Source organism: Desulfobaculum sp. SPO524, assembly GCF_044987625.1.
Classification (GTDB): Bacteria; Desulfobacterota; Desulfovibrionia; order Desulfovibrionales; family Desulfovibrionaceae; genus Desulfobaculum.
The window spans coordinates 1-56,478 of the sequence record NZ_JBJDSB010000002.1; the positions used below are offsets into that span (position 1 = coordinate 1).

The 56,478-nt window shown below is 62.1% G+C and carries 52 protein-coding genes (1 of these 52 only partly in view); 25 read left to right on the top strand and 27 right to left on the bottom strand.

Annotated elements, in window-relative coordinates:
* Positions 1–71: 71 nt before the first annotated feature.
* Positions 72–836, bottom strand: a complete 765-nt coding sequence (locus tag ACI3L3_RS05590) for an MBL fold metallo-hydrolase (RefSeq protein WP_404844127.1) — start codon at positions 834–836, stop codon at positions 72–74.
* A 332-nt stretch (positions 837–1,168) separates the two neighbouring features.
* Here ACI3L3_RS05590 and ACI3L3_RS05595 point away from each other — a divergent pair, with 332 nt between their 5' ends.
* From ACI3L3_RS05595 to ACI3L3_RS05605, 3 genes are all read left to right on the top strand, one after another.
* Positions 1,169–2,230, top strand: a complete 1,062-nt coding sequence (locus ACI3L3_RS05595) for an FAD-dependent oxidoreductase (RefSeq protein WP_404844128.1) — start codon at positions 1,169–1,171, stop codon at positions 2,228–2,230.
* A gap of 37 nt (positions 2,231–2,267) precedes the next feature.
* A complete protein-coding gene (locus tag ACI3L3_RS05600) occupies positions 2,268–2,786 on the top strand; it encodes a 4Fe-4S dicluster domain-containing protein (RefSeq protein ID WP_404844129.1) in 519 nt (172 codons plus the stop codon).
* A gap of 77 nt (positions 2,787–2,863) precedes the next feature.
* Positions 2,864–3,163: an MTH1187 family thiamine-binding protein gene (locus ACI3L3_RS05605; protein ID WP_404844130.1), complete on the top strand. Its 300-nt coding sequence runs from the start codon at positions 2,864–2,866 to the stop codon at positions 3,161–3,163.
* A 185-nt stretch (positions 3,164–3,348) separates the two neighbouring features.
* Here the strand turns inward: ACI3L3_RS05605 and ACI3L3_RS05610 are convergent, their stop codons facing one another.
* On the bottom strand, positions 3,349–3,705 hold the full coding sequence (locus ACI3L3_RS05610) for a hypothetical protein (protein WP_404844131.1): 357 nt from the start codon (positions 3,703–3,705) through the stop codon (positions 3,349–3,351).
* Positions 3,706–4,408: 703 nt separating this feature from the next.
* Between ACI3L3_RS05610 and ACI3L3_RS05615 the strand changes: the two genes are divergently transcribed.
* The 3 genes from ACI3L3_RS05615 to ACI3L3_RS05625 all read left to right on the top strand — a co-directional run bounded on the left by ACI3L3_RS05615 (position 4,409) and on the right by ACI3L3_RS05625 (position 7,228).
* Positions 4,409–4,681 carry an RNA recognition motif domain-containing protein gene (locus ACI3L3_RS05615; protein WP_404844132.1) on the top strand — a complete coding sequence of 91 codons (273 nt, stop codon included), beginning with the start codon at positions 4,409–4,411 and terminating at the stop codon, positions 4,679–4,681.
* A 163-nt stretch (positions 4,682–4,844) separates the two neighbouring features.
* Positions 4,845–5,846 (top strand): TRAP transporter substrate-binding protein, encoded by a 1,002-nt coding sequence (locus ACI3L3_RS05620; protein WP_404844133.1) that lies wholly within the window; start codon positions 4,845–4,847, stop codon positions 5,844–5,846.
* Between the two features lie 158 nt (positions 5,847–6,004).
* Positions 6,005–7,228, top strand: a complete 1,224-nt coding sequence (locus ACI3L3_RS05625) for an MFS transporter (RefSeq protein ID WP_404844134.1) — start codon at positions 6,005–6,007, stop codon at positions 7,226–7,228.
* 76 nt (positions 7,229–7,304) lie between these two features.
* Here the strand turns inward: ACI3L3_RS05625 and ACI3L3_RS05630 are convergent, their stop codons facing one another.
* The 3 genes from ACI3L3_RS05630 to ACI3L3_RS05640 all read right to left on the bottom strand — a co-directional run bounded on the left by ACI3L3_RS05630 (position 7,305) and on the right by ACI3L3_RS05640 (position 11,408).
* Positions 7,305–9,119 (bottom strand): sensor histidine kinase, encoded by a 1,815-nt coding sequence (locus ACI3L3_RS05630; protein WP_404844135.1) that lies wholly within the window; start codon positions 9,117–9,119, stop codon positions 7,305–7,307.
* Between the two features lie 212 nt (positions 9,120–9,331).
* A complete protein-coding gene (locus ACI3L3_RS05635) occupies positions 9,332–10,096 on the bottom strand; it encodes a hypothetical protein (RefSeq protein WP_404844136.1) in 765 nt (254 codons plus the stop codon).
* A 115-nt stretch (positions 10,097–10,211) separates the two neighbouring features.
* Complete coding sequence (locus ACI3L3_RS05640) at positions 10,212–11,408, bottom strand: diguanylate cyclase (protein WP_404844137.1); 1,197 nt, start codon at positions 11,406–11,408, stop codon at positions 10,212–10,214.
* 436 nt (positions 11,409–11,844) lie between these two features.
* Here ACI3L3_RS05640 and ACI3L3_RS05645 point away from each other — a divergent pair, with 436 nt between their 5' ends.
* Positions 11,845–12,027, top strand: a complete 183-nt coding sequence (locus ACI3L3_RS05645; protein WP_404844138.1) for a hypothetical protein — start codon at positions 11,845–11,847, stop codon at positions 12,025–12,027.
* Positions 12,028–12,084: 57 nt separating this feature from the next.
* Here ACI3L3_RS05645 and ACI3L3_RS05650 read toward each other — a convergent pair whose 3' ends face one another.
* The gene (locus tag ACI3L3_RS05650) at positions 12,085–12,576 is read right to left on the bottom strand and encodes a hypothetical protein (RefSeq protein WP_404844139.1); all 492 of its coding nucleotides are present in this window, start codon (positions 12,574–12,576) and stop codon (positions 12,085–12,087) included.
* A gap of 148 nt (positions 12,577–12,724) precedes the next feature.
* On the opposite strand from ACI3L3_RS05650, the gene ACI3L3_RS05655 reads away from it, so the two are divergent.
* Entirely contained in the window at positions 12,725–13,036 is a 312-nt protein-coding gene (locus tag ACI3L3_RS05655) for a hypothetical protein (protein WP_404844140.1), read from the top strand.
* Positions 13,037–13,415: 379 nt separating this feature from the next.
* Complete coding sequence (locus ACI3L3_RS05660; protein ID WP_404844141.1) at positions 13,416–14,096, top strand: hypothetical protein; 681 nt, start codon at positions 13,416–13,418, stop codon at positions 14,094–14,096.
* Between the two features lie 215 nt (positions 14,097–14,311).
* Here the strand turns inward: ACI3L3_RS05660 and ACI3L3_RS05665 are convergent, their stop codons facing one another.
* Together ACI3L3_RS05665 and ACI3L3_RS05670 are read right to left on the bottom strand one after the other, a co-directional pair.
* Complete coding sequence (locus ACI3L3_RS05665) at positions 14,312–14,851, bottom strand: rhodanese-like domain-containing protein (protein ID WP_404844142.1); 540 nt, start codon at positions 14,849–14,851, stop codon at positions 14,312–14,314.
* A complete protein-coding gene (locus tag ACI3L3_RS05670) occupies positions 14,851–15,378 on the bottom strand; it encodes a MauE/DoxX family redox-associated membrane protein (RefSeq protein WP_404844143.1) in 528 nt (175 codons plus the stop codon). The genes ACI3L3_RS05665 and ACI3L3_RS05670 overlap by 1 nt, the downstream gene beginning before the upstream one ends.
* Positions 15,379–15,887: 509 nt before the next feature.
* Here ACI3L3_RS05670 and ACI3L3_RS05675 point away from each other — a divergent pair.
* Positions 15,888–16,211 carry a hypothetical protein gene (locus tag ACI3L3_RS05675; RefSeq protein ID WP_404844144.1) on the top strand — a complete coding sequence of 108 codons (324 nt, stop codon included), beginning with the start codon at positions 15,888–15,890 and terminating at the stop codon, positions 16,209–16,211.
* A gap of 367 nt (positions 16,212–16,578) precedes the next feature.
* On the opposite strand, the gene ACI3L3_RS05680 is transcribed toward ACI3L3_RS05675, so the two are convergent.
* Positions 16,579–17,418 (bottom strand): hypothetical protein, encoded by an 840-nt coding sequence (locus tag ACI3L3_RS05680; RefSeq protein WP_404844145.1) that lies wholly within the window; start codon positions 17,416–17,418, stop codon positions 16,579–16,581.
* Between the two features lie 196 nt (positions 17,419–17,614).
* Here ACI3L3_RS05680 and ACI3L3_RS05685 point away from each other — a divergent pair, with 196 nt between their 5' ends.
* Both ACI3L3_RS05685 and ACI3L3_RS05690 read left to right on the top strand, forming a co-directional pair.
* The gene (locus ACI3L3_RS05685) at positions 17,615–18,019 is read left to right on the top strand and encodes a bacteriohemerythrin (RefSeq protein WP_404844146.1); all 405 of its coding nucleotides are present in this window, start codon (positions 17,615–17,617) and stop codon (positions 18,017–18,019) included.
* A 93-nt stretch (positions 18,020–18,112) separates the two neighbouring features.
* On the top strand, positions 18,113–19,030 hold the full coding sequence (locus ACI3L3_RS05690) for a hypothetical protein (protein ID WP_404844147.1): 918 nt from the start codon (positions 18,113–18,115) through the stop codon (positions 19,028–19,030).
* A gap of 11 nt (positions 19,031–19,041) precedes the next feature.
* Here the strand turns inward: ACI3L3_RS05690 and ACI3L3_RS05695 are convergent, their stop codons facing one another.
* The 5 genes from ACI3L3_RS05695 to ACI3L3_RS05715 all read right to left on the bottom strand — a co-directional run bounded on the left by ACI3L3_RS05695 (position 19,042) and on the right by ACI3L3_RS05715 (position 28,304).
* Positions 19,042–19,197, bottom strand: a complete 156-nt coding sequence (locus ACI3L3_RS05695) for a hypothetical protein (RefSeq protein ID WP_404844148.1) — start codon at positions 19,195–19,197, stop codon at positions 19,042–19,044.
* A gap of 266 nt (positions 19,198–19,463) precedes the next feature.
* A complete protein-coding gene (locus ACI3L3_RS05700) occupies positions 19,464–22,619 on the bottom strand; it encodes an EAL domain-containing protein (RefSeq protein ID WP_404844149.1) in 3,156 nt (1,051 codons plus the stop codon).
* Positions 22,620–22,669: 50 nt separating this feature from the next.
* Positions 22,670–23,284 carry a tetratricopeptide repeat protein gene (locus ACI3L3_RS05705; protein WP_404844150.1) on the bottom strand — a complete coding sequence of 205 codons (615 nt, stop codon included), beginning with the start codon at positions 23,282–23,284 and terminating at the stop codon, positions 22,670–22,672.
* A gap of 65 nt (positions 23,285–23,349) precedes the next feature.
* Positions 23,350–26,397, bottom strand: coding sequence for an EAL domain-containing protein (locus ACI3L3_RS05710; protein ID WP_404844151.1), 3,048 nt, complete (start codon positions 26,395–26,397; stop codon positions 23,350–23,352).
* Positions 26,394–28,304, bottom strand: a complete 1,911-nt coding sequence (locus ACI3L3_RS05715) for a diguanylate cyclase domain-containing protein (RefSeq protein ID WP_404844152.1) — start codon at positions 28,302–28,304, stop codon at positions 26,394–26,396. The genes ACI3L3_RS05710 and ACI3L3_RS05715 overlap by 4 nt, the downstream gene beginning before the upstream one ends.
* A gap of 360 nt (positions 28,305–28,664) precedes the next feature.
* Between ACI3L3_RS05715 and ACI3L3_RS05720 the strand changes: the two genes are divergently transcribed.
* The gene (locus tag ACI3L3_RS05720) at positions 28,665–28,886 is read left to right on the top strand and encodes a hypothetical protein (protein ID WP_404844153.1); all 222 of its coding nucleotides are present in this window, start codon (positions 28,665–28,667) and stop codon (positions 28,884–28,886) included.
* 121 nt (positions 28,887–29,007) lie between these two features.
* Positions 29,008–30,726 (top strand): FAD-dependent oxidoreductase, encoded by a 1,719-nt coding sequence (locus ACI3L3_RS05725; RefSeq protein WP_404844154.1) that lies wholly within the window; start codon positions 29,008–29,010, stop codon positions 30,724–30,726.
* Between the two features lie 93 nt (positions 30,727–30,819).
* On the opposite strand, the gene ACI3L3_RS05730 is transcribed toward ACI3L3_RS05725, so the two are convergent.
* Together ACI3L3_RS05730 and ACI3L3_RS05735 are read right to left on the bottom strand one after the other, a co-directional pair.
* Positions 30,820–31,773, bottom strand: a complete 954-nt coding sequence (locus ACI3L3_RS05730) for a rhomboid family intramembrane serine protease (protein ID WP_404844155.1) — start codon at positions 31,771–31,773, stop codon at positions 30,820–30,822.
* 19 nt (positions 31,774–31,792) lie between these two features.
* Positions 31,793–32,188: an FxsA family protein gene (locus ACI3L3_RS05735; protein ID WP_404844156.1), complete on the bottom strand. Its 396-nt coding sequence runs from the start codon at positions 32,186–32,188 to the stop codon at positions 31,793–31,795.
* Positions 32,189–32,365: 177 nt separating this feature from the next.
* On the opposite strand from ACI3L3_RS05735, the gene ACI3L3_RS05740 reads away from it, so the two are divergent.
* Positions 32,366–33,100, top strand: a complete 735-nt coding sequence (locus tag ACI3L3_RS05740; protein ID WP_404844157.1) for a S24 family peptidase — start codon at positions 32,366–32,368, stop codon at positions 33,098–33,100.
* Between the two features lie 188 nt (positions 33,101–33,288).
* Here ACI3L3_RS05740 and ACI3L3_RS05745 read toward each other — a convergent pair whose 3' ends face one another.
* The 3 genes from ACI3L3_RS05745 to ACI3L3_RS05755 form a co-directional block, all read right to left on the bottom strand.
* Positions 33,289–33,675, bottom strand: a complete 387-nt coding sequence (locus ACI3L3_RS05745) for a hypothetical protein (protein WP_404844158.1) — start codon at positions 33,673–33,675, stop codon at positions 33,289–33,291.
* Positions 33,676–33,889: 214 nt separating this feature from the next.
* Positions 33,890–35,413 carry a carboxypeptidase M32 gene (locus tag ACI3L3_RS05750; RefSeq protein WP_404844159.1) on the bottom strand — a complete coding sequence of 508 codons (1,524 nt, stop codon included), beginning with the start codon at positions 35,411–35,413 and terminating at the stop codon, positions 33,890–33,892.
* Between the two features lie 341 nt (positions 35,414–35,754).
* On the bottom strand, positions 35,755–36,363 hold the full coding sequence (locus tag ACI3L3_RS05755; RefSeq protein WP_404844160.1) for a MarC family protein: 609 nt from the start codon (positions 36,361–36,363) through the stop codon (positions 35,755–35,757).
* A gap of 215 nt (positions 36,364–36,578) precedes the next feature.
* On the opposite strand from ACI3L3_RS05755, the gene ACI3L3_RS05760 reads away from it, so the two are divergent.
* Both ACI3L3_RS05760 and ACI3L3_RS05765 read left to right on the top strand, forming a co-directional pair.
* Entirely contained in the window at positions 36,579–40,931 is a 4,353-nt protein-coding gene (locus ACI3L3_RS05760; RefSeq protein WP_404844161.1) for a nidogen-like domain-containing protein, read from the top strand.
* 90 nt (positions 40,932–41,021) lie between these two features.
* A complete protein-coding gene (locus tag ACI3L3_RS05765) occupies positions 41,022–42,392 on the top strand; it encodes a response regulator (RefSeq protein ID WP_404844162.1) in 1,371 nt (456 codons plus the stop codon).
* Positions 42,393–42,532: 140 nt separating this feature from the next.
* On the opposite strand, the gene ACI3L3_RS05770 is transcribed toward ACI3L3_RS05765, so the two are convergent.
* Entirely contained in the window at positions 42,533–46,387 is a 3,855-nt protein-coding gene (locus ACI3L3_RS05770; protein WP_404844163.1) for a PAS domain S-box protein, read from the bottom strand.
* A gap of 196 nt (positions 46,388–46,583) precedes the next feature.
* Here ACI3L3_RS05770 and ACI3L3_RS05775 point away from each other — a divergent pair, with 196 nt between their 5' ends.
* The 8 genes from ACI3L3_RS05775 (at position 46,584) to ACI3L3_RS05810 (ending at position 50,033) form a co-directional block, all read left to right on the top strand.
* Positions 46,584–46,829 carry a hypothetical protein gene (locus ACI3L3_RS05775; RefSeq protein ID WP_404844164.1) on the top strand — a complete coding sequence of 82 codons (246 nt, stop codon included), beginning with the start codon at positions 46,584–46,586 and terminating at the stop codon, positions 46,827–46,829.
* 12 nt (positions 46,830–46,841) lie between these two features.
* Positions 46,842–47,477: a LysE family translocator gene (locus tag ACI3L3_RS05780; protein WP_404844165.1), complete on the top strand. Its 636-nt coding sequence runs from the start codon at positions 46,842–46,844 to the stop codon at positions 47,475–47,477.
* 20 nt (positions 47,478–47,497) lie between these two features.
* Complete coding sequence (locus tag ACI3L3_RS05785; RefSeq protein WP_404844166.1) at positions 47,498–48,271, top strand: hypothetical protein; 774 nt, start codon at positions 47,498–47,500, stop codon at positions 48,269–48,271.
* Between the two features lie 106 nt (positions 48,272–48,377).
* Entirely contained in the window at positions 48,378–48,515 is a 138-nt protein-coding gene (locus ACI3L3_RS05790; protein ID WP_404844167.1) for a hypothetical protein, read from the top strand.
* Between the two features lie 42 nt (positions 48,516–48,557).
* The gene (locus ACI3L3_RS05795) at positions 48,558–49,046 is read left to right on the top strand and encodes a hypothetical protein (protein WP_404844168.1); all 489 of its coding nucleotides are present in this window, start codon (positions 48,558–48,560) and stop codon (positions 49,044–49,046) included.
* Positions 49,047–49,123: 77 nt separating this feature from the next.
* Positions 49,124–49,351: a hypothetical protein gene (locus ACI3L3_RS05800; RefSeq protein ID WP_404844169.1), complete on the top strand. Its 228-nt coding sequence runs from the start codon at positions 49,124–49,126 to the stop codon at positions 49,349–49,351.
* The gene (locus ACI3L3_RS05805; protein ID WP_404844170.1) at positions 49,351–49,557 is read left to right on the top strand and encodes a hypothetical protein; all 207 of its coding nucleotides are present in this window, start codon (positions 49,351–49,353) and stop codon (positions 49,555–49,557) included. The genes ACI3L3_RS05800 and ACI3L3_RS05805 overlap by 1 nt, the downstream gene beginning before the upstream one ends.
* Positions 49,558–49,637: 80 nt before the next feature.
* A complete protein-coding gene (locus ACI3L3_RS05810) occupies positions 49,638–50,033 on the top strand; it encodes a PilZ domain-containing protein (RefSeq protein ID WP_404844171.1) in 396 nt (131 codons plus the stop codon).
* 94 nt (positions 50,034–50,127) lie between these two features.
* Here the strand turns inward: ACI3L3_RS05810 and rpe are convergent, their stop codons facing one another.
* The 7 genes from rpe to ACI3L3_RS05845 form a co-directional block, all read right to left on the bottom strand.
* Positions 50,128–50,796: a ribulose-phosphate 3-epimerase gene (gene rpe / locus ACI3L3_RS05815; protein ID WP_404844172.1), complete on the bottom strand. Its 669-nt coding sequence runs from the start codon at positions 50,794–50,796 to the stop codon at positions 50,128–50,130.
* Positions 50,797–50,817: 21 nt separating this feature from the next.
* Entirely contained in the window at positions 50,818–51,282 is a 465-nt protein-coding gene (locus ACI3L3_RS05820; RefSeq protein ID WP_404844173.1) for an AsnC family transcriptional regulator, read from the bottom strand.
* Positions 51,282–52,448: a heme b synthase gene (gene ahbD / locus ACI3L3_RS05825; protein WP_404844174.1), complete on the bottom strand. Its 1,167-nt coding sequence runs from the start codon at positions 52,446–52,448 to the stop codon at positions 51,282–51,284. The genes ACI3L3_RS05820 and ahbD overlap by 1 nt, the downstream gene beginning before the upstream one ends.
* Entirely contained in the window at positions 52,438–53,445 is a 1,008-nt protein-coding gene (gene hemB, locus ACI3L3_RS05830; protein ID WP_404844175.1) for a porphobilinogen synthase, read from the bottom strand. Before hemB ends, ahbD begins: the two co-directional genes overlap by 11 nt.
* A 62-nt stretch (positions 53,446–53,507) precedes the next feature.
* Complete coding sequence (locus tag ACI3L3_RS05835) at positions 53,508–53,663, bottom strand: hypothetical protein (protein WP_404844176.1); 156 nt, start codon at positions 53,661–53,663, stop codon at positions 53,508–53,510.
* 59 nt (positions 53,664–53,722) lie between these two features.
* Complete coding sequence (ahbC, locus tag ACI3L3_RS05840; protein WP_404844177.1) at positions 53,723–54,904, bottom strand: 12,18-didecarboxysiroheme deacetylase; 1,182 nt, start codon at positions 54,902–54,904, stop codon at positions 53,723–53,725.
* Between the two features lie 290 nt (positions 54,905–55,194).
* A protein-coding gene (locus ACI3L3_RS05845; protein ID WP_404844178.1) for an EAL domain-containing protein crosses the window boundary here: on the bottom strand, positions 55,195–56,478 show its 3' end. The gene runs 1,896 nt beyond the window's last position; the window shows 1,284 of its 3,180 coding nt (coding positions 1,897–3,180); the start codon falls outside the window, past its right edge; its stop codon occupies positions 55,195–55,197.

Here is a 56,478-nt window from a genome sequence, read left to right on the forward strand (position 1 = left end):
GCTCTCGGCTCTCGGCTCTCGGCTCTCGGCTCTCGGCTCTCGGCTCTCGGCTCTCGGCTCTCGCTTGTGTTCTATCCGGCGTCGGCGGGGGCGTCTACGGTGATGGTGCAGGACTCCCCAAGGCGCGCTGCGGCAAAGACCTGCATTCCCGGCCGCGCCACCTGCTGCGCAAAATCCGGCAGGTGCGCCGTGTTGCCAAAGCTGTGCATGGGCACAAGGCATGCCGGGCGCACGGCGTCCGCAAACCGTGCCGCGCCGGAGAGGCCAGGCAGGCGCGGATCGCAGTTGGTGAGGGCGATATGCGGGGCAAAGGCGCGAACGTGCTCGATGGCGGCGCTAAAATACTCCGCCGTAAAGGCGTTGGCCGCGTCGCCCGCTTCCGGCCATATCCACTCGGCAAGGTCGCCGCCGTAATATATGCGCCAGCCGCCAAGGCGGATGAGAAACGCCGCGCCAAGGTCGTTGCTGGCCATGGCCGATACGGACACCCCGTCGTCAACGCGCGTCCACGGTCCGGGCGCGGGCGGCGGGTCGCCGGGGTCGGGGATAGCCGCGCCGGGTAGGTCCAGCTCGGGCACCATATCCGGAACGTCGTCGGAGAGGATATACCGCGAGCTTCGGGCAACGGCGAGGATGTCTCGAATATCCGCCGAACAGTGGTCGCCGTGGCTGTGGGAGAATGCGGCGATGGCGTCTTGGCCGGTGACCAGTTGGGTCAGCGCTGTGGCGGCCTCTGCCGGGCGCTGGTCCGGTGCGGGCCAGTCAAAGACAAGCATCCGCCCGCTGGCGGCGATGCAAAAGCAGTTGTGATGGATGGCGTGGATGCGTGCTTGCATAATGGATATGATGGCGTAGGCTCTCGGGTGGTGAAAAGTGTTTTTTTGCGCGCCCTCGCAGCGCGCGGCGGACAGGGCCGTCAACTGGAGCATCAATTGGGGCGCCTGCGGCGAGCGCCGGGGCGGGGAAACCCGCGCCAGCCGAGGCGCTTGTGACAAAAAACGCGGTGGACACAGCACGGGAAATATGTGATTGACAATGCCCCATTGCGGCGACGTGCGTTGTGCGTGCGCAGCAATTTGAGTATCCTGATACGATTGAATCCACAATCCCCCTTTGCGGGAAGGACGATGCCGCGGCCCGGCCGCATGAATCGAAAAAGGGGAACGATATGAAGAGTATAATGAATTTTGCCCTGTTCCGCGACGCTCCCGGTGAGCCAAACGGACGCAGGATTGCCGTGGTCGGCGCCGGTCCTTCCGGAATGGCCGTTTCCGGCTATTTGGCCTGTCAGGGCTATCATGTTGAAATTTTCGACAAGATGCCCAAGCCCGGCGGTCTGTTGTTTTTTGGCATTCCGGACTTCCGCCTTGCGGTGGAACGCGTTGAGGAAGCCGCCAAAATTTTGCAAAAGGACTACGGCGTCATCTTCCACCCGTGTGTGAAAATAGTGGGGCAGGACTCCACGGACCACGACGAAGGCGACGACCTGATGCGCGAGACCATCGCCCTTGAGGACCTGCGGAACGACTTTGACGCCGTGATGCTGTGCACCGGTTCGTGGCGTTCTCGCCGTATGGGCATCCCCGGTGAGGACCTTTCCGGCGTGCTGTCGGGTCTGGAATATCTGTTCCCCCTGCGCGGCGCGGCATGCAGCAAGGATATTTGCTACTCCGATGCCAAGGACAAGAATGTCGCCATCGTTGGCGGCGGGCTTTCCGCCGTGGACGCGGCGGACTGCGCACTGCGCAGCGGCGCAAACAAGGTCTACATGCTGTACCGCCGCACCAGCAACGAAGCCCCCGCCGGTCCCTACGAGATTGCCCTGCTGCAGGACCGTGGCGTCATCTGGCGCGAACTGACCTTGCCTGTGCGCATCCTTGGCGAGGAGACCGTAGAGGGGCTGGAGTATATCCAATGTTCCCTTGGGGAGCCTGACGAGAGCGGACGCCGCTGTCCGGTGCCCGAGTCGGGGTCCAACCAGGTGCTGGACGTGGACCTCGTCATCACCGCCGTTGGCGAATTGCCCACGGTTCCCGCCTCGGACAAGGTGGATATCGGCAAGGTGCGCAAGCAGGCCACAGGCTGGCCGCGTATGACACCGCTGGAAGGCGTCTTCCTTGCTGGCGACGCCCTGAACGGTCCCAGCAAGATTGGCTGGGCCATCACCAGCGGCCTTGAGGCGGCTCGGTCCATGGAAGAGTGGCTCGACTTTGCCGCAACCAGCGACTAGCCCGCGCCACCAGCGGAATCCATCACCGGAGAACAATATGTCCGACAGCAAGAAAGACCAATGCCCAAAGACCAAATGGGTTGATTATTCCAAGTGCATCGGGTGCGAGTCGTGCGAGGCCATTTGCAAATTCCTCCACGGTATCCCGCGCATCCAGATGACGCAGACTGACGAGGGGCTGGCGTTTCCCCTCTACTGCCACCACTGCGAGAACCCGCAGTGCATTAAGGCTTGCCCCGCGGGCGCCATCAATAAGACCGATGAGGGCGTGGTTATCCATAGCCCCACCATCTGTCGCGGATGCCGCGCCATGAAGTGTATGGAGGCCTGCCCCTTCAACGCCATCTACCACGCAGGCGGCGTGGTGCCGGTTACCAAGTGTGACCTGTGCGCCGCGCGCCGCCGCCGGGGCCTTGGCCCGGCCTGTGTGGCCATCTGTCCGGCAGAAGCCATCTACTTTGTGGACCGCGAGGAGCTGCAGGAACTCCGGACCAAGGAGTCCCTGTCCGCCCAGAAGCTGGTTATGAAGCAGATACGGCAGATGCGGGGCAAATAACACGACCGACCACAAAGGCCGCGGGCACCACCCGCGGCCTTTTTTTCTGCCAGAACCATAAAACGGGAGAAGTACCGATGAGCGTTATGGCTGAAGTATCGTTGTTTCCGGTGGACAAGGGCGTCAGCCTCAGTCCGTGGGTGGCCCGCGCCGTCACCATCGTCAAGAACAGCGGGTTGGACTATTCCCTGAACCCTATGGGGACGGTTCTTGAAGGGGAATGGGATGAGGTGAACGCCGTCATATCCCAGTGCTTCAAGGCCATCGCCGCCGAAAGCGAGCGCGTGTATATGACCGTGAAGGTCGATTACCGCGCCGGACAGGGCGGACGCATGCAGGCCAAGCCCCGCTCCGTTGAGGACAAGATGAAGGCCTAGCTTTCCGCGCCTACACCGGGACACCGGGACACCGGGACACCGGGACACCGGGACACCGGGACACCGGGACACCGGGACACCGGGACACCGGGACACCGGGACAAAAAACGTCCAGCCACTGGCTGGACGTTTTTTTGTGTGTTGGCGCGGGTATGTGGCCGCGTAGTTGTGCTATGGCGCGGCGGTTAGACCTTGGTATTGAGTATGGATCGCGGGCCGCCCGGATCTGGGAGGGCGAGGGTTTTGCGGTTGCAGATGCTGTCGAGGGCTTGGGCGTTGGTGTCCGGCGTGCCCTGCCACTCCACGATTTCGTACTCCGGTTCCCAGAAGTTTTGCGATGGCTCGGAGGATGGCGCGCCGTGCGCTTTTGCTCCCTGTGCCGCCTCACCACGGGGAATGCCCGATTTGCCGGGTTTTCCCGACAGGTCGGCCTCGTCCATAGTATACGAGCCTTCCTCGGTGGTGACGAGCAGTTCAAGCAGTTTGTGCCGTCCACAGGAACCCTTACAGCGTAGTCTTTTGTAGCTTACGTTTAGTCCCACGTCGTGCTCCTTCACAACGTTTGAGGGCCGGGGCCCGTGTGCTCAAAGTGGACGGGCCGTCGCCGTCCTGGCAATCGGTCGTCGGGGCCGGGAACGCTGTGGTCATCCGCTTGCAGTGTGGCGGCAAGAGGCTGGCCGCCTGAGCCACGCGCACAGCGCGGGGCAGAAAGGAAGACGCACACCTTGGTAGAGTACATCATTGGCGGTTTTGTGCCTAGGCGGGGTGCAGGAAAAATTGAAGGAAAAGCCCGTCAGAGGCTGAATTTCACCGCAACCACCCCGCGATATTGGCGAAGTTTGCAGGGGGCCAGAATCCTTGGTGAAACTGCTGTGCGGGGCGCGGCGCAGGGGGAGGGCAAAGGCTGAAAAGGCCCATACGGCGGGTAGAATGCGCCGCGCTTGGGGGGCAGGGATGGCCGTGGTGGCGCTCACGTCAGGCCCGTTGTGGCGGGGTGAAACGTCTTGCGGAATGCGCGGCACCGTTTATGTGGACTGTTGCAGTGCAAAAATGCCCGTGTGCCGCAGAAATTTGGATGCAACGCTGTCTGTTGTGCGTGATGGTGGGGCGAGAAGTGTCGGGAATAGTGTATGTTTTTGGGTGAAAGGTCTTGCTTTTTGCAGTAGGTGTGGCATAGTTGTGCAAAAGTGTACATCTTTATCGCATCCACCGTGATGCAGGCAATTCCATTGAGGAGCGGGATTTATGTCAGGTAAGAACATCTATGTTGGAAACCTTCCTTTCAGTGCCTCGGAGGACGAGGTGCGCGCCCTGTTTGAAGAGCACGGAAGCGTGACGTCTGTACGGCTTATTGAAGACAGGTTCACCGGTCGCCCACGTGGTTTCGGTTTTGTTGAAATGGACCAAGACGGAGTGGACGCCGCCATTGAGGCCCTTGATGGCACCATGTTTGGCGGGCGCCCCCTTCGTGTGAATATTGCCAAGGACCGCCCGCGACGAGAGCGGACCCCCTGGTAGCCCACCCCTTGCCTGCGCCGCATGTGCGGCGCGCCAAGCCCCCGGCGCCCTTCCCGGGGGCTTTTCTTTTCCCCGCCCACCGTGTACGCAGGCAGAACGCGTTTTTCGTAACGCAGTGGTGTGTTTGCGTGTGCAATTTGTTCGCAAGGGAAGGAATATATCCATGAAAAAGCATCTGGTTTCAGCGCTCTGCGCCCTTGTGGCGGTGTTGACCCTCGTGGTGGGGTTGGCTGCGACGGCCTCTGCCGAAACGGTCATCAAGCTCGGCATCGTCACCCCGCCCGGTTCCGCGCAGCATGTGACGGCGGCGCGCTTTGCCGAGTTGGTGCAGGAGCGCTCCAACGGAGCCTACCGCGTGGAGATTTTCCACAGCGGCTCACTGGGAACGGAGACGGAGATTCTCCAGCAGGTGCAGATGGGCGCTGTGGAAATGGCCATCTGTACCCTTGGGCCTTTCGATACCTTTGTCCCGGAAGTCAAGGTCGTCAGTTTTCCGTTCATGTTCCGCGATTATGCGCAGGTGGACGAGGTTCTCTACGGGCCACTCGGTGACGAAGTGCTGGCGGCGCTGGAGCGCGCGGGCTTTAAGGGGTTGTCCTTTTCCGAGAACGGCTTCCGGAACCTTACCAACGATACGCGCCCGGTCCACAGCCTTGCCGACGTGAAGGGGCTGAAGATTCGCGTTATGCAGTCCACCCTGCATAAGGAACTGTGGCGTACCCTTGGCGCGAACCCCACGCCCATGGGTTGGCCCATCTATTCCGAGCTGCAGCAGGGCACCATTGACGGGCAGGAAAATCCGCTGTGGGTGGTGTGGACCGCCAAACTGTACGAAGTGCAGAAGTACCTGACCCTGACCGGGCACGTCTATTCCGCCCATGTGGACATTGCCAGCCTTGGCTGGTTCAACGCGCTGCCGGAGCAGACGCAGGCTCTGTTGAAGGACTGCATGCGCGAGGCGTCGCGCTATCAGCGGGAGTGGAACCGCACCAACGTTCAAGACTTTTTGCAGAAGCTGGAAGCCGCCGGAATGCAGGTGGAGACACAGCCGGACCTTGCGTCCTTTAAGGAGCGTGCGGAGTCGTTGACCAGCATGCCGCTGTATGCGGACCCGGCAACGCGGGCGCTGCTGGAGAAGTTTCTGAAGGCCACAGCGGGCAAGTAATTCTGGCGCAGGGGCGCCGCGCTTCTATGCGGCGTATGTGTGGCGGCCGTGTGCGGCTTTCTCAATAATGCCGGGGGGATTGGTGCCCCTGCGGCGCAGCGTTGCGGGCGCCGGGAAATGTGCAGACAACGCGGGGCGTGCTGTGTATGGTGCCCGGCATGCAACAGTCCGATTCCGCCAAGCTTCGTAGGATATACCGCGATACGAATCTTCAGATCTTGTTCGGCGTGACCCTTGTGGCCGTGATGGGCGTTTCCAGCATCGCCCCGGCCCTGCCGAGGATGCTGCACGCCATGGCCATTCCGCCCGCTGAGTCGTGGTGGCTTATCTCGTCCTTTACGGTGCCGGGGGTGCTTTTTGCGCCTGTGGCCGGTGTGCTGTCCGATACCTACGGGCGCAAGGCCGTGCTGGTGCCGTCGCTGGTTATCTTTGGCCTGTTTGGCGGGCTGTGCGCGCTCACCACCAATATGTGGGTGCTGGTGGGCCTGCGCTTTCTGCAGGGCATTGGCGCGTCGTCCCTGTGGGCGCTGTGCGCCACTATTATTGGCGATATGTACGCCGGGCGCGAGCGCATGCAGGCCATGGGGTACAGCGCCAGCGTGTTGTCCATTGGCACCACCATATTCCCCCTCGTGGGCGGCGGGCTGGCGGCCGTTGGTTGGCAATGGCCCTTTGAACTGCCCCTGCTTGCCCTGCCGCTGGCCGTGGTGGTTGCGCTGTGGCTCAAGGTGCCGCAGCCGCAGGGCAAGGGCGAATTCATGAAGCAGATGCGCCGCGCCGTTGTGCGGGCCTCGTCCCCGCGCGCGCTGTGTTTGTTCGCTACCACCGGCGCGTCCTTCATCATTTTGTACGGCGTCATCATCACCTACCTGCCCATCTATTTATCCTCCACCTTTGCGGCCACGCCGCCGGTTATCGGGTCCATCATCGCCATATCCAGCCTGACATCGGCGGGTGTGGCGTCGCAGGTGGGGCGGCTGTCCGGCTGGGTGGCGCCTCGGACGCTGCTGGTGGCGGCCTTTGTGCTGTACGCTCTGTCCGCCGTACTCATTCCGGTGATGCCGGGCGCGTGGAGTGTGGCGGTTCCTGTGCTGCTCTTTGGCGTGGCGCAGGCCTTTAATATCCCCACCGTGCAGGCGCTGCTGGCGGGGATGGCTCCCATGGAGGAGCGCGGCGCATTTATGGCCCTTAATGGCATGGTACTGCGCATTGGGCAGACCCTTGGCCCTTTGGTTATGGGCACGGCCTATGTCCTTGGGGGACTGCGCGGGGTGTTCTGGACCGGCGGCGTCATTGGTACGCTGATGGTGGCCGTGCTGACTGGTGTGTTCGTCTTCGGCCGGAGTTTGGACGGGCAGGAGGATGGGGGCGTGGCGAAGTAGCGCCGCAGTAAAGGCCGGGGACGCCCCGGCCCACAATAACTTTTGGGCGATGCCGCATGCGGCGTCGCCTTTTTTGTTAGGCGGTGGCTGGCTCGGGCAAATGGTCCGACGCGCAGTGGTCGGGCAGGGGAAAGCTGATGCTGACAAGGGTGCCGTTGTCGTTGGAGTAGGTAAAGGCGCCCTGCAGTTGGAATGTGACAATGTTGGTGATGAGGCGAAGCCCCATGCTGACCGCTGTGGCCGGTGCGAAGTCCGGCGGAATGCCCACGCCGGTGTCGGCAACGGAGAGGTGCACGGTGCTGCCATCACGCCACAGGCGCAGGCGCAGGGTGCCGTCAGCCCCGTCCGGGAAGGCGTGCTTGAGGGCGTTGCTGACCAGTTCATTGACCACCATGCCGCAGGGGCTGGCCGTGGCGATGGGCAGGGATACGGGGGTGAGGTCGTACTCAATGGTGATGCGCCGCGCGTCAAAGACCACCTGCAGGTGGGCCGTGAGTTGGCGCATGTACTGGGCAAAGTCGATGGTGTCGAACCTGTCGCTGCGGTAGAGCAGGGTGTGCACCAGACTGATGCTGTGGATCTTTGTGGACAGGTCGCCGGCCAGTTCGGCCACGGCGGGGGTGTCCGCGCGGCGTTGGGCCATGTCCAGAAGCCCGGAGATGACTTGCAGGTTGTTCATGACGCGGTGGTGCACCTCCTGCAGGAGCATGTTTTTCTCCTCCAGGGACTGCTCAATGCGCCGCTGCATCACCGCGCGCTCGGCGATTTCGTTCTCCAGGCTGGTGTTGGCGTCCTGCAGGGCCTTGGTGCGCTCGTCCACCAGTTCTTCCAGCCGCTCCTTGTGGCGGCGCAGTTCGGATTCCATAGCCTTGCGTTCGGTGATGTCGATGCCAACGCCAAGGACTGCGGAGTGCCCCGCCGTGGTGAAGGGAATTTTGCTGGTTTCGTAGATGCGGGTCTGTCCGCCTGCGCAGGTGAGTTCTTCCTCGTAGCCGATGCGGGAGGCGCCGGTACGCATGACTTTTTTGTCGTCCATAATAAAGCGCACGGTCTGCTCGGGCAGGGGGGAGGTGAGTTCGGATTGCTTTTTGCCCACCAGTTCCCACGGTTTCAGGCCGTGGATGGAGGCAACGGACGTGTTGGCAAGGATGAAGCGGCTTTCCTCGTCCTTGGCGAAGATAAGGTGCGGCACAAGGTCGATAATCTGCCTTAGCTGGGCTTCGCGCAGGGTGAGTTCACGCTCGGTGACGCGGCGGGCGCTGAGTTCCTCATGCGTGCGGCGCTGCTGCCGGTGCAGCATGTAGGCGACAATCATAAATAAAATGGCCGTCACGGCCGTGTACAGCCACACGGCGGCGGTATTGTCGTACATGGTGACGGAGTAGGTCATCAGCCCAAAAACTGAGCCGTCCGCCCGCGTGAGGGGGACTTTGAAGCACACTCCGGGGCGGCCATGCAGGGTACAGTCGTTTTTGCTTGGCGTTTTGGCGGCAAGGGCGGCCTTGGCGCGCTCGGACGGCTGCGTGCCGACGCGCTTTGCGTCGCTGGAGGCGATGATGCGTGGCTCGGCATCGGGGGACGTGGTGGTGATGATGTTGATGGTCATCACGCTGGTGCTGTGGCGCGCGAGTTCTGTAAGCTCGTGCTGAATATGGGGGATGTCTTCTGGGTGGTGCGTGAGTTCGTAGGCGAAGTGGCGGGCCAGTGCGCCCGTGGTGTCTGCAATGCTGTTGAGGTGGCTTTGTTTGTTGTGCTCAATGGTGGTGGCGATGGTCAGGACGGTCAGCGTGATGAACAGCACAAGGTACACGAGCAAGGACAAATTCGTCCCTGCACCGGTGGAGCGGCTGGCAGCGGGCGGACGTGGTTCGGCGCTTGAGGTGGTCGGCATGGCGGCGGCGTCGTACTCCCTATGCGAAAGGGTGGTTGGAGCATCCTGTGTGGATGGATACTCGTTCTTTCGGCATAGTCGAGAACGCCGTGCGGGGCAAGTTGCTTTGGAAAGTATTGCGTATGGATATGTAAATATGATGCGCTATGGCGCAAACAACAACGGGCGGAGCATGGCTCCGCCCGGAAGTAATTGTGCGGGAAGTGTGGAGGCTAGACCGCTATGTCCAGCAGTGCACCCGTCTGGAGGAGTCCGGTTTGGTCCTGCCCCATTTCGCCCATGATGTTGCCTGCAAACATGGAGAATGCCTGCCCGGCGTCTGTGCCAAAGCGGTCGGCGATGAGGGTGGTGGCCTTTTGTAGGGCGCTGCGCAGGGAGGAAGGGGACAGCTTCTGGTCCAGCGTCTCGCGCAGGATGGTGGCCACGTCGCCCGCGGTATCCCTGCCGTAGGTGTCCATCACATGGGACATCACGTCGGGAATGGCCTGCGCGACGGGGTTCTTTTGCCCTGCGGCGTAGAACTTTTCCAGCGAGCCGTTGTCGAAAAAGTCGTTGATGGCGGCGTTCAGTTCGCCATTGAATTGGCTCATGAGCGAGTCGCCCGCGGCCATGCCGTGGTTGCGGTCCACCATGCGCAGAACGTCAAGCAGGCCCTTGCTGAGGGTTTCCTCGTCCGTATCTCCGGAGGCGTCAATGCGCCGGGCGACCAGCACCATGGCCGCGGCCTGTGCTTCTTCGCCAAAGTTTTCGCGGATGAACTTCATGGAGTTGTCCAGCGCCTTGGCAAGGGCGCTGCGGGTGGAGGAATCCTGCTCGCTTTCACGCGGGGCGAGGTTCAAAACAAGATTTTCGCCGAAGGAGCGGGTGGTCTGTTCCTGCCGCTGCGAGCGCGAGGCGGGAGAAACGGTCCGCACCGTGGAATCGGGCGAGAAGGGCAGTATGGGCTGTGCGGCGTATGTGACGTTGGCGATATCCATGATGACTCCTTGCCGTGATGTTGGCTGAGAGTCGTATCGGCGTTTTGCGGCAGGACATTAGACCCGCGGCGCAAAAAGGTGCGGCGGTGCAGGGTGCGGGTGTGGGCTGGAGTGGTTACGCGGTGGCGTTGGTTTGGCGCAGCAGTGTGTGCAGGTAGCTGGTATAGCAGTTCATAACGCCGGGAGGGTTGTCCCGCAGTTGCATGCCGATGAGGTGCGTCTGTCCGCTTCGCTCGTTGGTTGTGTTCCAGACGGCGGTGGCCCTCAGTGTTGGCTCAAAGGGCAGGGCCTTGTCGATGATGGAGACGCGAAGGGGCGTGCCCGGAGAGATGGCGCTGTCGTTGGTGACGCAGGCCATGCCGCCCTCGCTGATGTCGCGGGTGCGGGCGTAGAGTTGGGGGTGGCCGTTTGATTGGTCCGAGCAGAGCAGGTCCAGCGCGAGGAAGTGCCGCTCATGGGCGCGCATATCCTCGGCGCGGGTGCTGACGCGGTTGCGGCCCGAGCGTTTGGCCCGGTACAGGGCGCGGTCCGCCGCGGCGATAATGCTGCGCGGCGAAGTGCCGCAGGCAGGGAAGCCCGCCGCACCAATGCTGATGGTGACGATGGACAGGTCCGGCACCAGCAGGGAAAAGTTTGTGCGCTCCACGGCGGTGCGGAAACGCTCGCCCACGGCGTAGACGTTGTCCGGCCCGGTACCGGGGAGGATGATGGCGAATTCCTCGCCGCCGTAGCGGGCCGCCCGGTCCATGCCGCGCGCCGTCCGCGTCAGTGTGGCGGCGATGGTCTGCAGGACAAGGTCGCCAGTTTGATGCCCGAAATGGTCGTTAACACGCTTGAAGTGGTCAATGTCCACCATCAGCAGGGAAAAGGGCGTCCCCGCGCGGCGCGAGCGCTCAATCTCGCGCTCCAGCTCAAGGTTGAAGGCGCGGCGGTTGTACAGTCCTGTCAGGTCGTCGATGTGGGCAAGGCGCTCGCACTGTTCAAGGATGTGCGCCTCAATGGCGACCGGAGATTGCAGGCGCGGGTGCAAACGGGTGAAATAATCCGCCACCGTGGCGAAAATACTGATGTCCTGCTCGCCAAGTTCGCGCATCCGCTGTTGATGGCGCAGGATGCCGAGCCAGTGCTCGCGGGCTTCGTCCGAAGGCAGGGAAATATGGGCAAGGAAGTAAATGGCGCGGCTGAAAATATCCGGGCTGTAGACGGCTTCCATCGCGTCGATGAATGCATGGAGGGACTCGCCCGGTTCGGGCGATGTTGCCAAAAACTCAGGGAGTGTCGCCAGTGGCGATCCGCGTTGCCAATGTCCCATAAGGGCCTCCTGCGAAACTGGTGCGCGCTGAAATGGCGCACGGTCCTTGGGATGCTCAAGCCTACGATAGTGGCGCCAGCACGTCAATGCTGGCGCAGAAGTTAGGGTGCTAATTATATGTGCGTCGCAGAGTGGTGCCGCATGGCAGCACGAGCGCGCTGTGGCAGGTGGCTGTGGGCGCAATGCAACATCCCGGATTTGCGCGCTTTTGCGTTGCGGGGGGATGTGCTATCGTCCGGTGGACGACTCCCTCATGCCGTCGGAGAGGCGCGAAGGAGGGAGAGGGCGCTGCCACTGTTTGGGAAGAGCAGGGCGGGCCGTGGGTGCTGCGCAAAGTACAATGGAACGTGATGCCTGAGCCTTGCGCCAGAGTGGCCGTATATCCCCGCGGCGTGCAGAGTCAGCCAACCCAGCAAAAAGTGAGGGAGGGTAAGCCATGATGCTTCCACAGGATGAAGCGCGGACGAAATATTGCCCGCACCTGAAGGCGGAGGACGGGAAAATTCGCCTGTGTCAGGGCGTGCAGTGTATGATGTGGCGCTTTCGCTATGCCGACAAGAACGGCGACCATGATGAAGGCTATTGTGGGCTGGCTGGAAAACCCGCCGGGGCGCGGTAGCGCCCTCGGGCGGTGTTGTGGCGTAGGGGGGACAGAGAGGCGAGCGCTGGCCGGCGGCTATTCGTCGGCGAGGCCTCGGGTGCTCCACGGGTGGGTGAATATCCAGTCGCCGCAGAGCAGGTTGCAGGGCGGCGTGATTTCTCCGGTGATGCGGTCTGCCGGGTCGAGGGCGGCGGCGTCCTCCGGGGTGACGGCAACGGCGCGTGCGGCGCAGCCAAGGCCGTAGGGCGGCATAAGATTTGGCAGGTCCGGGTCCGAGGCGTCGATATATTTGCCGCTGAGGGCGGCGCAGAAGTCGCAGGTGTTCGGCGTGTTCTGCACGTCGATGCGCAGGGCGGCGATGTCGCCGGACGGGACGGGGTCCTGCACGCGGGCGATGAGGCTGAGGGCTTCTGCCCTGCGGGCTTCATACCACTGCAAAAAGGTGTCGATGTCGGCGGGGTCGGCCTCATATTCCTCAAACATGCACCAGATGACCTGTCCGCTCAGGCGGCGGAGAAGTGGGTGGCAGTCCACCAGTGCCGGGGGAAAATTCTGTGGATTGGACATGCCGCCCATGTACGGAAAAAGCGGTCTCAATGCAAGGCCAACCGGGCCTTGCGACCGCTGCAAACCGGGGCGCGGCATGCAAAACAAACGCAAGGCGGCCTGAAAAGGGCAGAGCGCTACCGGAGAACGGTGGCAAAGAGGGAGACGGATGGCGCAGGCGTATGCATATTTCGCCAAAAAGCGTTTCGTCACGCGCCTTTTGTGGTATAAAGGAAAATTTTGTACGATTTTGGTTGACTTTTGCGCCCCGCCGCCTGAATATGGAGTCAATGGAAAAAAGTTCTTTGAAAGATCAGCGATCCATTACCGCTTAAGAGGTTTTCTACTTCTTACGACTCCGGTCCGGCAACGCGAGCCGGGAGGGGAATCCACCCACGCGCGGGGAGGTTCCGCCGGAGAGAATAAACAGGAAAAAAGCCCGTTCCCTGCTGGCCTGCGCCGCACAACGGGATTTTTTTGAAACACGCTTTTCGCGGGCGGCACCTGTTAAGCGGCAAGCGCATGCCGGGATGAATGACGCCAACGCGGAAGACCCTTCCGCGAGACGCGGCGCGAGTTTCGCGCCAGTATGGCCAGAATGTTTCGGTTGGCGTGTTAGTGTGCAACACTGAAGCGAACCTCAAACCAGTGTGTTGAGGCCGTGGATTTGGGCAACGACGGAAACCATTCCCTACTCCCCCCGATGACTGTGAGGACAGTCGCCGGGGGGATTTGTTTTTTCTGCGGTGCGTGACGCAGGCCGGGGGCGCTGGTATGCTTGTACAAAGCCGTCCGCCGTTGGAGCCGTGTTGCAACTGAATAGTGAGCTGTGAACCGTGGTGGACGCAGGAGGACGGGCAATGCTTGGGAGCGTCTGGTGGCGAAAGTGGGTGGCACGCCGGAAGGGGGGGCACGCGGTTTTTGCGTGTGATGACGCCCTTGCGCGCGTGGCCGACTGCGTCATGGATGCCTGCGAATACGTTGTGGCCCTTGGCGGCGAGGCCCCGGCCAATGCCCTGCACCTTGCCGCACGCGCGCAGGACCGCGAGTGCCTTGCCTGCGAACATGAGAGCGACCGCTACCACACCGCGCTCAATCTGGGCGCGGCCAGCAAGAACTTCTATCTCTACAACCTGACCCCCGCCGAATTTCTACGGCATATCGACACGGAAAAACCCTACCTGTATTCCCGCGACGCTCTTGTTGTGCTGGATGTCGCCGGTGGCGGGGCGCGGCGCGACGTCCTTGCGGAGATGGAGCACATTTGTGGGCGTTTTGAAGGGGCGTTTGTACTGCTGGTGGGGTGCCGGGTTCCTGGTGGAACGGGGTTTACCGCCACCCGTGTGGATGGCCACGACTTTTCCCTGCGCGACGCGCGGGTGTGGCGGCTGTTGGAGGACGGCACGATTTTTTATCCGCGCTACAGGATAACAGGGCGGCGGCGTGGCGCTGTCCCCGGCTGGGGGCTGGCGACCCTTGGCCGTAATGCGCTCTACACCTTCCCGGACGCCATTATGCGCGACCTGCGGCGCGTTGAGTAGGGCTGCGTGCAGGTGAAAGCCGCTTCGGGCGCGCAGTGGCGCGGAGATGACGGGGCGGGCGCACACCGTGCGGGGCCTCGCCTTGCAGAAAAGGTTTTTTCGTCGTGGGGGGCACCTGGGGATGGACATCCTTGCGGCGCCCAAGCCGGAACAACGCAGCGCGGCGTCCTGCCTAGGCAGGGCGCCGCGCTGTGTTGTGGGGAAAGGGCAGGACGTTATTTGACGGAGTCAACGGGCATGTCCGCGCCCTTCCAAGCAAAGATGCCGCCGGGGTGACGGTAGACATTGGTGTAGCCGAGGCGCTTTGCCCACATCGCGCCGTTGTGGCTGCGCGTGCATTTCACGAAGCCGCAGTACACCACGATGGTGCGGTCCTTGTCGGGGCCGAGCAGGGCTGTGAAGTCGTCCACGGTTTTGCCGCCGGTCTCGGCGGTGTCCCACTCGTCCATTTCCGGGATGGGGAACAGGAACTGCTCCGCGCCGGGGATGTGGTTTTTGGCGTAGCTGGCCTCATAGGGCATGGTGTCGATGACGAGCATGTCCGGGTCGGCCTTCATGCGCTCGGCCAGCTCCTGCGTGGTGATGACGTCGTACCCGCCACGCTGCACTTCACGCACGAGCTTAACCGCGCTCTGCTCGGTTTCCACTTCCTTTTCAAATTTGTTGGTGCCGAAAAAGGCGGAAGCGTTGGCGGACAGGCCAAGGACAAAAACAGCCGTGAGGACGAGGGTGATCAGTGAGCCGTGGTGGCGCATCAGGAGGTTCCCCTTGTTGAAGGTCTGCGGAAAAAGACAAGCGCCGACAACGGGCGCAAAACCGCCCCGTTGGCCCGGCGCCACCAGTACGCGTAGGCGATAAGCCCCATGAACATGACATCGCGCGCAAAGGCCCAGCGCATCCCGCTGAAGAAGGATGGCTCCGTGGGTGCGGTGCTAAAACAGCCGCAGGCGATATCAAGGCCGATGGCGATACCCCGGGCAAGGAAAACGAGAAAGATGGCATTCATGGCGGTGATGACCCCAAGGCTGCCGCGGATGTCCGCAATCAGCCCGATGCCTGCGCCCACTTCCACAAAGGGCAGTACGTGCGCCGTGAGGCCCGACAGGGCAGTGGGCAAAATGCCGTAGCTGTCTATGGAGGCGGCAAAGGCCGGGATGTCCTGCATTTTGGTCAGCCCGGCAAAGACGAAGAGCGCCCCCAAAAGCACGCGCACGCCACAATAGACGACTCGCGCATCACGAATGCGCCGCACCGTGCGTGGCAAAAGTTCCTTTTTTCTCAAAGTGTTGTCCTTGCTTTTCGGGATGGGGCGTAAGCCCTATTGTGATTGTTACGTTGGACGGGACGGCGCGACCAATTGTTTGTTTGTATGCGTTGCTGGCCGGGCTATAGCGAGAAGTAATAGGAACTTGGCAGAAAATTGTCGGCGGGATGTCATTTCCGCTTGACAACGATTTCACTTTGATTGACTGTTCAACCAGTTCAAATATGCACAAAGTCCGACGCTAACGAGTTACGCCCCTGCCTGTCGCCACACTGTGGCACCGCCTTATCGCTGCGCTGGGTCTCCAGAATGCGGCATTAAATCGTAAATTTCTTTACACTTTCGCGTTCATGGGCGGGCAAGGTCTGCAAGCCAGCTGCGGCAGCTTGCATAAAAGGGGAGTACTTGCGCAAGCCGTTTATGCTTGCGCAGCGTCGTCCATACACTGTTCGGAGTAGAGCACCATGACACTTTTGTACGACAGATCAAGAGGCAGGATATGCTGCCGCTGGAAAGAGCCGGCAGTCATGCGCTTTCAGGGCCGGGAGGTCGTTATCGACCGCCAGAAGCGCACGTCCGTGCGTGTGTCCGAGTTGGGCACCATCAATAAACGCGACATGGCCGCCATGCGCCGATATGGCCGCAGCCGTGTGGTTTCCCTGTTCCACAAGGCGCTGCTGCGCTATGGCGTGTTTACCAAGAATTACACCCCGGAGCCGTGCCAGGTTTGCGGCGAAACACAGGGCGTGCGCGCCTGTTTCGACCCGGAAACCCACCGCCTCGCGTGGATGTGCCCCAAGCACGCCACCGCCATGAGCGAAGAGCGCCAGGATACGGCGCAGGCTGTGTAGCGACCTTTCGACGCGACACGCAAAAAAAGCCCCCCGCACTGTGCGGGGGGCTTTTTTTGCGTCTGTAATCCCCGGACTGGGGTGAGCGGCGGGACGTGCAATGCCTTTGGTGAAAGCTCGGAGCGGCGCCTGTGAAAGCCGGGGAAGGGCTGTTGTACCATGCCTCGGCGAATGGCATCCGGTGCGTAAGGGCGAAAGGGCGGTGCATGCCGTACCGCATCCATGAACGCCGTATTGCATGACGGTTTGGGGCAGGGGATTGTCGAAATGGCTGATATGGCTTGTGAAAATCGTGAAGAGGGGGGCGAATGAGGGAGCAAGGCGAGGCCGCCCGCGTCAGCGTCGGGTGCGTGCGGGCGCACTCAGGCTAGTCTACGACTTCGCGGTGGACCTGCTCTGTGGTGCGTATGGATTTATCAAGGTCGATGCCGCTTCGCTCTTCCGTCCCGCGCATGCGGCGCGCGGCGCGGGTTTTGTTGTCGATGTCGCGGTTGAGGATGAGGGCGGCCTTTTGGGCGAGGGCGGCGGCCAGCAGGTTCATGGGCGCGAGCAGAAACAGCACCTCCGGTTCACCCAGCAGCAGCCCGGCCATGCAGCCGGAGCTGACAAGCAGAAGCGCGGAGCCAACGCCGATGGCCCCAATGTAGAGGTGCCCCAGCCCGCCAAGGGCGAGGGACATGACAAAGGCGGCCTGCGCGTTTTTTTTGCGCCGGGTTTTTCGCAGACTGTCCGAGGCCATGCGCGCCAGATAGTCCCGTTTGAGCTGTGCGGCGTCGTCCCGCTTTTCGCTGTCCTTTCCCTGCCTTTCTGCGCCGAGCAGGTTCCCCGGACGCGCCACCTTGTCCCATGATGAACGTCCCGTGACGATGACGCGTCCCGGGTCCACGGGTTGGGGTGCCCAGTCTTTGGGCGTTGCTGGAATGTCGAAGAACAGCGGCTCCGGCGCGGAGGGGCCGGGCGGGGTGTCGCCGCGAGTCTGTGCGGCGCTGTCGTCCTCGGACGCATGCTCCACGTCTGCACGGTGGCGCGTTGCCGGGGACGTGGCAGGCGGCGTAGGCGAGGCGCTGTCCGCGCGCCGCGTGAGGTCTTCGGATGCGCTTTGCGTCAGCCGGGTGAGCGTGCGCAGAAAGTCCTCGCGGTCGATGTCGCCGCGGCTGAGGGCTTCCTCAAGCTGCCGGATGCGTTCGGACAGGGCCGTGTCGGTCACGTGCTGCTCCGAAGTGGTGCGTGCGTGGTAGAAGACTCCATATATTGTTATGCCTGAGAGGCGGGGCAGGAGCAAGATGGCGCAGCGCGTTTGGGGAAGGAGAAGCATGGCCTTGCCCTTGCCTGCGCCAGTGGGTACTCTTCGCGCCAAGGTGCGCCGCGTTCACGGCGCGCGTTTAACCATACGGGGTTACGGAATGAAACGCATTGAATGGACGGAAGACCTGCGCGTGAACATTGGCGAGATTGACGCGCAGCATCAGCGGATTATTACCATGATACAGACGCTGGACGACGCATGGCGCCGGGGGGACCGCTCCGTCCTACTCGATGTGCTGCGCGAGCTGGTGGACTACACGCGGGAGCACTTTGCCGCAGAGGAAAAGTACATGGACCGGTTTCTCTACGACGGGTATGATGCCCATGTGGAGCAGCATATGGAGTGTAGCCTGAAGGCTACCGAATTCTATGGCGAATATCTGAGCGGTAATGAAGACTTGATGAAGGAGGTGCTGGAGTATTTGACCCAGTGGTTCCTGAATCACATCTCCGGCACGGATAAGAAGCTGGGCGCGTATCTGAATGGGCAGGGCGTGCGGTAGGACGCTTTTCACACCTTGCGCGGGGGCCGCGCAGCATTGCAACACCATCACCAAGGACCGGCAGACAGCGTGACAACGCACGACGGAAATAGCATGGAGACAGACACACAGACTCAGGCCCGACAAAGCGCCATAACGCGGGGCCTGACGTATTTTTTTGAGACCGTAGCCCACGGGTTTGACTCCGTGCATGCCTTCTGGGAAGGGGAGGTGACCTCGCGCCGGTTGGCGACGGCCATTGTTGTGGTGTTTTTAGGCTCGCTGGCAGCTATTGAGATGAACCGATGGGGGCTTTTTCCCGCGTCCATCGCCCGCGTGGTGCCGACAAATCATTTTTACGCGGTGAATATGGCCTTTACCCTGCTGCTGCTTCAGGAGGTGATGCAGCTTGTGCTCACTCTGCCCCGCTCCTTTTCGCGGGCTGTGGGCAAGCAGTTTGAGATATTGGCCCTTATCCTGTTGCGTAGCTGCTTTAAGGAACTCGTCAACATCCACGAGCCGTTGGTCTTTCCGCAGGACATGACTCCGCTGCTCCGCATCCTGTCCGACGGCATGGGCGCGCTGGTGGTGTTTGTGCTGCTGACGGTGTTTATCCGGGTAGGGAAGGCGCGCAAGGTGCACCACGACGGGGCGGGACTCTATGCCTTTGTGTTGACCAAAAAAGCGCTGTCACTCTTGCTGCTGGCTCTTTTTGCCGTGCTTGGCGCGTACAACCTGTGGCTTGGCGTATCCGGCGCGGAGATGTTTGACTTCTTTACGGTGTTCTACACCGTGCTTATCTTTAGCGATATTTTCATTGTGCTGGTGGCCCAGCGGCATTTGCCGGGCTTCGTGGCCATGTTCCGCAACTCCGGGCTGGCGCTGAGCACGGTGTTTATCCGCCTCGCGCTGGTTGCGCCGCCATACTACAACGCCGCCATGGGCGTGGCGTCCGCGCTGTTCGCCATTATGATATCGCTGGCGTACAACTACTATATGACTGGGCGGCTCATCGCCAAAAGGCGGCGCTGACGGCACGGGTTTTAGACTTTACGGTCCGTTGACTGGCCGGAAGGAGCACTCCGCTTCCTTTCGGCCTTTTTCATGGCGTCGCGAAAGTCGCTTTTCGCGCGGCGGTGGGCTTGTACCAAGAAGTAGATGGCGCCTCCGGCGGCAAGAAGGGCAAGCAGCCAACTCATGCGTCCTCCGTGTCGGAAGGGGGAAGGGGAGCGTGGGCCTCCCCGCCGTGGGGGTCGTCTTCTCCGCCGGTTTCGTCGTGCGGAGGATTTTCGCAGACGTCATCCTTCCAGCGGTCGATGTCGTCGCGGTACTCCGTAAGGGGCAGGGCGCATCCGCAAGCCTTGCAGACAACCGTGGCGCGTGCTCAGCGTCCCTCAATGGCGGCTGGGCCGCCGCAGATGTGACAGGCAAGGCGAATGTCGTCCATGCAGGCTCCTGTCGCGGGCTATGGCTCGCAGTGTGGGGCTGGTCCCTGCGGAGTAGGCTGGGCGCGGAGCCAGTCGCGGAATGTGGCCTCCGGCAAGGGCTTGGCGTAATAGTAGCCCTGCGCCGTAACGCAGCCGAGGGAGCGCAGGAAGTTTAGCTGCGCCTCATTTTCCACGCCTTCGGCTACCACTGTCAGTTCCATGCTTTTGGCCATGGCCTGAATGGTGCTGGTAATGGCCGCGCTCTTTTTGTCGTTCTCCACGTTGCGGATAAAGGCTTGGTCAATCTTAAGGGTGTCCAGCGTGAATTCCGTCAGGTACGACAGCGACGAATATCCCGTGCCGAAGTCGTCCACGGCGATGGTGACGCCAAGGCGCTTGAGGCTTTTGAGCGTTTCGGAAACGCGCACCACGTCCTGCACCAGCAGGGCTTCGGTGATTTCCAGCTCAATGAAGCGCGGGGCAAGGCTGTGCTCTTTCAGGCAGCGCTCCACCATGGCCACGATGTTACTCTCCAGAAACTGGCGCGGGGAGAGGTTGACGGCGATGCGCAGGTCTTCGTGTCCTGCGGCGTGCAGGCGGCTGCATGCCGCGCAAGCCTCGCGCAGGACCCACTCGCCAACAGGCACGATAAGGTCGCCCTTTTCCAAAATGGGGATGAACCGGACGGGGGAGACAAGCCCCCAGTCGGGGTGGTTCCAGCGGATGAGCGCCTCCGCCCCGGTAACGTGCCCGGAGTCGATGTCCACCTTGGGCTGGTAGTACAGCTCAAATTCGCCGCGCTCGATGGCATGGCGCAGGGCGGTTTCCAGTTGCAGACGCTCCGAGGCGCGCTCCGTCATTTCCGTGGAGAAGAACGCGTAGGTATTGAAGCCGACCTCACGCGCGTGGTGCAGGGCGTTTTCCGCGTTTTTCATGAGTTCTTCGGCGTCGGTGGCGTCGTCCGGGAAAATGGCGATGCCCATGGTGCAGGTGAGGAACGCCTCGCCCCCCGGCAGGGCAAAGGCCGGGGCAATGGCCTGTTGCAGGCGGGGAATAATCTGCGTGAGGGATTCGGAATCCGCAACGCCGGGAATCATCATGGCAAATTCGTCACTGCCAAGGCGCGCGGCGGTCAGCCCGTCGGTAAAGGCCGCCTTGATGCGCTTGCTGGTTTGCTGCAGCACATCGTCGCCACTGGCGATGCCCATGGATTCGTTCACGTTTTTGAAGTTGTCGAGGTCAAAGAGAATGACGCCGACGCCGCTTTGGTTGTTTTGGGCGTGGGAGAGTTCCTGCGCCAGCAGGTTCATGAACAGCGCGCGGTTTGGCAGTTCCGTCAACACGTCGAAGTTGTTCAGGCGGTAGATGCTCTCCGCGCTCTTTTTTTCGCGCGTCAGGTCCGAGAAGGTGCCAATGAAGTTGACCACCTCGCCCGAGGCATCCTTGAGGGTGGTGATGCGCAGCCACGCGGGGAAGAGTTCGCCGTCTTTCTTGCGGTTCCAAATCTCCCCGCTCCATTTGCCGTCAAAGCTGATGCTCTCCCACATTTTGGCGTAGAAGTCGCGGTCGTGGCGGCCACTTTTGAGGGTGTTTGGGCGGTGGCCCAGCACTTCCTTGGGTGTGTAGCCCGTCAGCTCGGTAAAGGTGCGGTTCACCTCCACGATGCGGTTGTCGCTGTCCGTGATGATGATGGAGTCGCTGCTTTGCTCAAAGACCTGCGCGGCAAGGCGGATGCTGTCCTCGCTGCGTTTGCGCTCTGTAATGTCCATGAGCGCGGCGATGTAGCCCCGGTTGGGGTCTGTAAAGTCCAGGTGGCGCAGGGACATGAACACGGAAACATGGGTGCCGTCCTTACGGCGCATTGCGGCGTCGAGGCTGGCGGAGCCGGAGCGGTCCAACGACTGGATAAGATGCGCGCCAACGCGGCGGTATTCCCGGTTGGTGGCGTAAATGTCGTGGGTGTCCATGCCCGCAAGTTCATCTTCGTCATAGCCAAGCAGTCGCCCGAGGGCAGGGCTGGCCCACTCGATGATGCGGCCCTTGCCAAGAAGCAGTCCCGACGGGGACACCGACAGGATGGTCTCCATGGTTTGCCGGTGTTCCTCCAGCTCGGTGGTACGGCGCTCCACGGCGCGCTTGAGGCGGGCGTTGAAGCTAAAGAGGGCAAAAAGCCCACCGCCCGTCAGCAGGATGGCAACGCCAAGGGCCCATAACAGCAGCTTTATGGACGATGGAAGGACGCCATTTGGCTGGAAGAGGAATGCGTCAATGGGCCTCACGGAGTCAATAAAGCCGAGGTCGGCGAAGGTTGTGGCGATGTGCTCCCAGCGCGCGGCGTTCATGGTGCCAACAGGCACAAGCTTGGGCATCATGAGGCTGCGCAGTGCCTCGGCCTCGCGCAGGAGGGTTTGGGTTGTGGTGTGCGGGGCGTAGGTTTGGGTGATGTGCCGGGCGACGTCCTCCGGGTGGCTCATGGCGTAGTCCCAGCCGCGCAGGCTGGCTCGCACAAAGCGCTGGGTGCGGTCGGTGTGGGTGGTGGCCGTGTCCTTGGTGGTATAGAGGCAGTCGCCGTAGAAATCGATGCCGTAGGTCATGGGCGCCAGCTCGGTGACGGGCACGCCCATCTCGCGCAGGGCAAAGGTTTCGTTGGTGGTGTAGCCGGACAGGGCGTCCACCTGCTTGGTGTACAGCGGTGTGACGTCCCACGTGTGGTGGGTGAATTCCGTGTTGCCTGTGGTGACCCCCGCGGATTGGAGCATGGCGCGGATTTCCGCGTCCTGCTCCATGTAGGCCATGATGCGCTTGCCTTTCAGGGCCGAGGGGCTGGAGATGCCGGAGTCTGACCGGACAAGAAGTACGGCCGGGGAATGCTGAAAGATGGCGGCAAGGGCGACAAGGGGAGTGCCGCGCTGGTAGTCCAGCATGGCCTGAGCGTTGTGCACGGCGTAGTCCGCCGATCCATCAAGAAGCGCCGCAAGAGGGTTCTGTCCGGGGACGCCCTCGCGCAGGGTCACGTCGAGCCCTTCGTCCGCGTAGTAGCCTTCCTTCAGTGCGGCGTAGTATCCGGCAAATTGGAATTGATGCAGGTATTTTAGCTGCAGGACAATCTGTTCGGCGTGCGCGGGACGCGCCGGAAGGGAGAGGGCCCACCCCAGAAAGGCTACCAGACAGATGGCAAGAAGGCGGCGTAGCATAATACTTTAGAAATACCCGTAATGCAGAGATGATGGCAAGGGCGCAGACACTATTGGGCGCTTTCCGACAGGAGTTCTTTCTTGCGGATGGCGATGGCGTCCTCCACAGCTTCTGCGGCCTCGCTGAGTTCGTAGTCCTCGCTGGATTCGATAAGCGCGGTCTGGACGTTCAGCTCGCGCATAATGCGGACCTCGCCGGCGTTGAAATAGCCGCGCCACGCGGTGACGGTCTGTTCGCGCTTGCCGAGGCGGGCCAGGGTGAGGCCAAGGTAGAGCGAGGAAAAGTTGTCTTTGCCGAGGTCGCGCAGAACGCGGTCGAACTCCACCTTTGCCTGCACGTACTGCCCGGTGCGGTACAGGCAGTAGCCAAGGCGCTGGCGCGCTTCGCTGTGGTGGGGCAGGCGTTTGATGCACTCCCGGTACTCGGGGATGGCGGCTTCGTAGTCGGATGCGGCGTAGGCTTCCCCCGCCCGCAGAAACGCTGCGCGCCCGTGTTTCACGTCCTGCTGGGGCGTTGTGGTGTTGTCTGCCGGGGTGGTGAATTGCTCGTTTTTGTGCGCTTTTGACGCCTCAAGGCGCTCCTGCGATGTCTCGCGGAGCTTGCGGAATCCGCCGAACAGAAGATCCCGTCGTGACAGGCCTTTTTTTCCTTCAGATGAAGCCACCGTGTCCTCCTTGTCTGTGGTGGCTGAAGAATACCCAATTCACAAAAGGGGTCAACAGATTCCCCCTAGTGCGGCGCTGGAACCACAGGGAATTGCCTTTTTTCGTCAATATAGGCGTCCACGTCGGCCTGCGGCATGGGGCGGGCGTACAGGTAGCCCTGCGCGTAGTCGCAGCCAAACCGCCGCAGAATGGCGGCCTGATAGGGGTGTTCCACGCCCTCGGCGATGACGTCCATATTGAGGATATGGGCCATCTCGATAATGGCGCGGATGATTTCTGCGTTTTGGCCCTCTGGCCCGATGCGCTGCACGAAGGAGCGGTCCACCTTCACCGTGTGCAGGGTGAAGTCCTGCAGGTAGGACAGGGACGAATATCCGGTGCCGAAATCGTCAAGAGACAGGCTGACCCCCAGCCTGCGGAGCATATCCAGTTGGTATTCCGCAGTGTGGGCGTTTTCCATTACGGCGCTTTCCGTAATTTCCAGCTTGATGCTGGACATGCGCGCGCCGGCGGCGGTGGCTGTGGCGCGGATGCGTTCCGACAGGTCCGGCAGGGTGAATTGGTGCGAGGAGAGGTTCACGCTCATAAACAGCGGCGTGTCCGGATAGTGGTGCTGCAAGGTGGCAAGATGGGCGCAGGCCATGTCCAGCACCTGCTGGCCAAGGCCAACGATAAGCCCGGTCTCCTCCGCCGTGTGGATAAAGGCGCTTGGCTCGATGATGCCGTACTGCGGGTGCTGCCAGCGCACAAGGGCCTCAAAGCCCGCCAGCGCGCCGGTGGTGAGCTGGATAATGGGCTGATAGTAGAGGATGAATTCCTCATTATCCACGGCGCGGCGGAGTTCGGCCTCGGTTTCAAGGGCCTGCATCGCCTGCGTGTGCATCTGCTGGGTAAACACGGCCAGCTTGTCCATGCCCGCACTCTTGGCCTGATAGAGGGCGATTTCCGCATCGCGCAGCATAAAGTCGGGGTTTTCGTGCTCTGGCGGGCCAAGGACCAGCCCAATGCCGGCCGAGGGCTGTATCTCGCGCCCGGCAAGGGTCATGGGGCGGCGGATGATGGATTGGATGCGCCGGGCTGTGGCGCGGGCGGATTCCGCATCCACCTTTTCGTGCAGGACGATGGCGAATTCATCCCCGGCAACGCGGCTGATGAAGCAGTCCTGCGGCAATTCCACCTTCAGGCGGTTGGCCATGGCCTTGATGACCATGTTGCCCATGGGGTGGCCGAGGCTGTCGTTGATGACCTTAAACCGGTCAAGGTCCAGATGCAGCAGGGCAAAGGGATGCGGCGCGGCGATGGAGCCTTGCAGATGCTGGATGAGCCGCTCGCGGTTGGGCAGCCCGGTGAGCCTGTCGTAGTAGGCCTGATAGCGCAACTGTTCTTCGGCAATGTAACGCTGGGTGATGTCCGCGTAGATGCAGTAGGAGCCGATGTATTCGCCCTCGAATGTAATGGGCGAGGCCGCGATGGATACGTGCACATCCGCCCCGGTGCGGGTGCGGCGTGTGGTCTCGTGCTGGACGGTTTCGCCCAGCAGGATGGCCTGATTGAGGCCGTCCGCCTGCGACACCTTGTCCGGTGCGACGATGAGCGAATCCAAATGGCGGCCGATGGCATCCTCGCGCGGGTAGCCGAACAGCATCTCAAAGGCGTGGTTCACATCCAGCACGGTGACGCTCCTGTCCACGCGCACAACGGCAAGGGGGGAGTGTTCGAAGAGCTGTTGCAGCAGGGTGCGCTGCTTGCGCATGCCGCGCTCGGCAATTTTGCGCTCCGTGATGTCGCGGACCTGCGCAACGATATAATTCTGCCCCTGCACCGTAAAGGCGCTCAGCCGCGCTTCGATGTCCGCGTTCCTGCCGGAGGGGAGCGCTATTGCGGCCTCCACGGACTGGGGGGTGCCCTGTTCGGCCTTGGCGTAAGCGGCGCGGAAGTCCACACCGCCCGGCACGAATGTGGCCGAGGGCACAATGTCGAAGATATCTTGCCCCGTCACATCATCGGCGCGCACCGAAAGCAGACGCTCCGCCACGGGATTCATGTCCACAATGGTACGCCGCTGGAGGATGAACACCGCCTCGTGAGTGTTTTGGTACAGGATGGAAAAGCGGGCCGTCATTTCGCGGATGGCCGCGGTTTTGCGGCGAAAGCCGATTTGCAGCAGCAGGTTCCACAGCGCAACCGCAATAACAAGGGCGGCGGCGATGGTCAGTTCAAGGCTGTAGCGTTCCAGCAGGAAAGGAAAGGGTCTGTGGTAAGGGACACTGCCCACCCATTTTCGCTGGATGTTCTCCTTTTGTTCCTCGCGGATGGACATGACGCCCTTGCTGAGGATGGAGTGCAGCACCGCGTTCTCCTTGCGCACAGCCAGACACCCATGCTCCCGCGTGAGGGCGGGGCCGGTGGCTTTCACATCCGAAACGCCGGCCTGAAAGATGGCGTAATTGAAGGCGAAGTCATAGGCGGCAACGGCGGCGTAGTGGCCTTTCAAGAGCCCCTGCAACGCGACGTTTGAGTCCGTAAACTCCATAAAGTCGGCCTCGGGATAGGTGCGCCGCAGCAGGGCCGCAAGGGCTGTGCCCTTGGGGATGGCGATGCGGCGGCCATGCAGGTCTGCCGGGGTCTCCACATCCACAACGTGGGCCTGGACGAAAAGGTGGGTTTGATGGTCGCTGACGGGGTCGGTAAAGGCGTAGAACTGGGCGCGGCGCTCCGTTGGCGTCATATCCGGAATGATGTCGATTTCGCCGCTCTGGAGCATGCCGGAGAGTTGGCTCCATTTGGCGGGGATGTATTCGAATGTGACGCCGAGGTTGACGCTGACCAGATTCATAAAGTCCACGCTGAAGCCGCGGGCGTGGCCTTTTTTGTCCTGGTACTGCAGGGGGGTGAAGCTGTCGTCGATGCCGACGCGCATGACGGGGTGGTCCAGAAGGTACTGCCGTTCCTCGGGGGAGAGGTCGACCGTGGATTCTTCGGTGTTGATGAGCAGAATCAGCGTCACCACCGCGACGCAGGCGCAGAGGGTGAGCAGGATGTTGATGATGCCCGTGCGTGACCGGGCGGAACGCGAGGCTGGTCCGTCGTCGTTTGGGGGAGTGGTGCTCATTGCTCGTTCTCGTCAGAGGTGTTGCTGGACTGGGTCTTTGCGGCTTCCTTGGTGCTGTACATGGCGGCGTCTGCGCTTTTGAGCAGGTCTTCCGTGGTGGCGCCATCGTCGGGATAGAGGGCCTGCCCGATGCTGGCGCTGGTGGTGACGGTGGTGTGCGTGAGGTCAAACGGGGCGGCGAGCACGTCGCGGATGTCGCTGGCGACGGACTCGGCCTGCTCGCGGGACGTGGTGTCCGGCAGCAGGATGGCGAATTCGTCCCCGCCCAGCCGGGCCAGCAGGTCGGATTGACGCAGGCGCGAGGTCATGCGGCGCACGGCCTCCACCAGCACAGTATCCCCGGCCAGATGGCCGTGGGTGTCGTTAATGAGCTTGAAGTCGTCAAGGTCCACGTACAGCAGGGCAAGGCCGGAGCGACGCCTGCGGGCGTGGGCTATCATGTGGGCAAAGGTTTCGTGAAAGCTGTAGCGGTTGGCAATGCCCGTCAGTTCATCATGCATGGCGCGCTGGGCAAGGGCCTGCTCGCAGCGTTTGCGCTCGGAAATATCACGCAGGATACCGTCCAGTGATATGATGCGTCCGTCATCGTCCTTGGTGGCGCGGATGCTCATCGCCAGCCACACGTCCGACCCGTCGGCCCGTACGCCCGTGAAGTCGAACTCCTCGGCGGAGCCGCGCGCCACAAGCTGGGAAAAGAGCCGGGCGCTGTCTTCGTCGGGCGAGGCCATGATGGCGTTGATGGTTCCGGCGTGGTCCAGCACCTCCTGCGGGGAGGAATAGCCCATGATGCTGGCAAAGGACGCGTTGGCCCGCGTCAGGCGGCCTGCGCCGTCGGTCTGGAAGATGCCGTCCACGGCGTGCTGGAAGATGTTGCGGTACACATCACCCGCCGCGCGCAGTTCGGCCAGCGCCTGCCGCAGTTCGGCGGTGCGCTCGCTTACGCGGTCCTCCAGTTCCACATAGGCGCGCTGGAGGGCGTCGCGGCTGTCGCTGAGGGCGGCTTCGGCGGCGTGGCGCTCATGCAGGATGGCATAGATGATGAGCGTTGCGCCTGAGCCGCCGGCCATGAACAGTTGGACAACATGCAGGGCGTGGGGCTGGGGCAGGTGTGCAAAGGGGCCAAGCCCCACCATGGTCATGGCCACGCAGTAGGTGCCCACAGCCGCGAGAATGAGCGTGAGCGACCGGATATCCAGGCGGAAGGCGCTCCAGATGAAAAAGGGAAACAGCGCAAAGCCGAGGGGATACTGGTGGTAGGAGCCGCCAAGGCGTGTGCCGAAAATGGCCCATGCCAGACCGGCAATGAGCAGGCACAGGGCGAGGCTTTCGCTCTTGAGGATTCGAAGGGCCGGGCGCGGGCGGACCGTGGTCCACGCCATGACAAGGGGCATAATGAGCACAATGCCCGCAAAGTCGGCGAGGAACCAGCCCCATAGCATGTGCCCGAGGTTGGGCAGCGGCGGGCGCGTGGCAAGGGTGGCCCCCACCCAGCCCGCACAGATGCTGAGCACACTGGCGGCGGTGGGGCCAAAGATGGCAAAGCGCGCCATGGTTGTGGATGTGGTGTGGAATGTATCACGCGGCACGGTGCGCTGCAGGATGAGTGCGGACAGGGCAAGGGCCAGCATGTTGCCGGTGGACCAGATGACGGCGGTTTCCCATGGCTGGCCGGTGGACAGTGCGATGAAAAAGTCCGGAATGAGTATGGCGGGGAAGGCCCGTAGACCACACAGATACAGCGCCGTCAGCCCCACGCCGGCGGCGGGCCAGATGTGGGCCACGCCATCGGTGGCGGTAAAACAGACGGCAAACAGGCCCCCCAGGTAGTAGGCGACCGCAAAAACGGGAATCCACAACGGGTGGATGCGGGAGGGATATGAAAAGGCGGCGCTGGCTGGGGCCATCATAGGTGCAGGTCCATAGGGTTTCTCGAAAGGCAAAAAGGCGTCGTGCCGGGAAGTCTTTTGGGAGAAGCGCAACTGTTGCGATTCGTCACAAAAGGGGACGGACAGACGCCATGTGGTGCATCACTCGTGCGTAAAATCAAGGAAGCGACGCAGGGCGGGCGCGTGGAATTGCTTGTGCTCCGTGGCAAAACGCGCCGCAAACGTCCCACGCATTATCTCTCATAAGGCTTACTTGACACAGCCCGTTTTGGCAAACGCCCATACACGGGCCCGGCGGTGGGGTTGAGAACACGAAGGGAGCGGTGTATGACAGGCCGGACCGCAAGCACGCGGTGCGCCAACCGAAAAAACGAGGGGTATATGATGGAATATGTCATCCCGGCCGTCTTGGTCCTTTTGGGGCTGGTGAACCTGAACCTGATCCGCGTCGGTTTGGACGTTGGGGAAGTGCAATCGCGCTTTTTCCGTCTGCGGCGGGACGAGTCCAAGATGGGCTTTTGGTGCGCGATAATCTTTCAGGTTTTTATCAGCGCCCTGTGCTTTGCCGTGGCCCTCGTGCGGGTGATGCACCCCGAGCTGTAGCGCCACGCGCCGCCGTGCCGCACGCGCCGCAGGGCGCGCCATGGCCCGCGCGGGTGTTTTCAACACCGAATCTGCGCCGGGGCGCTCCATCGCACCCCGGCCTGTCGCAAAGGAGAGAATCATGGCCAGAAAAATCGTCATCATCGGAGGCGTGGCTCTTGGTCCCAAGGCCGCCTGCCGTGCCAGACGCCTCGACCCGGAAGCTGAAATTACGCTCATCGACAAGGATACCATCATCTCCTACGGCGGATGCGGCATCCCCTACTACGTCAGCGGCGATATCGCCAATGCCGACGAACTCTTCTCCACCGTCTTCCATGCCGTGCGCGACCCTGAATTTTTCGACATCTACAAGCGGGTGGATGTGAAAACCGCCACCGAGGCGCTGGACATCGACCGCAAGGCCAAGGCCGTGCACGTGCGCGACCTGACCTCCGGCGAGGAATACGACATCCCGTATGACACGCTGGTGCTGGCCACCGGTTCCACGCCCTTTGTCCCGCCCGTTGAGGGCAAGGACCTGCCCGGCGTGGTGAGCATCGCCAACATGCACAAGGCCATCTTCCTCAAGGACCGCATCGCCAGCGGCTCCATCGACTCCGCCGTTGTGGTGGGCGGTGGCGCCATCGGTCTTGAAATGGCCGAGGCCCTCACCGCCCTGTGGGGCGTGAAGACCACCCTTGTGGAGATGTGCGACCACGTGCTGCCGCAGGCTATGGGTCCGGACCTTGCCGGTCTGCTGACCAACCACATGGTGGAAAATGACGTGGACGTGCAGTGCAATACCTGCGTGAAGCGCATCATTGGCGACGAAAATGGCGTCACCGCCGTGGAAACGGACAAGGGCACCGTGGAGTGCCAGCTCGTCATCTTTGGCGCGGGCGCGCGGCCCAACACCGCCCTTGCCCAGCGCGCCGGTCTGTCCGTTGGGCCGTTTGGCGGCCTGCTTGTGGACGGACGCATGCGGACCTCCGACTCCAACATCTACGCCGGTGGCGACTGCGTGGAAGTGCGCAACCAGATTACCGGTGCCAGCATGCATCTGCCCCTTGGTTCGCTGGCCAACCGTCAGGGCCGTGTTATCGGCACCAACATCGCCGGTGGCAACGAGCGCTTTGACGGCGCGGTGGGCACCTTTTGCCTTAAGGCCTTTGACATTGGCGTGGCCACTGCCGGCCTGACCATGGCGCAGGCCCGCGCCGCAGGGTTCGACCCTGTGGAAGGGCTGGCCGTGCAGGCCGACCGCGCGCATTTTTATCCCGGTCACAAGTGGATGTACATGAAGCTCATAGCGGACCGCAAAACCCGCCACGTTCTGGGCATTGAGGCCCTTGGCGAAGCGGGCGACGCTGTGAAGGCGCGTGTGGACGCTGTTGCGGCCCTGTTGCCCCACCGCCCGGACCTTGACGATATCTCCAATCTGGAAGTGGGCTACGCTCCGCCGTATGCCTCGGCCATGGACATCGTCAACGCCGCGGCCAACTCCCTGAAGAATATCCTCGACGGCTTTAGTCATCCCATTGAGCCAAGGGAGTTTTTGGAAAGCATTCTGCCCGACGAAAGCAAGCTCGTCCTCGACGTGCGCTCGGCCAAGCAGGGCGCGCCCATGCAGGAAAAGTACGGCAAGCGCTGGCTGAATATCCCGCAGGATGAGCTGCCCGCCCGCTACGACGAACTGCCCCGCGACAAGGAGCTGTACGTCATCTGCAACACGGGTCTGCGCTCCTACGAGAGTCAGGTCCTGCTGCGGGCCAAGGGCTTTACCAACCTGAAAAATATTCAGGGCGGTTTCCTCTTCGCCCGGATGCTCGACCCGACCATCGTGCCTGAAAACGCCTAGCGCGGCGTTCTGCGCAAGTGAAGCGACACCGCCCCTGTCCGGCTGGCCGGACAGGGGCGGTTTTGCGTTTGTGGGTGGGAAATTGTGTGGCAGTTACAGCAGCGCCGCCGCCCATGCCGCAAGGGGCAGGGCGATGGAGAGGGCGCCGCACAGGCGGGGAAGCGCCGGGTGCGCGGCAAGGCGGACGCCAATCTCACTGCCCGCCAGCAGACCCAAGGGCAACCCGGCCAAAAAGCCGAAGGCATGCGCACCAAGGTCCGTACGCTCGCCGCCAACGCCCAGCATGGCGAGCAGGGCAAGCCCGGCCACCACCGGGGCGACGGTGCGCCGGAAGCTGACGCCGTGTTCGCGCATGGCGCGGTAGGCCCCAAGGGCGGCCACTACGCCAAAGACGGCGGTGGATGCGCCGACGGAGACGTGGTTGACCAGGTGGGCGGCGGCGTTGAGCAGGTTGCCCAGTGCGCCGCTGAGGAGGAATACGCTCCACCCAAGGGCAAAGCCTGCCTCGGAGCAGAACAGCACCATAAAGACGCCCCCGATGAGGGCGTTGCCCGCCATGTGCGCCGCGTCGGCGTGCAGGGTGAGGGCAGTGACGGTGCGCCACCATTCCCCGGCCATAATGGCGGAGGCATCGGCCGCGCCGTGGGTGACCCATGTTTCGGGATACAGGCCAAGGCTGGGGAACGGGCGCGAACACACGGTGTGAAACAGGGCGCCCAGCAGCATGATGAGGGCCGTCTGCCATACCACGCGGCGCGAGATGGGGCGCGCGGCCTCCGGCGGCGCTTCGGGCGGGTTCTCCTGCGCGAAGTTCAGCACCTCATCCACGGCAAGGTCCATAAAGTCGCGGTGCACGTCGAGCCGCCAGCCCTTGCGCAGGGGCGTCAGGCGGTGGGGGATGCCCACCGCGCGCAGGGCAAGGGACCAGTCCTGCGCCATCGCGGCGGTAAGCCGCCGAGGGCGCTGCGTCAGCGGCAGGGCATCCATGATGTCACGCCATAGGGGCGCATCTGCGGATGTGGTGTCGCCATGGGAGGTATCCGACATGGCTTGTGGCTCCTCGCGCCTAATAGCGGCGGATGACGGTGACGTTGCCCTGACGGATCCAGTTCTCGAACTTTTTGCGGAGCACGTTTTTGAGGGCGGCGCGCACCGGGGGGATAAGCAGCAGAATACCGGCGCAGTCCGTGGCAAAGCCCGGAGTCAGCAGGACGATGCCCGCCACAAGGATGAGCAGGGCGTCCACCAGCTGACCGGTGGGCGTGACGCCACGCGCCATGTCCTCGCGGATGCGCATAAGCACGGATGTACCCTGTTGGCGGGCCAGCCACGCTCCGGCAAAGCCGGTAAGCAGCACAATGGCAATGGTGGTTTCCGCGCCGAGAAAGGAGCCAACCTTCATCAGCAGGTAGATTTCTATAAGCGGTATAACGGCAAACGCCGCGAAAAGTCTGAATAACATAGTGGAACGTTCCTTGATGCGTTGCAGGTTCGGGGTGGAGCATGACCCATTTCGTCCGCTTTGAAAAGGGGAACCGAAGCTACTGAAAAATATGGCATAGCTTGACGCGTGTTGAGTAACGCTTTAATCCTAAATGCCAAAAAGACGAACATCGCGCGAGCGAGGAGGATACAGACCATGGCACACACCACGCAGGGCGGCGCAGGCGGAACCCGGAGCAAACCCGCAGAGGTGGGCGCGGCCCACGTTATCGCGCGCATCATCGAGGCGCTGGGCATTGGCACGCAGAGCGCGTTGGCGCGTGAGCTGGGCGTCAGCCGTGGTGCCATCTCCGACGCGAAGTCCAAAAATAAAGTCCCGGCGGAATGGCTGCTCAAGCTGTTCCGTACGCACTCCCTGAATCCCTTTTGGCTGGAGACGGGCCACGGGGCGAAGTTCCTGCGCGAGGATACCGTCCGCCGCACCGTGCGCGACGCCCCCGCGCCGGAGCGGGAACCGCAGTACGACTACGTCCCCCTTGTGGCGGCGCGCCTGTCTGGCGGCGGCGGAAGCGCCCAGACCAGCGACCGCGTGGTGGAGTATTACGCCTTTCAGCGCTCGTGGCTGCGCAGTAAGGGATCTGTGGATGATATGCGCCTGATGCGCGTCACCGGCGAGAGCATGTCCCCCACACTTGATGACGAGGACATCGTGCTGGTGGACCTCTCTCAGAATGACATCCGAGTGGGCAAAATTTACGCCGTGCGCATGGACGATGAGATTGTGGTCAAACGCTTGGAGCGCAAGCCCGGCAAGCTGGTGCTGGTCAGCGACAACAGGCGCTTTTACGAACCACAGGAAATCCCCCTTGGTGACCAGAGCAACGTGGAGGTGCTGGGGCGCGTGGTGTGGATGTCGCGCGAGATTCGATAGGGCGTTCGCGTGCCTTCTTGCGCCGTGTGAGCTACGGGCAGCAGGAAAAATGCAATTTGTGGGGAGGTTCCCCAGTCGCAGGAAAGGCGGCCGTTTCCGTAAGGAAGCGGCCGCCTTTTCGTTGCGGAGCAAAAGCGGGGGAGCGGTGTGGGATGGACACCACGGTGGGCGGCAGGTCCGCCAGACGGCTACTGCGCCAGCACGTCCTTGCTGGGGGCGCGCAACTGCACGGTGCAGAAGGTGGTGCACAGCATGAAGGCTTCGTCATGCAGTGAGGCCTGCCGCAGCAGCTCAAGCGAAACCGGCGACAGCGGACGGGAGCCGACTTCCATGAAGTCCATCAGCGCCTCGGCCGTTGGGAAGACCTCTGCGGTGCACATGGTGCGCTGGCCGCAATTGGTAATGTGGAAAACCGATGCCAATACGTATTGGCCGAAGGTCGTCTTGTAGAGGACGGTATCCATCCAGTTTTCCATGAAACCCACGAATTCGCGCTCATCAACCAGAGCGATTTCGGAGCCGTTAAAGACGAGGTCGGGCTGGCCGTTTCGGTGCAAAGTGAATTGTTCCATCATTCTCCCCCCTTGTCGTGAAATCCAGTGCGCTGCATCCGTTTTGTACTGTCAAGTCCATAAAATGGGACTTACTCACAGCATAGAGCAGAATTGCGAAGGAATGTAAAGGGAAAGATGAGAAAAACATTTCATAATTTTTTCTGAATGCTCCTGAAGCCCTGAAATGCATTGAAATCGCGATGGAGTAAAATTTCAGGGTATTGCTGGTGTTTGGCTACGATCGTTTCGGACGCAGGCCATAGAGCTCCGTATATTTGTGTTCCAGATGGGAAATGAGCGCGCTGGCGTCCGGTGCATTCCCGGTGACCTCGCGGACAAGGTCGCGCGGGTCGAGGCGTGCGCCCTTGGTGTGGATGGCGGTGCGCAGCCAGCCCAGCAGCGGGGCAAAGTCGCCACGGGCAAACATGGCCTCAAGGTCGCCCAGCTCGCGCCGCGCGGCGTCCATGAACTGGGCGGCGTAAATGTTGCCCAGCGCGTAGGTGGGAAAGTAGCCAAACAACCCCGCGCCCCAGTGCACGTCCTGCATAACGCCGCTGGCAGAATCCTTGGGCGTTACGCCAAGCAGGGCGTACATGCCTTCGTTAAAGGCGTCCGGCAGTTCGTGCACGTCCAGACTGCCGCTCATGAGCCGCCGCTCAAGGTCAAAGCGCAGAAAGATATGCATGTTGTAGGTCAGTTCGTCGGCGTCCGTGCGGATGCAGCCGGGATGCACGGCGTTGACCGCGTAGTAAACCTTGTTCAGCAGGGCGGAACGGAAGGCCTCAAAGGCGTAGGCGGCAAAGGGCAGGTAGTGCGTCCAGAAGCCGTGGGAGCGGGCCACAAGGTTCTCCCACAGGCGGGATTGGGATTCATGGATGCCAAGGGAGGCGGAGCGCCCGCAAGGGGTGCCAAAATGGTCTCCGGGCAGGCCCTGCTCGTACAGGGCGTGGCCGCACTCGTGCACGCAGCCGAAAAAGGCCTCGGCAAAGTCGTTGTCGCGGTAGCGCGTGGTGACGCGTACATCGCCGGGACCGATGCGGGTGCAGAAGGGATGCGCAGTGGTGTCCATGCGCCCGCCCATAAAGTCGAAGCCCATGTCCGTCATGACGTGGCGGGCAAAGCGCTCTTGCTCCTTGGGCGGAAAGTGGCGGGTGACGACTTCCGCACTGCGGGTGCCGCCGCGCTGGGCAATGCGGCCCAGCAGGTCCGCGCTGGCGGATTGCAGGGCGTCAAAAAGTGGCGCGACGGACGCCGCTGTTTCGCCGGGTTCGTATTTGTCCAGCATGGCGTCGTAGGGTTCGCGCTCGTAGCCAACGGCGTCTGCCTCTTCACGGCGCAGGCGCAAAAGGTGCTCCACATAGGGGAGAAAGCCTTTCCAGTCGTTCTTGGGGCGCAGGCGCTCCCACGCGCTTTCGCCCTGCGCCGCCGCGCGGGCTGTGGCGACGGCGAGGTCTTCGGGGATGCGGCTTTGGCGTTCGTGCTCGCGCTGCCAAATGCGCAGGTTGGCGCTGATGTCCGAGTCCGGCCCGGCCTCGCGCGCAAGGCCGAGGCAGGCGTGTATGGCGTCGGCGCGGCGCGGGTCCGTGCGGCGGGTGTGGATGATGCGCGTCAGCGTGGCGATTTGTTCGGCGCGGTGGTGGTGCCCAAGGGGCGGCGCATAGGTGCCTTGGTCCCAACTGAGCAGGGAAACGGTGGTTTCAAGGCGGGCGGTGTCCACGGAATGGGCGCGCAGCCAGTCATAGGCTTCTCTTGGGGGCATGGGACCTCCTGTAGGGGCGGGGCTTTTTGGGAACAAGTGTACGGTATTGCGCCGCGCGCAGAAAGTGGCGGCGCGCTCCTTGGGGAGAAAAAACGAGCGGCGGCGGCATCGCTTGAAGCGATGCCGCCGCCGAATGGTGTGCCAAGTGGTGTGGTGGATGGTACTGCGCCCCCGCGCGCGTGCAGGGCGCGTGGGCGCGGGGCGTCAGTGGTGCGCCGCGTCCGGGGCGTGGCGCCGGGCCGAAACGCATGGGACGGCCACGCCCAGGGCGAGGTTGCCCGGTGGCACCGTGGCGCTGGACGCGCTGCGGTGCGGAAATGGCAGTCTGCATGGCGGCGGTCCTACAGCGAGTGGACAAACAGCCGGATGCCGTCTTCGAGCATCTGGCAGGACATAAGAATAAGGATAAGTCCCATCAGCCGCTCCGCAGCACGCAGACCGCGCCGCCCCAGCAGCTTGGTCAGGACCGGGATGAGCAGCATGATGATGGCCGTAGCGGTCCAGGCCACCACAATGGAGGACAGCAAAATGGTATTGTTGTCCGGGCGGTGGGCATACACCATCACCGCCGCCAGCAGGGACGGGCCGGCGATAAGGGGCACCGCAATGGGCACAAAGAAGGGGTCGTCGTCCATGGCGTCGGCGTTGTCGGCCTCCGCCGGGGGAAAGACCATCTTCATGGAAATGATGAACAGGATGGCGCCACCGGCAATGCGCATGGTGGATTGGCCAATGTCCAGAAGGGCCAGTAATCCTTCGCCAATGTACATAAAGACGAGGATGACCAGCAGGGCGAAAAGGCATTCGCGCAGGATAATGCTCCGCTGCCGCGCAGGGGCCTGATTTTTGAGCAGTGAAAGGGAAATGGCTCCGTTACCAACGGGGTCCATGATCAAAAAGAGTGGGAAGGCGATCTCAAAAATATGCTTGGCGACAGCGTAAGAATCCAAATTTGTTCCTCCTGGAGTGATATTGCGGTGCGTTTTGTGGTGCGTTGCTTGGTGTGTTGCTTTCTGCCGATGATGATGCATTCCGTATGTTTGTTGGAAAATGCAGGATGTGCTACGAGAAAAGTCAAGTTTCCTCTTTTTCGGGATGGCTTTGCCGACTATACTGATGGCAAACTCGAAAATCCCGCCAACACCCGCTACATCGGGAGAGTGCCATGCAACAGGTCGGTGAAGTTGCATCAATCAAAGGCCAAGCTTTTGCCGAGTCGGCAGATGGCGCGCGACCTCTTGAGGTCGGCAGTCCCATATACGCTCAGGACGTTCTTGTCACGTCCTCCGGAGCCAATGTGGAGGTTCGCTTTGCTGACGAAAGCGTGCTGTCGCAAGGCCCGGACGCGCGGCTGACCGTGGACGAGTACGTCTATGAACCAGACGACCCGTCCGCCTCCGGCATGCTGCTCAACATGGCCAAGGGCACCTTCCGTATGGTGACCGGAAAAATCGTGGAGGACAACCCCGATGGCGTCACCATGCAGTCGCCCCTTGCCACCATCGGCATCCGCGGCACGGGTGCGGACTTCGTCATTGGCGAGGATGGTGGCGAAAAGTACGGCATCTTCGACTATCACGAGCTGGACCTTGTTATTACCACGGAGCAGGGCACCCGTTTCATCACCGGAGCGAACGAGATAGTGGATGTGTTTGCGGATGGCACCATGGGCGCGCCACGTCCTTACAGCCCCACAGAGCAGCAGATGCTGCAGAACATGGCTCCCATCACCGTTGTGCCGGGGCTGTATCAGGCCCCAGACGCCCCGCAGGATGAAGGCGGCGAGGGCGGCGAAGACGAGGGCGACGCCGAAGGTGAAGGTGACGGAGAGGGCGAAGGTGAGGGCGAAGGCGAAGGTGAGGGCGAAGGCGAAGGTGAGGGCGAAGGCGAAGGCGAGGGTGAAGGAGAAGGCGAGGACGAGCTTGCCGGGGATGAACTGGCCGAGGGCGAAGGCGAAGGGGAGGAGGAACTCCCCGAGGAAGGCCCCGGTGAGGAGCAGCCCGGAGAGGGCGCGGAAGGCGAAGAACAGCCCGGCGATGAGGAGCTTCCTGACGAAGAACTCCTTGCTGGCGGCGACGAGCTGGAAGGCGAAGGCTCCGGCGACGAGCAGCCCGGTGAAGGCCCAGAAGGTGCCCCGGAAGGTGCTCCTGATGACGCCCCGGACGAGCTGGCGGCCCTAGGCGACGGCGGCCCGGAGGATGACCTCCCCGGCGAGGAGCCCGGCCTCGGTGACGGCCTTGGCGATGATCTTGGCGACGGGCAGGATGATTTTGGTCCTGATGGCGACGCTGGCCCCATTACCGGCGGCGAGACCGGCTTTGAAACAGGTAGCGGTTTTGACGGTGGCACCGACCCCTTTGGCGGGGACGACGCCTTTGCAGGCGAAGGCACCGGAACCGGAACGGGCGTTGGCGCCGGTACCGGGACAGGCCCCATCAATACTGGTGGGCAGGGCACCAATGACGACCTTGTGGACCTTATTACCGAACCCCCTGTCACGGGCGACGATGATGACGATGACGACGACATCATTCCCATTGCCGATGATGACACCGCCCCCACAGGCGACGACACGCAGGCCTCCGGCGACACGGGCAGCGGCGATACAGGGGGCGACACCTCCACAGGCGACGATGACGATGATGACGACTATCCCGTCGACCTCAGCGCGCTCAATCAGGTGAAGGGCACCAGCGGGGCGGACTCCCTGGTTGGCACCTCGGGCGGCGACGCGATGTACGGCGGTGACGGCAACGACACGCTCGATGGCGGCGCCGGCGGCGACGTTATCTTCAGCGGCGCAGGAGATGACGAGGTCCACGGCGGCGACGGACAGGACTTCATTGTCAGCGGCGCGGGCAACGACCTCTACTACGGCGACAGTCCCTACGACAATTTTGACTGGCTGGAGTACGACCGCGACAAAGAAGGCGACTACACCAATGGCCGCGGCGGCGACGGCACGGGCGTGTATGTGGAGCTTGGCGATGCCACCGTGCCCGGAACCGGAGAGGGCACGGCCATCGACGAATGGGGCGACACGGATACCATCATTGGCGTTGAGGGCGTGGTGGGCGGCTTTTTCCGTGATACGCTCATCGGCAATTCGTCCGACAACGAGCTTATCGGGCTGGAGGAAGACGACAGCATCAACGGCATGGGCGGGAACGACCTCATCGACGGCGGCGAGGGGGCGGATACCCTTATCGGCGGTACCGGCTCCGAGAGCGGTTTTGACCTCATTTCCGGCGGCAGCGGGGACGACTCCATCCTTGGCGGCAACGAAACCTCAGACCCCGGCGACCCTTCGGCAGGGATTATGGGGTCCATGGTGGAGCAGCAGGGAAGCCTTGTCAGCGGTCTTGGCGGTTCGGTGGGCTTTGGCGAAAATTCCTTGGCCCGTGGTGACAGCGTCTCCGAGTTTGTCGATTTGTCCGACACCTTTATCCATGGCATCGGATTTGGGGGTGAGACCTACACGGGTGTGTACGTGAACACCAACGGCACCATCAGCTTTGGCTCGGCCTTTACGGACACCACCACAACGCCGCTGTCCATTGTGGAAACGCCCATCATCGCCCCGTTCTGGGCGCATGTGGACACCAGCGGCGGCGTGGCGACAGGCGCGGACCTGAACAACGGCAACTCCGAAGGCTCCAACCTTGTGTGGTACGACATAGACTCATCCCACAATATCCTCACCATCACCTGGGACGATGTGGGCTACGCCACAGGGAAGATTGACCATACCAACGCCTTCCAACTGCAAATCATCGACCGCAGCGACCGCAACATGGGCGATTACGACATCGTCATCCGGTACGAGGACATCGGCTGGGTGGACGACACCGACCCCACAGGCGCGGGCACAGGAACCAATCCGGCGCGCGTTGGTTGGGCGGACGGGACGGGCAGATTTGAAGAGCCGCCGGAATCCGCCGATGCGGACGACCTTGCCAACCTTGCCACCACGGAAGGCAACGTGGGGACGGACGGCTTCCAGTACTTCCAGGTCGTCAATGGTGAACTGCGTGAATTCTTCCAGACCAGCGACGGCCTGTACGGCGGGGACGGCAACGACACAATTGATGGAGAAGGCGGCAACGATGAGATAGGCGGCGACCTTGGCAACGATATGCTCATCGGCGGCATGGGCAACGATTATGTCTGGGGTGGTGCTGGCCTGGATACGCTCATCGGCGGCGAAGGCAACGACTCCCTCGGCGGCGAGGACGACGCGGACGTCATGTATGGCGACGATACGCAGGGCATGCTTTCGGGCGCGGATACGCTCTATGGCGGCTATGGCGACGACACCATGTATGGCGGCGGCGGGGCGGACTCGCTGTATGGCGAGGACGGCGACGACGAGTTGGACGGCGGAGGCGGCGCGGACTTGGTCTCCGGCGGTGACGGGTTTGACGACCTTTTCGTCAGCGGCGGCGCGGATACCTTCGACGGCGGCGCTGACGGCGACATGCTGTCCTTCATCAACGGTGCCACAGGCGTGAGCCTGACGCTGTCCACAGGGATGGATACGCTGAATTATGACGGTGACGTCATTACCTACAACGATATCGAAGGCATTGAAGGCTCCCTGTACAACGACACCCTCACCGGCAACAGCGAGGCCAACGAACTCGATGGCGAAACCGGCGATGACTACATGAGCGGCGAGGCCGGAGACGATACCCTTGGCGGCGATGAGGGGGCGGATACCCTCCTTGGCGGTGGCGGCGCGGATATGCTCACTGGCGACGCCGGGGCGGATTCCCTGAGCGGCGGCACCGAGAACGACACCATGGACGGCGGGGCGGATAACGACACGCTGGATGGCGGCGACGGCGCGGACTTGGTCTCCGGTGGCCTTGGCGATGACCAGCTTATCGTCAGCTACGGCGCGGATACGTTCTCCGGCGGCGACGGCACGGACCTGATCGACTTTGTCAGCAGCACGTCGGGGATGAATATCACCCTTGGCACCGGCGGCAGCGGAACGTTCTCCTACAGCGGCTACACCAATGTGTATCAGGAAATTGAGGGCTTTATAGGTTCGGCCTATGCCGACTCGCTGAAGGGCAACGATGACGCCAACACCCTAAAGGGTATGGACAACAACGACCAGCTCTTTGGCTTTGGCGGGGACGACTACCTGTACGGCGGCCTTGGCGTGGACGCCCTGACCGGCGGCGATGGCAATGACACCTTCTACTACGCGGACACCACCGACGGCGGCGACAGCATTGTTGACTTTGACAACACCACCTACGACGACATCTTCGTCTTCGACTCGGCCAATTTCGACTCGTCGGCAGGGTTTGTGGATTCCGCCATTGGCGGCTATGACGGATCCAATGGCAGTCTTGGCACAAGCGATGCCACCTTTGTCTACGATTCCACAAACAACGAGTTGTGGTATGACTCCAACGGCGATAATTCGGGGGGCGCCCAGTCCATAGCAACCGTATCGGGCGATGCGGTTACGGTCGCTGACATCGACTTCACCACGCCCACTTAGCAAGTGAAAACAGCCCAGCCATGCTGCGGCGTGGCTGGGCTGCCGCGTTTGCGCGTGCAGCGCGCTCAGTCAGGAAGGGGAGGGCCGTCCATGTCGGCGAAGCAAAATATCGGCATCCTTGTGGGGGAACCAAGCACCACCGTTGCCAACATCATTGCCAAAATCCTTACGGATAATGGCTACAGCAAGGTGGCGTACTCCACGGACCCCGAGGAAATATTCACCATCCTCAAGGAGCGCGATACAGACATCGCCCTGTTGGATTTTGACATGACCGTGGCCGAGAGGTTCGCCCTGCTGGACCGCATCGCCACGGACCGGGAATTGTATCACCTGCCCATGATTCTCATGGGGCGCGGCGCGCCTGTCGGCATCATCGACGAGGCCATGCGCCTTGGCGCGCGCGATTACATCAACAAGCCCTTCACCCCCTATCTGCTCATGGTGCGGCTGGAGAAAATCCTCTTCGGGCCGCGTAAGCCCATTCGCCGCCCTATCTTCAAGGACGAAGGCATCGCCGCGCCGGACGCCGTGCACGAGGAGCTGTCACACTCCTCGGACAGCGTGCTGAAGCAAAAGGCGCTGGCCCTCAAGCTGGTGCAGGAAGGCCAAAACCTGCTGGAACTGCGCAAATACGACAAAGCCATCGCCAAGTTTGCTGCGGCGGCGCGGGTGCATATGTTGTTTCCGGAAGCCTACATTGGCCTTGCCGAGGCCTTTCGCGGACAGGGCAATCTGGAGCGCTGGGGACAGTTCATGGGCAAGGCGGCGGAGACCTATGCGTGGCTGGACAAGGACGACAAGGCCGCGGATATTTACACCCGCGCCCGCAAGGCCGACCCGCAAGCCCCCAACCCCTTTAAAACCGTTGCGGACCACATGGCGCAGCAAAAGGACAACCGCGCCCTGACGCGGCTGTATACGCGCGCAGTGGAGGTGGACCCGCAAAGCGACGCCGCGCGTATAGGCCTTGCCCGCGCGCAGATGGAAAATGGCGACAAGGACGCCGCGGCCAAGACCCTTGCCCCCATCGCCTCGCGCGAGGCCATCCCCTCGGAGTTGCAGGGGCTGGCCCTTGAGGTGCGGCGCACGAATTCCCGCCCGCAAAACTCAACGGGCAGCCGCATTGACTTCATTGAGGCGGCAGGCGGCTTTGATGGCCACGAAAAGCGCCGCGCCCGCCGCATCCCCCTTGCCGAGTACGCGGCGCGTTTGCCGCAGAAGGAGCACAACTACCAGATTGTGGACGCCAGTGTCCTTGGCATCAGCTTCAAACACGGCGGCGAGACCTTCGAGATTGGCGAGAGCGTGACGTTTGACCTGATGTCCCTCAGCGGGGTGAAGGTGAAAAAGGTGGAGGCCATTGTGCGGCGGATAACGCCGCTGGTGGTGGGGTGCGAACTGCGGGGCATGAGCAAGCGCCAAGTCGAGCAATACACTTCAATTGTGCCGCCGGAGTAGCGCCGGACCGGCAACAAATCCCTTAAATATGCATTCCCGTCATGGCGGGGCGTGTGGCGTCAGGGCGCGCTGATTGCTGGCGCTTTCTGGTGCGCGGGGCGTGCCCTGACGAAGCGCCAGCGGTGGCCGCTCAGCGCTGTCTACTTGGGCGTCAGCGGCAGGCGGAGGATGAAGGTTGTCCCTTCGCCTTCCTCGGACGTGAAGCTGATGCTGCCGCCGTGCTTTTCCACAATGACGGAATGGGCGATGTTGAGGCCTTGCCCCGTCCCCTTGCCGACGTCCTTGGTGGTGAAGAAGGGGTCGAATATGCGGCCCTGCACGGACTTGGGGATGCCTGCCCCCGTATCCGATATGCGTATCTCCATGTCGTCGCCGTCGCGCCGGGCGGAGATGGTAATCAGGCCCTTGGTTGTGCCGTCCTTGCCCACTTTGTCCGCAATGGCGTGGGAGGCGTTGATGATCATATTCAGCACCACCTGATTGAACTCGTCCGGCAGGCAGAGAAGCGGCGGCAGGTCCGTTGGAACGTCCGTTTCCAGCTCCGCGACGTACTTCCATTCATTGCGCGAAATCGTCACCGTGCTTTCAATGGCGGCCGCGATGTCCACGGGCACCTTCTCCTGCGCGCCGGGATGGGCGAAGTTCTTCATGGACCGGACAATCTTGGAGACGCGCTCCACGCCCTCAATGGTCTGGGTGATGGCGGTGGGCACCTCCTCGCGCAGGTAATCGAGGTCTATGTCGTCAATCATCTCCGTCACGCGTTGGCGCAGGTCCGCCGTATCCTCTCCGGCGTCCAGCCGGGCAAGCAGTTCGCCATATAGGTCGATGAGCGCTGTGTAATCGGTGTAGGCATCGGACAAAAAGCGCGTGTTGTCCCCAACATACTGGGTGGGGGTGTTGATTTCGTGCGCAATGCCCGCCGCTAGCTGGCCGATGGATTCCAGCTTCTGCGCCTGCAGGGATTGGTGCTGCATGACCATCAGGTCCGTGATGTCGTTGCCAAGCAGCAGACAGCCGCGCGTGCCTTCCCCGTCGCTGCGGATGGGGTGCAGGCTCAGGCCAAGGATGCGCTTTACACCATCGGCGCGGGTGTAATGGATTTCATCAATGCGCAGGGCTGTGCTGTTGGTTTGGCAGCGGTCCATGGACTGCATGACCACGTCCTGATCCCAGCTCAGGGCAAGGTCGGACAGGTGGCGGCCAATGGCGTCCGCCGCGGGGATGTTGAAGACCTCTGTGGCCTTGGTGTTCCAGTGCCGGATGGCGCCCTTGGAGTCGACGCCAATGAGGATGGACGAGATGGACGAGAGCAGAAGCTCCATCTCCGCATTGGCGGTGAGCAGGTCGCGCTCGGTTTGCTTGAGGGCTGTGATGTCGATGAAGTTATGGACAATGGAGCGCTTGCCGCCGAGCAGGGCCACAACCTCGTTGCCAAGGATGGGGATTTCCGTCCCCTGCGCGGTCACGAGAATGCCCTGCCCGGACAGCCCGCGTATGGAACTGCCGTCACTGATGCACAGCGAGCCGGGACCGGGCTGGATAAACTCCGAAAAGTCGCGGCCCACCAGTTCGTTTCGTGGCAGGCCAATAAGGTCCGAGGCCACGGGGTTGGCGTCCACGATGGAGAAGGTGTCTATGTCCGCCACCACAATGCCTGCCTGGAGGCTATTGAATATTGTACGCAGCCATTTTTCGCTTTCGCCGAGGCTGCGCTCCACCATGCGCTGGTGGGTGACGTCCATCACCACGCCCACAACGCGGCTGGCGCGGCCATATTCGTCCAGTCCAATGGCTTTGGCGTGGATTTCCAAATGAATCCACCGCCCCGCGGCGTGGCGGAACTTGATGGTGGTGGTCAACTGCTGGGTGACGCCCTGAATGAAGTCGGAATATTCATCCAAAAAGCGCGTGCGGTCATCCGGGGCAAAACGTTCGTTCCACCAGTCCAGCTCTGCCGCCTCGTAGGGCAGGTGGCTGGACTCGTACCCCAGAAGCTGCGGGAGCTTTTGGTCCACAAAGGCGGTTTCGGGGTCCACGGGGATTGTGTGCTCGTAAATGACTGCGCCGCTGGCTTCAAAGGCGAGGGCCATACGCTCGCGCTCAAGGCGCAGGGCCTCTTCCATGTGCTTGCGGGCGGAAATATCCTGCCCGTGGATGTTTACGTAGTGTTGTTCGGGAACCGGGGCAAAGACAAAGGCGTAATAGCGGCGCTTGATGGCGATTTCCTTGCGGATGACGGCGTTGTCCGTCAGGCACTGCGCTGTTGGTTCGGCAAGCTCGGTGGGCAGGGTGTACAGGCAGCCTTCCGTGCCAAGGGCGTCGCAGGCCGGGCTGTTGCTGTAGAGAATATTGCCGTCGGAGGAGACGCGCAGGATGGGGTTTGGATTCTCGTCGGGGAAGCGGGCAAGGGCGCGGCGCTCGCGTTCGTTTTTGCGCTGGATGGTTACGTCGCGGACCATAAGCAGAATATAGTGCTGTTCGCCGTAGTCGAGGGTGGTGGCGCGCAGTTCGCATTCGAACTCCGTGTTGTCGAAGCGGCGGCAGAAGGGGGCGGCAAAGGTGTCGAGGCCCTGCGCAAAGTTGTCCATGACGTTGCGCACGGTCTCCACATGGTCCGGGTGCAGCAACTCCGTGAGGTGGATGCCCCGCATAGTGTCCTGCGTGGTGTTAAACAGCGTGACGGCGGTGGTGTTGGCTTCCACCACAGTGCCGTGCTCATTCACAATAAGCAGACCATCGGACACGGACTCGAAGATGATGCGGTATTCCTGCTCGCGCAGTTCCAGTTCCTGCGTGCGCTCTATGACGCGTTGTTCCAAAAGCTGCTGCGAGCGCGCGCTCTCTTCCGCCGCGTCCTGCAGTTTGGCGAGGAAGACGTTGAACAGGCTGGCAAGGGTGCCGAACTCGTCGTTGGAGGTGACCTCCGCCCGGACGGCGTAGTTGCCGTCTGCCCCGCGCTTGAGCAATTGGACCAAGGTATTCATACGGCTCTGCATCCGCGAGGCAAAAAGCGAAGCGAGAACGAGTCCGGCAAGCAGGCCGCCGGCCGTGGCCCCCAGTACGGCAAGCCGCAGGTGATTGAGCGGCAGGGAAAAGGTGCTGGGCAGTCCGGCCACCATAACCACCCAATTAAGCGTGGGCAGACGCAGGTGATACATAAGCATGGTGCGCGGCATGGGCAGGGGCGGCGGGGCGAGGCTGACGGTCTGAAAGCCCGTGGGCGTGGAAAGAACGGTGTTGATGTAGGCCTTGCCGTCGGCGTCGGTGGCGCTGGCGATATTGCCCTCGAGCCATGGATGGGCCACGGTCTCTCCGGAGAGGGTAAGCACCGCGCTGAATCCGGATGGCCCGATGCGGTGGGCGAGGGTGCCCTTGCGCAGGTCGCCGATGTCGACAAGGTCCAAAAATTCGCGCTTGCTCGCCGTGGCGGAGATAATCCAATCCCACGGCAGAAAGTGCACCATGAAGAGGATTTTTTCCTGCGGCGGGCCCAGCTTGTTGCCGGGGCGTTCGTACTCAAGAAAGCCGCTTTTGCGGCGCATCTGCTCGCGGACAAAAGGGAGGTCGACGCCGGTCAGGTGTCTGGCTTGATCACTGGGGTGGTAGATAAGCTCGCCCCGGCTGTTGATGACATACAGGTAGCCCTGTTTGCCAATGGATACGCCTTGCATGGCGGCGATGGCGCGGCGTTTGGCCTCTTCTTCCGTCAGGGCGCCGTTGTGGGTCTGTTCGTACAACTGCATGGTGATTTGCAGTTCATTGTGGGCCACAATGCGCAGGTTGTCCTTTACGGAGGTGGTGGCGACGGTCTCCACCATATTGGCCAGCGAATGGGTGCTGTGCATGAGCACCGAGCGCAGATGTTCCCCTTCCACTTTGCGCAGCGAAACTTCCAGCGCCGCGCCGATTCCGGCCAGTGCCAGAAGAAACACTGCGGCAAACGCGGTGAAATACCGAAAGCTGATGCTGGAGCGGAAGGACTCGGACGCCATGGTCATTTCTCCTTGCGCGTCTGCGCCGGGCACGAGGGGACGAATATATATGGTATTCTACGCAGCAGATGAAAACAACCGATTCCCGGATATGTGCGGGTCTTTTTCCCTGCGCGCAAGATGGGTGGAGGTCCGCATCGGGATTTGATAGTGGTAGGGGGATTTACGCCGCACGTGGACAAAATGGAGGTGCGACATGGGAATGAAAAAAAAGATGCTCGGCTGGGCTATCCGCAAGCAGATAGAGGCCCATTCCGATGAAATACAGGCCGAGGTGGAGCGGGTGAAAGGTATCCGCTCCGTGAGCGAGGCCAAGGACTATGGCAAGGAAAAGATTGGTCAGGCCCGCGAGGTCTGGCAGGAACACGGTCCCGGCATCAAGGACGCCGCACAGCGGGAGTGGGACCGCATGAAAAAGCGCCTGAAGGACGCTGACAAATAAGGACAACACGCGATGTTTGGAATTGAGGATTTTTTTGTATTTTTGGCGGCTGGGCTTCTTCTGAATATTACCCCCGGGCCGGACATGGTTTACGTGGCCACGCGCAGCGCCGGACAGGGCCGCCGCGCGGGCGTGGCCTCGGCCTTAGCCATCACTGTGGGCTGTGTGTGCCATACGGTGGCGGGCGCGCTGGGGCTGTCTGTGGTGCTGGCGCACTCCGCACTGGCGTTCAACATTGTGCGCTGGGTCGGCGCGGCATACCTCATCTGGATGGGTGTTAAGCTCTTTATGACGCCGCCGCAGGACGGCGGCGAGGTGACGCAGGCGGTGGACGCCGAGCAGTCGTTCTTCCAAATCTTTCGGCAGGGGCTGGTTGTGGCGCTGTTCAACCCTAAGGTCGCGCTGTTTTTCCTGTCCTTTTTGCCGCAGTTTGCGGACCCGGCATCGGCGGACTTCACCCGTCAGGTCATGATCCTTGGGTTGACCTTTACCACCACGGGGTGCGCGGTGATGATGGCCGTTGCGCTGTGCTTTGGGTGCGTGAGTTCGTGGGCGTCCGGGCGGCCCGGTCTGCGCCGGATGCAGACGCGCGCCACCGGCGGCGTGTTTGTAACGCTTGGCCTGTGCCTTGGCCTGTCCGAACGCTGAATCCAGCAGGAGAATGACGCATGGGCAAGGGAATAGAGGAACTGGCCGACAGCCTGATGCACGAGACCCTCGTGGAGGCGGCGACAACATTCTTTGGCGCGCGCAAGAGCCTTGAGGACGAAATAGAGGCCTATACCGCCTCTCTCGACGCGCTGGAAAAACTGGAAAAGCGGATGCTGGCGCGGGTGGGGGCGGTGCATTATCTGCTCATCGACCGCGCCGGGCTGGCCGCGTTTTTTGACGCTTTGGACGTGCGCGCGCCGCACCTTGAGGATATGTCCGCCCCGGAGCACCGCGAGACCGCGGGCCTCACCCCGGGCCTCGCCCTGACGCGGGCGGGGCGCTATGCGGGGCTGCTGGCCAAGGCCTACCACGAGATGCAGCAGGAGGTGGACATCTATCTGCATGGTCAGTACTACGACGCTCCCGATGGTTCCGGCCGCAAACTCATCACGCCAAACTACACGCAGGTGCACGGCTGGTGCGAGCGCATCAATACGCGCATTGAGGCCGTGAACCGTGACCACTCGCCGTCCGGCACCCTGTGCTTCGTCAAGGGGCTGGACCCGGCGGCGCTGGAGCGCCAGCGCCTTGCGGGGGGCACGTTTTCCAACTACTGCTCCGAGATTGACGAGGAACTGAAATTCCAGCCCGTGCAGTGCCTTGGCATGCACGCGGTGCATCCGCCGGACCTGCCGCCCCTTGCGGCGGTGAAAAAGCCGCTGAAGGCCTTTGCCAAGGTGTATTTTAAGCAGCACGCCGAGGAGCTGACCGCGCGGATGGCGGCGCTGTAGCGCTGTGGACGTGGCGGGGCTGGCGGCCAAGGTGCTTGCGCGTCGTGGTGCAAACAGCTAGGACTGTCAGGTCGTTATCATCACGAACCGCGCCGGGAGGTCGGCCATGTGGGCATCACTTTCCAGAGGGATGCAGATTATCATCATAACCGGGCTGTTTTCCGTCGTGGCCTTTGGCATTGGGGCGCTCATCGTGTGGCGTCACAACCGCACAAAGGGTGACGGGGACGACGCGGACCGCTAAGCGCGGGACCGTCCGCCACGCCGCCGCAGACGCGCAGGCTGCATGGGCCGCAAAAGGCCCGCCGCCGCGCCCCAGCAGGCCGTGGACGTGGCCGCGCCACAGGAATCAATGAAGCACCACGTATTTTCCATGAACGGACTGCGCCGCAATGGCTGGAAGATTGGCTACGTCGCCGCAGGCCTTGTGTACGCCGTGCTGAGTCAGGTGTATGTGCCGTATGCGATACGGTTTGTCCCCCTTGCGGTCTGGGGCGCCGGCCTTGTGGCCATTGGTGTTGCCGGGCGCAGGTCCGGGGACGCACTGCGCCGCCACAGGTGGAAGTTTGGCTATATTGCCGCGGGGCTGCTGTTCATTCCACTCAGCCGCCTGTTCGTGCCGTTTTGGGTGCGGGTTCCTCTTTTGGCGGTGTGGACCATAGGCCTTGTCGGCATAATGTGTACCGGGCTGTACTCCGCCGTCCGCGGCTCTCGGCGTAGGTCGTATGACGCCACAGCCGCCCATGATGTGGCGGAGGACGATGCGGACCGCTAGCGGTCCCGTCTGGACACGGCGCAGGGTGCGCCAGAGTATTTCGAGCACAGAGAGCACAAGAGCGAGGGAGCGTAGAAATGCGGATGCTGAAGCTGTTTATTAAGATATTGGGATTCGTCCTGGCCGTGCCGTTCATCACGTACGGCTTTTTGGGCATCATTCGGTTCCTGCAGTTGGAGAACGTGATTGATTCCTATCTGGGCCTTGTTGGATCCTATAAAAACCCGGTCACGGCGTTTATTCTGGTCATCATTGGCGTCTGCCTCGTCTATGGCCTGAATGCGCTGTCGGACAAGATGCGCTAATGAAGAACTCACTGATTTCCGATTCCGGATTGCGCCGCAATGGCTGGAAGATTGGGTACTTTGCCGCGGGTATTTTGTTTATTCCCCTCAGCCGCCTTTTCGTGCCGTTTTGGGTGCGTTTTCCCCTTCTTGCGGCGTGGGCCATTGGCCTTGCGGTCATTTTGGCCCGTCAGCTGTCCCGCCCGGACGACTCTTCCGGTTCCTAACCGGGGCTGACACGCAACACGATTCATCGTATTCTACAGGCGGACCACCAGCCCCCACACCGGGGAAAGGGAGGGATGCCATGCCGGATAGGCGCAAGCGAAGCCGCGTGGAAACGCACTTTGCCGGGGTTGTGTTCTGCGAAAGCCGCGACTTTTCCATTGCCACGGAAAATATAAGCCTCAAGGGCGCGCTGTGCGAGGTGGTGGACGACACCGCCGAGGGCCTTGACGGCGAATCGTGCATCATGCGCATCACGCTGTCTGCCGATGCGGTCATTGAGGTGCGCGGGTCCCTTGTGCGCGCCGGGAGGAACAGGGTCGCCATTGACTTTGAGGAAATGGACCCCGATTCCTACGCCCACCTGCGCAATATCGTCCGTCTGCTCGCCGATGACGCGGACCTCATTGACGAGGAGCAAACCGCCCGCGGCTTTGACGGAGATGAGGACGACGACGCCTTTGAACGCCACAATTAACGCGCCCCCTCGCGGCGCTCTGCGACTGTATACAGAAAGGCGCCCTGCCGCATTGTGCGGCAGGGCGCCTTTTATGTGTGGCTTTGGGCGGCTGTTACAGCGCGCCAGCGGCCTTCAGGAACGTTTCGTGGCGCTCCTTGTAGGGCGGATGCTTGAAGAAGGCGGAGCCGGAAACCAGTACGTCCGCGCCGGCGGCCACGAGGTCCGGGGTGTTTTCCGGCGTGCAGCCGCCGTCCACCTGAATGAGCATCTCCGGGTTCCAGTCGTTGCGCAGGGCAGACAGTTCGGAGAGCTTGTCCATGGTGAAGGGGATGAACTTCTGGCCGCCAAAGCCCGGGTTCACGCTCATGAGCAGGACCATGTCCAACTGGGGAATGAGGTATTCCACGTCAAAGAGCGAGGTGGCGGGGTTGAGCGCAACGGCGCACTTGGCGCCAAGGCGGCGGATTTCGCTGACGGTGCGCTCCAGATGGCGGGTGGTCTCGGCGTGGACGCAAATGAGGTCCGCGCCAGCGTCTACAAAGTCCGCAAGATAGCGCTCGGGCTCTTCAATCATCAGGTGCACGTCGAAGAAGAGGTTCGAGTTCTTGCGCAGGGCCTTGATGATGGGCTGGCCGAGGGTGATGTTCGGTACAAAGCGGCCGTCCATGACGTCCCAGTGCACCCATTTGAGTCCGGCCTCTTCCAGAGCGTTCAGCTCCTCGGTCATGCGGCCGAAGTCGCAGGACAGAAGGGAGGGGGACAGGATGAATTCACGCTGCATTGGTATGGTCCTCCGGCGGGCTTAGGCCCCGTCGGTGTTGTGGTTCATCTTAAAGTCCACCTTAATCTTATACAGCATGTCCGCGGGCAGGTTGAGGATGTCGATACCGGTCTTGCGCGTGATGGCGGCAAGGGTTTCGGCCACAATCTCCGGGGACTCGCCAATAAAGGTGAACCAGACATTAAAGTGGTGGTTTCGCAGATAGTTGTGGGTGACGCCGGTATGGGCGTTTACCTCTGCGACAAAGTCGTCGAATTTGTCCTCGGGCACGCAGGCGGCGCACAGTGTGGAGTGCCAGCCCAGCGCCTTGGACTGGAAGTTGCCGCCAATGCGGCGGATGACGCCCTGCTGCTTGAGGGCGCGCACGCGGGCCAGCGTTTCGGCCTCCGTGAGGCCAATGCGCTCGCCCACCACCGCGTAGGGGCGCGATTCCAGCGGAAAGTCGGACTGGATGATGTCGAGAATCTGCTTGTCGAGGGAGTCCATTATGCCTCCTTCTTGGCCTTGCGCGGGGTGTAGGTGCACAGCGGCTCTTCGGCAAGGTGGCTGCCGTTCATGGTGTAGGCGCGGGCGCGGCAGCCGGCGCAGACCTTATGGTATTCGCACACGCCGCATTTGCCTTCAAAACACTTCTGGTTGCGGAACTCGTTGAAGTGCTTGGAGTTGGCCCAGATTTCCGGGAAGGGCGTGTCGCGCACGTTGCCGCAGTCCAGGTCAAGGTAGCCGCAGGGCTGCACCTGTCCGGTGTGGGAAATAAAGCAGAAGCCCACACCACCAAGACACCCGCGGGACACGGCGTCGAGGCCGAAGTTCTCGAAGGTGACGGGGATGCCCTCTTCCTTGGCGCGCTGGCGCAGAATGCGGTGATAGTGCGGGGCGCAGGTGGCCTTGAGCTGCATGTCCGTGGTCTTGCGGAAGTCATAGAACCAGTTGAGCACGTCCTCGTACTCGGCGGCGGTGATGATTTCCTCGCCGATTTCGGCGGCGCGTCCGGTGGGGACAAGCAGGAAAATGTGCCACGCCGCCGCGCCAAGGTCTTCGCACAGCCGGAAGATGTCGCGGAACATGCCAAGGTTGCCCTTGGTCACGGTGGTGTTGATCTGGAATTCCAGGCCGGCTTTTTTGAGGTACTCAATGCCGCGCATGCTGGCGGCGAATGCACCGGGCACGCCGCGGAATTCGTCGTGGCTGGCGGCGTCTGGGCCGTCGATGGAGATGGACACGCGCTCAATGCCCGCGGCCTTCATCTCCTTGGCGCTTTCCTCGGTGATGAGGGTGCCGTTGGGGGCCATGACGCAGCGCAGGTCCTTGCTTTTGGCGTAGCGCACCAGCTCCGGCCAGTCCTTGCGCATCATGGGTTCACCGCCGGTGAAAATGATGATGGGGCTGCCGGTTTCGGGGAAGGTGTCGATAAGGGCCTTGGCTTCCTCGGTGGAAAACTCACCGGGGTATGGCTCCGTGTGCGCTTCGGCGCGGCAGTGCTTGCACGCCAGATTGCAGGAGCGGGTGATCTCCCATGCGATGAGCCGCAGCGGCGGCGCCGCGCCCTCGGCCTGAGCGTGTCCGTGCGGCGCGCCGCCCGGATGGCCCTTGCCGGGATGCCCGGCAGGCGCTGCGCCCGGATGCTCGAAACTGTCTTGTCTATCGCTCATTCTCGCTCCTCAGCAGGCGCAGAACGTCCTCGGTAAAGTAGGTCATAATGATTTCCGCACCGGCGCGCTTGATGCCGATGAGGGATTCCATCATCACCGCGTCGCCGTCCACCCAGCCGTTGAGGGCGGCGGCCTTGATCATGGCGTACTCGCCGCTGACCTGATAGGCGGCCACCGGGCAGTCAAAGCTGTCGCGCACGGCGCGGATGACGTCCTGATAGGGCATGGCGGGCTTGACCATGATGATGTCCGCGCCTTCCTCGATGTCGGCCGCGGCTTCGCGCAGGCCCTCGCGGAAGTTGCCGGGGTCCATCTGATAGGTGCGGCGGTCGCCGTGGGAGGGGCAGCTTTCGGCGGCCTCGCGGAACGGACCGTAGAAGGAGGACGCATACTTGACCGCGTAGGACATGACGGGAAGGTCGGCGTAGCCGGCGTCATCCAGCGCGGTGCGGATGGCCAGCACGCGGCCGTCCATCATATCCGACGGGGCGACCATGTCGGCCCCGGCCTCGGCGTGGGAGACGGCCGTCTTGGCCAGCAGGTCGAGGGTGGGGTCGTTCTGCACAAGGCCGGTGGTATCGTTCTCGTCCAGCAGGCCGCAGTGGCCGTGGGAGGTGTACTCGCACAGGCACACGTCGGTGGCGATGACAAGGTCGGGGAAGCGCTTTTTCAGGCGGCGCGTGGCGCGCTGCACAATGCCGTCCTCGGCGTATGCGCCGGAGGCGATAGCGTCTTTTTCGGCGGGGATGCCAAAGAGCATGCAGGAGCGCATGCCAAGGGCAACGGCCTCGGCGACCTGCTTTTCCAATTCGTCAAGGGAGAGCTGGAACTGACCGGGCATAGCCCCGATGGGCTTGCGCAGTGCCGGGTCGTTCGTCTCCACGACGAAGTAGGGCATCATGAGGTCTTCGGGCAGGATGGTCGTTTCGCGGACGAGGGCGCGCATGCTGGCGCTGCGGCGCAGTCGGCGTCCACGGTAGAATGCAGGCAGGTCCATGGTATGAACTCCTTTATGCATAGGCGCCGGGACGCGTGCTCAGACGCGCCCCGGCGTGGACGTTATTTGGATGAATGTCGGTTCATTGCCGCTTCGGCTGCTTTGGCCTTGGCGCGGCGTTTGGAGGCCTCGGCCTCGCGCGCGGCGTAGGCCTTGCAGAATTCACATTCCTCGCGCAGCTCCATCACGTTGGTGCAGCGGCGCTGGTGGATTTCCACGGCCTGATCCAGAACGGCGGTAGCCCGGCCGCCCTGAAGCGTGTTGAAGAACAGGCGTCTTACCGCTTGATTTCTTCGTCTGTTAAATAGCACGCCGGGTCGGGAGCCCACACGTCCCCGTAGTATGCTTCGGCCCGGGCCCTGAAATTGCCGCCGCAGATGGCGAGGTATTTGCATTCTGCACACCGTCCTTTCACGTGGCTTTTCTTATCCTTAAGCTGGTGGAGCAGCTCGATATTCGGGTCGTCCCAAATTTCGGAGAAGGGGCGCTCGAGAACGTTGCCAAAGGTGTGGTTGCGCCAGAACTGGTCCGCGTGGACCTGTCCGTCCCAGGAGATGCAACCAATGCCGCGGCCGGAGTTGTTGCCTTCGTTGAAGTTCAAAAGCTCGGCAACTTCTTCGGCGCGTTTGGGATCTTCCTGCAGCAGGCGCAGGTAGACGAGGGGGCCGTCGGCGTGGTTGTCCACGGTGAGAACTTCTTTCTCAAGGCCGTCGTCAAAGCACTTTCTGGTCTCGTCCATGATGAGGTTGACCACGTCGCGGGTTTCCTGATGGTCAAGGTCTTCCTTGATCAGTTCGGAGCCGCGGCCGGAGTAGACGAGGTGGTAGAAGCAGATGCGGGGGACTTCAAGGTCGCGCAGGAGCTGGAACAGCTTGGGCACTTCCTGCTGGTTGCGCTTGTTGATGGTAAAGCGCAGGCCCACTTTGAGGCCCTCGGCCTTACAGTTCTCAATGCCCTGAATGGCGCGCTTGAATGCGCCGGGCACCTTGCGGAACTTGTCGTGGATTTCCTCGCCGCCATCAAGGGAGATGCCCACGTAGGACAGGCCGATCTTTTTAAGCTCTGCGGCCTTTTCCTTGGTGATGAGGGTGCCGTTGGTGGAGATAACGGCACGCATGCCGTTTTCCGTGGCGTATTTGGCAAGGTCGGGCAGGTCCTGACGGACGAGCGGTTCGCCGCCGGAGAAGAGCATGACAGGCGCGCCGTAGTCGGCAAGGTCCTTGATAAGGGTCTTGGCCTGCGTGGTATCAATCTCGTCCTTGCCGTCGGGGTCCACGGCCTGTGCGTAGCAGTGCACGCACTTGAGGTTGCAGCGGCGGGTCATGTTCCAGACCACGACCGGCTTTTTATCTTTGGAGAACTGCAGCAGGTGGGAAGGCAGTTTGCCGGATTCACGCCCGTAGCGCAGGGCGTCCGACGCTTCCACGGCGCCGCAGTACAGTTTCGAAATGCCTATCATGAGCGCCTCCGTATTGATTCGCCGGGAGCATGTATCGGAGTCGGTCACTCCCCGGCGGATGAGTCTGGACCATCGCCGCGGTGGCGGCGTGGCGAAGGGCAACATAGTCTTTACAGCCCGCGGAGTCAAAGCGAGATACCAGCCGCCATCATTCCATACTATCTAAGTATGAAATGAGCAATGGCAAGGCATGGTGTCACCTGCCGGACAGCCCCGCCATCCGTGGAATATGATGGATGGCGGGAATTTTTTCTGTGGGGGGGTGGGGCGGTTGTGGGAGGCGCGGCGGTCTACCACTGCGGGGCGCGGGCGAGCAGGGTGCGCGCTTCGGTGTGGGGAAGCGGGTGCGAGAACAGATAGCCCTGTCCGTATTCGCACCCGAGCTTGCGCAGGGCGCGCAGTTGCCCTTCGTCCTCAATGCCTTCAGCGATGACCTTTTTGCCGAGGCCGTGGGCAAGGGTAATGATGGCCTGAACGATTTTGGCGACCTCCGGGGTGGTGAGCATGGCGGCCACAAAGGATTGGTCCACCTTGAGGAAGTCGAAGGGAAAGCGCGTCAGGTATGCCAGAGAGGAGTACCCGGTGCCAAAGTCGTCAATGGCGAGGGAAACGCCAAGGTTGCGCAGGTCGCCCAGCACACGCAGGGCGGTGTCCGCATTGCTCATCAGGCCGCTTTCGGTGATTTCCAGCTTTACCTGTGACGGGGCAAGGCCGCTGCGCTCAATGATGTGCGCCACGGTATCCACAATGCCCGGCGACATCATTTGCGGCACGGCAAGGTTCACGCTGATGTCCGGGGTGCCAAGGGCGTCCTCGCTGCGCCACTGGGCCACGCGGGAGCAGGCTTCGGCAAGGATGTGCTCGCCAATGGGCAGGATGAGGCCGTTTTCCTCCGCAAGGGGAATAAAGGTCCCCGGTGAAACAAGGCCCCGCTCCGGGTTGCGCCAGCGGGCCAGGGCCTCGAAGCCGGAAATGGTCCCGGTGGAGAGGTCCACCAAAGGCTGGAAAAACGGCTCGAATTCTTTGCGCTCCGCCGCGCGCTGCATCTCCGTCTCCAGCAGCAGGCGCTGGGAGGCATGGGCGTGCATGGTGGGGTCGAAGACGGCGCTTTGTCCTTGCCCTCTGGCCTTGGCGCGGTACATGGCGATGTCCGCATTGCGGACCATGTCTTCGGCGGAGAAGGCGTCCAAGACATCCACCGCAATGCCGATGCTGGCGGTGGTGAACAGCTCGTGTGTGTCGATGACAAAGGGCGGGCGCAGGGCCTCGTGCAGGCGGTCCGCCACGGTGTGTGCGTCGCCGGCGCTGGCAACTGGGGAGAGCAGCACGCCAAATTCATCCCCGCCAAGGCGGGCCAAGGTCTCGCCCCCGCGTAGTGCGCTGGTGAGGCGGCGGGCAATTTGGGTGATGAGGCGGTCCCCCATGGCGTGGCCGAGGCTGTCGTTGACGTTTTTAAAGCCGTCCATGTCAAGCAGGAGTACGGCGTAGCCATGCCCCGCGCGGGCGGAGGACGCCTTGATGCGGTCCGCCCGGTCCACGAAAAGGGCGCGGTTGGGCAGGCCTGTGAGGGCATC

Coding starts and splice junctions, on each gene's coding strand:
- ACI3L3_RS05640 (WP_404844137.1), bottom strand. CDS start 11,408: ATGGGACATTGGCAACGCGGATCGCCACTGGCGACACTCCCTGAGTTT.
- ACI3L3_RS05590 (WP_404844127.1), bottom strand. CDS start 836: ATGCAAGCACGCATCCACGCCATCCATCACAACTGCTTTTGCATCGCC.
- ACI3L3_RS05780 (WP_404844165.1), top strand. CDS start 46,842: ATGTTTGGAATTGAGGATTTTTTTGTATTTTTGGCGGCTGGGCTTCTT.
- ACI3L3_RS05620 (WP_404844133.1), top strand. CDS start 4,845: ATGAAAAAGCATCTGGTTTCAGCGCTCTGCGCCCTTGTGGCGGTGTTG.
- ACI3L3_RS05760 (WP_404844161.1), top strand. CDS start 36,579: ATGCAACAGGTCGGTGAAGTTGCATCAATCAAAGGCCAAGCTTTTGCC.
- ACI3L3_RS05645 (WP_404844138.1), top strand. CDS start 11,845: ATGATGCTTCCACAGGATGAAGCGCGGACGAAATATTGCCCGCACCTG.
- ACI3L3_RS05765 (WP_404844162.1), top strand. CDS start 41,022: ATGTCGGCGAAGCAAAATATCGGCATCCTTGTGGGGGAACCAAGCACC.
- ACI3L3_RS05800 (WP_404844169.1), top strand. CDS start 49,124: ATGCGGATGCTGAAGCTGTTTATTAAGATATTGGGATTCGTCCTGGCC.
- ACI3L3_RS05660 (WP_404844141.1), top strand. CDS start 13,416: ATGCTTGGGAGCGTCTGGTGGCGAAAGTGGGTGGCACGCCGGAAGGGG.
- ACI3L3_RS05785 (WP_404844166.1), top strand. CDS start 47,498: ATGGGCAAGGGAATAGAGGAACTGGCCGACAGCCTGATGCACGAGACC.
- ACI3L3_RS05720 (WP_404844153.1), top strand. CDS start 28,665: ATGATGGAATATGTCATCCCGGCCGTCTTGGTCCTTTTGGGGCTGGTG.
- ahbD (WP_404844174.1), bottom strand. CDS start 52,448: ATGAGCGATAGACAAGACAGTTTCGAGCATCCGGGCGCAGCGCCTGCC.
- ACI3L3_RS05700 (WP_404844149.1), bottom strand. CDS start 22,619: ATGCTACGCCGCCTTCTTGCCATCTGTCTGGTAGCCTTTCTGGGGTGG.
- ACI3L3_RS05770 (WP_404844163.1), bottom strand. CDS start 46,387: ATGGCGTCCGAGTCCTTCCGCTCCAGCATCAGCTTTCGGTATTTCACC.
- ACI3L3_RS05715 (WP_404844152.1), bottom strand. CDS start 28,304: ATGATGGCCCCAGCCAGCGCCGCCTTTTCATATCCCTCCCGCATCCAC.
- ACI3L3_RS05625 (WP_404844134.1), top strand. CDS start 6,005: ATGCAACAGTCCGATTCCGCCAAGCTTCGTAGGATATACCGCGATACG.
- ACI3L3_RS05725 (WP_404844154.1), top strand. CDS start 29,008: ATGGCCAGAAAAATCGTCATCATCGGAGGCGTGGCTCTTGGTCCCAAG.
- ACI3L3_RS05745 (WP_404844158.1), bottom strand. CDS start 33,675: ATGATGGAACAATTCACTTTGCACCGAAACGGCCAGCCCGACCTCGTC.
- ACI3L3_RS05605 (WP_404844130.1), top strand. CDS start 2,864: ATGAGCGTTATGGCTGAAGTATCGTTGTTTCCGGTGGACAAGGGCGTC.
- rpe (WP_404844172.1), bottom strand. CDS start 50,796: ATGCAGCGTGAATTCATCCTGTCCCCCTCCCTTCTGTCCTGCGACTTC.
- ACI3L3_RS05750 (WP_404844159.1), bottom strand. CDS start 35,413: ATGCCCCCAAGAGAAGCCTATGACTGGCTGCGCGCCCATTCCGTGGAC.
- ACI3L3_RS05695 (WP_404844148.1), bottom strand. CDS start 19,197: ATGAGTTGGCTGCTTGCCCTTCTTGCCGCCGGAGGCGCCATCTACTTC.
- ACI3L3_RS05805 (WP_404844170.1), top strand. CDS start 49,351: ATGAAGAACTCACTGATTTCCGATTCCGGATTGCGCCGCAATGGCTGG.
- hemB (WP_404844175.1), bottom strand. CDS start 53,445: ATGGACCTGCCTGCATTCTACCGTGGACGCCGACTGCGCCGCAGCGCC.
- ACI3L3_RS05675 (WP_404844144.1), top strand. CDS start 15,888: ATGCGCTTTCAGGGCCGGGAGGTCGTTATCGACCGCCAGAAGCGCACG.
- ACI3L3_RS05775 (WP_404844164.1), top strand. CDS start 46,584: ATGGGAATGAAAAAAAAGATGCTCGGCTGGGCTATCCGCAAGCAGATA.
- ACI3L3_RS05740 (WP_404844157.1), top strand. CDS start 32,366: ATGGCACACACCACGCAGGGCGGCGCAGGCGGAACCCGGAGCAAACCC.
- ACI3L3_RS05685 (WP_404844146.1), top strand. CDS start 17,615: ATGAAACGCATTGAATGGACGGAAGACCTGCGCGTGAACATTGGCGAG.
- ACI3L3_RS05655 (WP_404844140.1), top strand. CDS start 12,725: ATGGCGCAGGCGTATGCATATTTCGCCAAAAAGCGTTTCGTCACGCGC.
- ACI3L3_RS05710 (WP_404844151.1), bottom strand. CDS start 26,397: ATGAGCACCACTCCCCCAAACGACGACGGACCAGCCTCGCGTTCCGCC.
- ACI3L3_RS05615 (WP_404844132.1), top strand. CDS start 4,409: ATGTCAGGTAAGAACATCTATGTTGGAAACCTTCCTTTCAGTGCCTCG.
- ACI3L3_RS05735 (WP_404844156.1), bottom strand. CDS start 32,188: ATGTTATTCAGACTTTTCGCGGCGTTTGCCGTTATACCGCTTATAGAA.
- ACI3L3_RS05650 (WP_404844139.1), bottom strand. CDS start 12,576: ATGTCCAATCCACAGAATTTTCCCCCGGCACTGGTGGACTGCCACCCA.
- ACI3L3_RS05595 (WP_404844128.1), top strand. CDS start 1,169: ATGAAGAGTATAATGAATTTTGCCCTGTTCCGCGACGCTCCCGGTGAG.
- ACI3L3_RS05820 (WP_404844173.1), bottom strand. CDS start 51,282: ATGGACTCCCTCGACAAGCAGATTCTCGACATCATCCAGTCCGACTTT.
- ACI3L3_RS05795 (WP_404844168.1), top strand. CDS start 48,558: ATGGGCCGCAAAAGGCCCGCCGCCGCGCCCCAGCAGGCCGTGGACGTG.
- ACI3L3_RS05730 (WP_404844155.1), bottom strand. CDS start 31,773: ATGTCGGATACCTCCCATGGCGACACCACATCCGCAGATGCGCCCCTA.
- ahbC (WP_404844177.1), bottom strand. CDS start 54,904: ATGATAGGCATTTCGAAACTGTACTGCGGCGCCGTGGAAGCGTCGGAC.
- ACI3L3_RS05790 (WP_404844167.1), top strand. CDS start 48,378: ATGTGGGCATCACTTTCCAGAGGGATGCAGATTATCATCATAACCGGG.
- ACI3L3_RS05635 (WP_404844136.1), bottom strand. CDS start 10,096: ATGGATATCGCCAACGTCACATACGCCGCACAGCCCATACTGCCCTTC.
- ACI3L3_RS05630 (WP_404844135.1), bottom strand. CDS start 9,119: ATGCCGACCACCTCAAGCGCCGAACCACGTCCGCCCGCTGCCAGCCGC.
- ACI3L3_RS05600 (WP_404844129.1), top strand. CDS start 2,268: ATGTCCGACAGCAAGAAAGACCAATGCCCAAAGACCAAATGGGTTGAT.
- ACI3L3_RS05810 (WP_404844171.1), top strand. CDS start 49,638: ATGCCGGATAGGCGCAAGCGAAGCCGCGTGGAAACGCACTTTGCCGGG.
- ACI3L3_RS05665 (WP_404844142.1), bottom strand. CDS start 14,851: ATGCGCCACCACGGCTCACTGATCACCCTCGTCCTCACGGCTGTTTTT.
- ACI3L3_RS05690 (WP_404844147.1), top strand. CDS start 18,113: ATGGAGACAGACACACAGACTCAGGCCCGACAAAGCGCCATAACGCGG.